Annotated in this window: 37 protein-coding genes (2 of these 37 cut by a window edge); 24 read left to right on the forward strand and 13 right to left on the reverse strand. The window is 74.5% G+C overall.

Annotated elements, in window-relative coordinates:
* Together ACZ7JA_RS09990 and ACZ7JA_RS09995 are read right to left on the reverse strand one after the other, a co-directional pair.
* Window positions 1-508 carry the 5' portion of an acyl-CoA dehydrogenase family protein gene (locus ACZ7JA_RS09990; protein ID WP_450742536.1) on the reverse strand. The gene continues 86 nt to the left of window position 1, outside the view, so 508 of the gene's 594 nt are visible here — the first part of the coding sequence; its start codon is at window positions 506-508; its stop codon lies off the left edge, out of view.
* Between the two features lie 91 nt (window positions 509-599).
* A complete protein-coding gene (locus tag ACZ7JA_RS09995) occupies window positions 600-725 on the reverse strand; it encodes a hypothetical protein (protein ID WP_351661873.1) in 126 nt (41 codons plus the stop codon).
* Between the two features lie 284 nt (window positions 726-1,009).
* On the opposite strand from ACZ7JA_RS09995, the gene ACZ7JA_RS10000 reads away from it, so the two are divergent.
* The 17 genes from ACZ7JA_RS10000 to ACZ7JA_RS10080 all read left to right on the forward strand — a co-directional run bounded on the left by ACZ7JA_RS10000 (window position 1,010) and on the right by ACZ7JA_RS10080 (window position 36,170).
* A complete protein-coding gene (locus tag ACZ7JA_RS10000; protein WP_470807855.1) occupies window positions 1,010-2,608 on the forward strand; it encodes a condensation domain-containing protein in 1,599 nt (532 codons plus the stop codon).
* A 250-nt stretch (window positions 2,609-2,858) separates the two neighbouring features.
* A complete protein-coding gene (locus ACZ7JA_RS10005; protein WP_389300285.1) occupies window positions 2,859-3,119 on the forward strand; it encodes an acyl carrier protein in 261 nt (86 codons plus the stop codon).
* 31 nt (window positions 3,120-3,150) lie between these two features.
* Entirely contained in the window at window positions 3,151-4,113 is a 963-nt protein-coding gene (locus tag ACZ7JA_RS10010; protein WP_470807856.1) for a 3-oxoacyl-[acyl-carrier-protein] synthase III C-terminal domain-containing protein, read from the forward strand.
* Window positions 4,110-5,360 carry an acyl-CoA dehydrogenase family protein gene (locus tag ACZ7JA_RS10015; protein WP_470807857.1) on the forward strand — a complete coding sequence of 417 codons (1,251 nt, stop codon included), beginning with the start codon at window positions 4,110-4,112 and terminating at the stop codon, window positions 5,358-5,360. The genes ACZ7JA_RS10010 and ACZ7JA_RS10015 overlap by 4 nt, the downstream gene beginning before the upstream one ends.
* Window positions 5,357-6,163 carry a hypothetical protein gene (locus ACZ7JA_RS10020; RefSeq protein ID WP_470807858.1) on the forward strand — a complete coding sequence of 269 codons (807 nt, stop codon included), beginning with the start codon at window positions 5,357-5,359 and terminating at the stop codon, window positions 6,161-6,163. Before ACZ7JA_RS10015 ends, ACZ7JA_RS10020 begins: the two co-directional genes overlap by 4 nt.
* Window positions 6,160-6,744 carry a GNAT family N-acetyltransferase gene (locus ACZ7JA_RS10025; protein ID WP_351661891.1) on the forward strand — a complete coding sequence of 195 codons (585 nt, stop codon included), beginning with the start codon at window positions 6,160-6,162 and terminating at the stop codon, window positions 6,742-6,744. Before ACZ7JA_RS10020 ends, ACZ7JA_RS10025 begins: the two co-directional genes overlap by 4 nt.
* Window positions 6,741-7,160: a holo-ACP synthase gene (gene acpS, locus ACZ7JA_RS10030; RefSeq protein ID WP_351661894.1), complete on the forward strand. Its 420-nt coding sequence runs from the start codon at window positions 6,741-6,743 to the stop codon at window positions 7,158-7,160. Before ACZ7JA_RS10025 ends, acpS begins: the two co-directional genes overlap by 4 nt.
* A gap of 205 nt (window positions 7,161-7,365) precedes the next feature.
* Window positions 7,366-10,383 carry an AfsR/SARP family transcriptional regulator gene (locus ACZ7JA_RS10035; protein WP_389300300.1) on the forward strand — a complete coding sequence of 1,006 codons (3,018 nt, stop codon included), beginning with the start codon at window positions 7,366-7,368 and terminating at the stop codon, window positions 10,381-10,383.
* Between the two features lie 184 nt (window positions 10,384-10,567).
* A complete protein-coding gene (locus ACZ7JA_RS10040; RefSeq protein ID WP_351661900.1) occupies window positions 10,568-10,900 on the forward strand; it encodes a hydroxyisourate hydrolase in 333 nt (110 codons plus the stop codon).
* Between the two features lie 205 nt (window positions 10,901-11,105).
* A complete protein-coding gene (uraH, locus tag ACZ7JA_RS10045; RefSeq protein ID WP_351661903.1) occupies window positions 11,106-11,447 on the forward strand; it encodes a hydroxyisourate hydrolase in 342 nt (113 codons plus the stop codon).
* A 160-nt stretch (window positions 11,448-11,607) separates the two neighbouring features.
* Window positions 11,608-27,117 carry a type I polyketide synthase gene (locus ACZ7JA_RS10050; protein WP_470807859.1) on the forward strand — a complete coding sequence of 5,170 codons (15,510 nt, stop codon included), beginning with the start codon at window positions 11,608-11,610 and terminating at the stop codon, window positions 27,115-27,117.
* A gap of 34 nt (window positions 27,118-27,151) precedes the next feature.
* On the forward strand, window positions 27,152-31,930 hold the full coding sequence (locus ACZ7JA_RS10055; protein ID WP_470807860.1) for a type I polyketide synthase: 4,779 nt from the start codon (window positions 27,152-27,154) through the stop codon (window positions 31,928-31,930).
* 88 nt (window positions 31,931-32,018) lie between these two features.
* Window positions 32,019-32,864 carry a 3-hydroxyacyl-CoA dehydrogenase family protein gene (locus ACZ7JA_RS10060; protein WP_351661912.1) on the forward strand — a complete coding sequence of 282 codons (846 nt, stop codon included), beginning with the start codon at window positions 32,019-32,021 and terminating at the stop codon, window positions 32,862-32,864.
* Between the two features lie 68 nt (window positions 32,865-32,932).
* A complete protein-coding gene (locus ACZ7JA_RS10065; protein ID WP_351661915.1) occupies window positions 32,933-33,181 on the forward strand; it encodes an acyl carrier protein in 249 nt (82 codons plus the stop codon).
* A gap of 9 nt (window positions 33,182-33,190) precedes the next feature.
* A complete protein-coding gene (locus ACZ7JA_RS10070) occupies window positions 33,191-34,321 on the forward strand; it encodes an acyl-CoA dehydrogenase family protein (protein WP_351661918.1) in 1,131 nt (376 codons plus the stop codon).
* 3 nt (window positions 34,322-34,324) lie between these two features.
* Window positions 34,325-35,416, forward strand: a complete 1,092-nt coding sequence (locus ACZ7JA_RS10075; RefSeq protein WP_351661921.1) for an HAD-IIIC family phosphatase — start codon at window positions 34,325-34,327, stop codon at window positions 35,414-35,416.
* Window positions 35,409-36,170, forward strand: a complete 762-nt coding sequence (locus ACZ7JA_RS10080) for a thioesterase II family protein (protein WP_389448739.1) — start codon at window positions 35,409-35,411, stop codon at window positions 36,168-36,170. Before ACZ7JA_RS10075 ends, ACZ7JA_RS10080 begins: the two co-directional genes overlap by 8 nt.
* Window positions 36,171-36,243: 73 nt before the next feature.
* Here the strand turns inward: ACZ7JA_RS10080 and ACZ7JA_RS10085 are convergent, their stop codons facing one another.
* From ACZ7JA_RS10085 to ACZ7JA_RS10110, 6 genes are read right to left on the reverse strand one after another with little or no spacing between them, the layout of a single operon-like run.
* Window positions 36,244-40,053, reverse strand: a complete 3,810-nt coding sequence (locus tag ACZ7JA_RS10085; RefSeq protein ID WP_470807861.1) for an SDR family NAD(P)-dependent oxidoreductase — start codon at window positions 40,051-40,053, stop codon at window positions 36,244-36,246.
* A gap of 28 nt (window positions 40,054-40,081) precedes the next feature.
* On the reverse strand, window positions 40,082-40,834 hold the full coding sequence (locus ACZ7JA_RS10090) for an ABC transporter permease (RefSeq protein ID WP_389448745.1): 753 nt from the start codon (window positions 40,832-40,834) through the stop codon (window positions 40,082-40,084).
* A complete protein-coding gene (locus ACZ7JA_RS10095; protein ID WP_351661933.1) occupies window positions 40,827-41,660 on the reverse strand; it encodes an ABC transporter ATP-binding protein in 834 nt (277 codons plus the stop codon). Before ACZ7JA_RS10095 ends, ACZ7JA_RS10090 begins: the two co-directional genes overlap by 8 nt.
* A gap of 31 nt (window positions 41,661-41,691) precedes the next feature.
* Window positions 41,692-43,005 (reverse strand): pyridoxal-dependent decarboxylase, exosortase A system-associated, encoded by a 1,314-nt coding sequence (locus ACZ7JA_RS10100; protein WP_470807862.1) that lies wholly within the window; start codon window positions 43,003-43,005, stop codon window positions 41,692-41,694.
* A complete protein-coding gene (locus ACZ7JA_RS10105) occupies window positions 43,002-44,567 on the reverse strand; it encodes an acyl-CoA ligase (AMP-forming), exosortase A system-associated (protein ID WP_470807863.1) in 1,566 nt (521 codons plus the stop codon). The genes ACZ7JA_RS10100 and ACZ7JA_RS10105 overlap by 4 nt, the downstream gene beginning before the upstream one ends.
* The gene (locus ACZ7JA_RS10110; RefSeq protein ID WP_351661942.1) at window positions 44,560-44,832 is read right to left on the reverse strand and encodes a phosphopantetheine-binding protein; all 273 of its coding nucleotides are present in this window, start codon (window positions 44,830-44,832) and stop codon (window positions 44,560-44,562) included. Before ACZ7JA_RS10110 ends, ACZ7JA_RS10105 begins: the two co-directional genes overlap by 8 nt.
* Before the next feature lie 321 nt (window positions 44,833-45,153).
* On the opposite strand from ACZ7JA_RS10110, the gene ACZ7JA_RS10115 reads away from it, so the two are divergent.
* The 6 genes from ACZ7JA_RS10115 to ACZ7JA_RS10140 all read left to right on the forward strand — a co-directional run bounded on the left by ACZ7JA_RS10115 (window position 45,154) and on the right by ACZ7JA_RS10140 (window position 52,578).
* Window positions 45,154-46,173, forward strand: a complete 1,020-nt coding sequence (locus tag ACZ7JA_RS10115; protein WP_351661945.1) for a helix-turn-helix transcriptional regulator — start codon at window positions 45,154-45,156, stop codon at window positions 46,171-46,173.
* A 5-nt stretch (window positions 46,174-46,178) separates the two neighbouring features.
* Complete coding sequence (locus ACZ7JA_RS10120; RefSeq protein ID WP_470807864.1) at window positions 46,179-49,340, forward strand: S41 family peptidase; 3,162 nt, start codon at window positions 46,179-46,181, stop codon at window positions 49,338-49,340.
* A 71-nt stretch (window positions 49,341-49,411) separates the two neighbouring features.
* On the forward strand, window positions 49,412-50,839 hold the full coding sequence (locus tag ACZ7JA_RS10125; protein WP_470807967.1) for a DUF2252 domain-containing protein: 1,428 nt from the start codon (window positions 49,412-49,414) through the stop codon (window positions 50,837-50,839).
* A 13-nt stretch (window positions 50,840-50,852) separates the two neighbouring features.
* Window positions 50,853-51,329 (forward strand): hypothetical protein, encoded by a 477-nt coding sequence (locus ACZ7JA_RS10130; protein ID WP_351661951.1) that lies wholly within the window; start codon window positions 50,853-50,855, stop codon window positions 51,327-51,329.
* 49 nt (window positions 51,330-51,378) lie between these two features.
* Window positions 51,379-52,191 carry a hypothetical protein gene (locus tag ACZ7JA_RS10135; RefSeq protein WP_470807865.1) on the forward strand — a complete coding sequence of 271 codons (813 nt, stop codon included), beginning with the start codon at window positions 51,379-51,381 and terminating at the stop codon, window positions 52,189-52,191.
* Between the two features lie 57 nt (window positions 52,192-52,248).
* Window positions 52,249-52,578 (forward strand): rhodanese-like domain-containing protein, encoded by a 330-nt coding sequence (locus ACZ7JA_RS10140; RefSeq protein WP_470807968.1) that lies wholly within the window; start codon window positions 52,249-52,251, stop codon window positions 52,576-52,578.
* Window positions 52,579-52,893: 315 nt separating this feature from the next.
* On the opposite strand, the gene ACZ7JA_RS10145 is transcribed toward ACZ7JA_RS10140, so the two are convergent.
* From ACZ7JA_RS10145 to paaA, 5 genes are read right to left on the reverse strand one after another with little or no spacing between them, the layout of a single operon-like run.
* Window positions 52,894-53,958, reverse strand: coding sequence for a 2Fe-2S iron-sulfur cluster-binding protein (locus tag ACZ7JA_RS10145; RefSeq protein WP_470807866.1), 1,065 nt, complete (start codon window positions 53,956-53,958; stop codon window positions 52,894-52,896).
* Complete coding sequence (gene paaD, locus ACZ7JA_RS10150) at window positions 53,958-54,482, reverse strand: 1,2-phenylacetyl-CoA epoxidase subunit PaaD (protein ID WP_470807867.1); 525 nt, start codon at window positions 54,480-54,482, stop codon at window positions 53,958-53,960. The genes ACZ7JA_RS10145 and paaD overlap by 1 nt, the downstream gene beginning before the upstream one ends.
* Window positions 54,476-55,195: a 1,2-phenylacetyl-CoA epoxidase subunit PaaC gene (gene paaC, locus ACZ7JA_RS10155; RefSeq protein WP_389300343.1), complete on the reverse strand. Its 720-nt coding sequence runs from the start codon at window positions 55,193-55,195 to the stop codon at window positions 54,476-54,478. Before paaC ends, paaD begins: the two co-directional genes overlap by 7 nt.
* Window positions 55,192-55,479, reverse strand: a complete 288-nt coding sequence (gene paaB, locus ACZ7JA_RS10160) for a 1,2-phenylacetyl-CoA epoxidase subunit PaaB (RefSeq protein ID WP_199211248.1) — start codon at window positions 55,477-55,479, stop codon at window positions 55,192-55,194. The genes paaC and paaB overlap by 4 nt, the downstream gene beginning before the upstream one ends.
* Complete coding sequence (paaA, locus tag ACZ7JA_RS10165; protein ID WP_470807868.1) at window positions 55,476-56,495, reverse strand: 1,2-phenylacetyl-CoA epoxidase subunit PaaA; 1,020 nt, start codon at window positions 56,493-56,495, stop codon at window positions 55,476-55,478. Before paaA ends, paaB begins: the two co-directional genes overlap by 4 nt.
* Window positions 56,496-56,886: 391 nt before the next feature.
* Here paaA and ACZ7JA_RS10170 point away from each other — a divergent pair, with 391 nt between their 5' ends.
* Window positions 56,887-57,671, forward strand: partial view of a DUF5819 family protein gene (locus ACZ7JA_RS10170; protein WP_470807869.1) — the 5' portion only. 253 nt of this gene lie beyond the right edge of the window; 785 of the gene's 1,038 nt are visible here — the first part of the coding sequence; the start codon lies at window positions 56,887-56,889; the stop codon falls past the right edge of the window.

A 57,671-nucleotide genomic window follows, 5' to 3' on the forward strand; every position in this document is an offset into this window, starting at 1 on the left:
CGCTGGCGCCGAGCAGCTTGGCCGCCTCCCAGTCGAGGCCGGTGATGCTGTCGTGCACGTCGGCGAGGGTCGCCACGCTGCTCTCGGTGACGCGCAGTTGGGCGCCGAGCGCCTCCAGCGCGGTCAGCAGGTCGGCGACGGTGCCGAGCACCAGCTGCTTGCGGATGGTGGGTTCGCCGCCGGCCGTCCGGCCGGACAGGTGCTCCACGGCGTGCTCGGTGAGCCGCCGGGTGGCGCCCAGGCGGGCTGCGGCGAGGCGGGCGCCGAGGGCGACCAGCGTGCGCTCGGGGGCCGGGTCGCGGTCGGCGGGACGGACGAAGGCGATGCCCTCGTGTCCGGCGACCGGGTGCCGTACCACTTCGTCGTCGGGTCCCGTCCAGGCCGCCGGTACGGCGGCGACGGGCCCCGGCGCCGCGGCCGGGCCGAGTCCGTCGAGTGCCACGGCCAGTCCGGCGGCGAGTCCGTCGGTGTGGGCGGCCCGCTCGCATTCGGCGATCATGTCCGTCATTGGATCCTCCGGGACCCCTGCGATGTGCTCGGTGCTGGGAATGCGGCAGTGGCATGGCGCCGCCCCGGGGGGCGGCGCCATGCCACCGGGATCACGCGGCCTTGACGGCGGCCTTGACGGCGGCCTTGGTGGCGGCCTTCGTGGCGGCCTTGGTGGCAGCCTTGGTGGCGGCCTTCGTCGCAGCCTTGACAGCGGCCTTGGTAGCAGCCTTGGTCATGGGATTCACCTCCGTGAGAGTTATCAAAAATGCCCCCGCCTGCATTTCAGGGTTATGAGGGTGAATTAACGCCCGCTTGCCGGAAGTTGCTGCGGCGGCTGGTGCAATGAAGGCTGACGAATGCCCGCCGATGCTGTCAAGGAATTCCCGGGCGGCATCGCCTTGTGCTCGCTGACAGCTTTTGGCCGTCCTTTTGGTGACAGCGGACCGCGGTATTGGGGCGGCACCGGCTTCGCCCATCATCGAAAGTCGTTCCCACAGCGATCACGGAGGATCGAACGCCCATGGTGAAACAGGCGCGTCTGGGCCTCGGACAGCGGTACTTCTGGCTGCATCACCACCAGCTGCCGCCCACGGCCCGGCACGATACGCACATCGTGCTCGACCCGCCGCTGCCGGAAGGGATCGCGCCCGTCCGCGTCAGGACGGCCCTGAACTACCTGGTGCGCCGGCACGAGGCGCTGCGCACCACGTTCCCGTGCGACGCCGAGGGCCGGCCGGAGCAGCGGGTCCACCCGCCGGCCGCACTGCCGATCCGGGAGGTCACCGTCGAGGACGACGGCACTCCCGGCCCGGCCGAGGCGGTCGCCGAGTGCACCCGGGCCGGGTTCGACCTGGCCGCCGACTGGCCGGTGCGGGCCTGCCTGGTCACGGCGGGCGGGGTGCCCCGGCGGCTGGTGCTGGTCCTGAACCACATCGCGTTCGACGACTGGAGCGTCGACACCTTCCTGCGGGAGCTGGACGCGCTGCTCGCCGGCGCCGTCGCGGGCCGCCCGGCGGCGCTGCCCCCGGTGGTGCGGCAGCCGGCCGACCTCGCCGCCCCCGAGCCGGACGCGACGGAGGCGGACCGGGCGCGGCTGGCGCCCTGGCGCGAGGAGATCGCCGCCCTGCCGCGGGATGCCTTCGCCGCCCGCCGCCGCCCGGCCGGGCGACCCGCCTCGAGCAGCGCGGCGCTCACCTCGCCCCGGCTGCTGCCCGCTTCCCGGGCGGTCGCCGCACGGTACCGGGTGTGGCCGTCGGCCGTGCACATGGCGGCCTTCGCGATGACCACCGCCGCCTGGACCGGCAGCCGCCGGGTGCCCTGCTGGCTGTTCACCAGCCACCGGGACAGCGCCGCCACCATGGACGTGCTGACCTGCATGTTCGCCCCGCTGCTGGTGTTCCTCGACCTGTCCGGGGACGATCCGGCGTTCTCGGAGGCCGTGCGGAGCGCCGCCGGCGCCGTGGAGCGGGCGAAGAACCTGCCCCAGGCGGCCTACGACGAGGTCCTGGAGCTGCTCGCGGCGGAGGGTTTCCGGCGCGGCGCTGAGGTCCGGGTCGAGACCGAGCTCAACTTCCTGAACTACGCCCCCCGTTCCTGCGGCACCCGGCGCACCCGGTTCACCCGGAACCCGGAGCCCGCCGCCTGGGCGCGGTCCGGATCCGACGCCTACTTCCGCATCCACGAGTGGTCCGACGGCGTCACCGTCGCCCTGCGGGCGGCCGAGGCGGTGCTGCCGGCCGGGGAGGCGGAGCGGTTCCTGCGCGGTTACGAGGAGCTGATCGTGGCCCACGCCGAGGAGGGCACGGACCGGCGGCTCGGGGAGGTCGCGCGGGACCTCGGCTTCCCCGCCGCGCCGGACGGCGCCCCGGCGCACGCCGCCGGCCCGGCCGTCGCCTGCGCGCCGGACGCCGAGGCGGCGCTGGTCGCGGCCGTCGTACGGGTCAACGGGCTGGCCGGGATCGACCCGGCGGACAGCTATGTCGCCGCCGGCGGCCGGCTGCTGCGGGCCCCCGGCGTACTGGAGGCGCTGCGGGCGGCCGGCTGGCAGGGACTCGGCGTGCGCGAACTCGGCGGCGTGCAGCCGCTGAGGGCGCTGGCCGGGCGGCTGACGGCGTTGTGACATCGACTGGCCAGGAAATAACTGCCACCGGCGGGCACGGGGAATTGGCCGGCGGGCGCACTAGCCTAGCCGGTGCAGGTTTTTCTCCGCTGCCGTGGACAGGAAAAGCGCGCGGCCGTGAGTGCGCGCCGTAATTCGCCGGTCCCGGGCAGGGAAATCCGTCCGTGCCTTTTCCCGTGCCATTGACGGATCCCGTGCGCACGCAGCACCTGTATTCCACCAGTCAGCCCAGCCACGCGGAGGACGTGCCATGGAGCAGCAGAAGGTCGCCGAGCACATCAGGATCTCGCTGGAGGCGGTGCTCGGCCGCGAGGTCGGCGAACTGACGCCGGAGACACGGCTGTTCGAGGAGCTCGCCCTGGATTCGACGAGCGTCCTGGAGCTCCTGATGAGCCTGGAGGACACGGTCGGCCTGGAGATCGACCCGGACGAGCTGGACGCCGACGTGTTCCGGTCCTTCGGGAGTCTGTCCGACTATGTGACGAACCAGCTGCGGAAAGCGGCGGCGTGATCGGCGGCGCACCGCGAGCGGGGAGCCGGACATGACGATCACGCTGTCCCGGGTGGCGGCACGGGTGCCGGACCAGCGGGACTCGGTCGACGAGATCCTCGCCCGGTACGACCGTCCGCGCGCCGAACGGCGGCTGTTCACCCGGATCTTCGGGCTGCGCACCAGTCCCTCGCTCGCCGAGGGCGAGAGCCTGCTCGAGGCGCTGCTGGACGCCGGCCGCGAGGCGCTCGCGGGCCGCCGGGCGGACCTGGTGCTCTACGGGCACACGCTGCTGGTGCAGCCCTTCGGGCACCATGACGAGTTCGTCTCCCTCGTCCGCGACCGGCTGGCGCGTCCCGCGACCCCGGTGTACGGGATCTCCCGGATCAACTGCGCCTCGGTGCTGCGCGCGGCCGACCTCGCGGACCGGTTCCTGAGACGGCCGGGCGCCGGGGCCGACGACACGGTGCTGGTGCTCGGCGGGGACCAGGGCAGCATGGGCGACATGTCCCGGATCATCCCGGGGTTCGTCGTGTGTGGGGACGCAGCGGCGGCGTTCGTCATGGGGCGCGAGGGCGGCCGGCACCGCGGACGGTACCGCTATCTCGGCGGCGCAGCGGTGCGGGACGCCCGGTTCCACCGGAACCTGCGGATGAGCACCGAGGAGAGCCGTGAGTTCGGCACCGCGTGTGTCGAGGGCATGGCGCGAGTGATCGACGAGGCCCTTCGGCGGGCCGGTCTCGGCCGGGACGACGTCGACTGGATCATGCCGCACATGTCCAACGCGTTCGTGTGGCGGGCGGTGAGCGGCGCGCTGGGCATCCCCATGGACCGGGTCCACCTCGATCTGCTGCCCGAGCAGGGGCACACCTTCGGGGTGGACGCCCTGATGGCCCTGGACCACGCCGACCGCACGGGACGGTTGGCGCCCGGCACGCGGTGCGTGCTGGCCGCGCAGGGCATGGGGGCGTACTTCCAGGCGGCCGTCGTAGAGGCGACGGAGGAGGCGGAGTGAAGGCGGCGGACACGGCTGTGCGGGAGCGTGCGGGGCGGCCGGCGGCCGCGGGCGGGGGCGGGGCGACGGCCCGGCCGGAGACCCGCGGCGGTGTGGTCGACGGCGATCCCCGGCTGGTGGCGCTGCGGGAGCGGGTCGCCGAGGTGGCCGGCGAACTGCGCGCGCACGCGCTCGCCATCGACGCCGACCCGGACGGCGCCGCGCTGCCCGCCGGTTCGGCCGCGGTGGCGCTGATCCGGGCGGCGGCGCTGCCGGCGGAGCGCCGGACGGCGCCGGAGCCGCCGGAGGTCCTCGGCGACTACCGGGGCACCTGCCTGGAGCGGGTGGTCGCCACCCTGGAACTGGCGCGCGGTGACGCGGGCGCCCTGCTGGGCGCCCCCGGCCCCGCGCTGGCCGGGATCGTCGTGGACGCCCTCGGCAGCCCGGCGCAGCGGGACCTCTTCCACGCCCGGGTCGCGGACGGCCGTACCCGCACCTTCTTCGCGATGACCGAGCCCGCGCACGGCAGTGACGCCACCTCGCTGGAGAGCCGGCTGGAACGGACGCCCGGCGGCTTCGCCCTGTCCGGCCGCAAGCGGTACATCGGCAACGCCGCCCGTGCCGGGATCGGGGTCGTCTTCGCCCGCACCGGGCGCTCGCCGCTGACCATCCGGGCCGTGCTGGTGGAGCGCCCGGCCGGGGGCTGGCAGGGGCGGCGGCTCGACACCCTCGGGCTGCGGGGCGCCTGGCTGAGCGAGATCGCCTTCGACGGGCACCCCGTCTCCGAGGACCAGTTGCTGGGGCAGCACCTGCCGGTCTCGCGGCGCGGCCTGTGGGGTGCGCTGCAGACCTTCAACAACGTACGGATCCAGGTCGGCGCCATGGCCGTCGGCACCGCGCTGGCCATGCTCGACCGCGTCGGCGAGCTGGCCCCGGGCGCCCCGGGCGGGGAGGTGCTGCGCGCCAGGGCGGAGGCGGCGCGGGAGCTGGCCTACCGGGCGGCCGCCGAGGTCGACCGCGACCCCGACGCGCGGGTGATGCCGGCGATGGCCAAGCTCACCGGCAGCGGACTGCCCGTGGCGGTCGCCCACTGGGCGGCCGCCGTGCTCGGCCCCGGCGGTCTGCCGGCCGACCCGCTGCTGGAGAAGTGGTCCCGGGACGCCTACGGCTTCGAGTTCATGGAGGGCACCGGCAACATGCAGCGACTTCACATCGCCGACGGCCATGTGCGCAGTACGGGGCACCGGCCGGCCGGAGGTGACGCGTGAGCGCCGCCGCCCCTCCCGTGCTCAGCGTCGACGCCCTGGCGGTCGCGGTGGAGGAGTCCCCCCGCTACTGCGACGCCGGGCAGGCGCGGGCGGCCGGCGGCGACCCGGCCGAGGGCGGCCTGTTCGGCGGCTGGACGGAGGCCGACCCGGAGGCCGGCGGGCTGCTCGCCTCGTACCTGTCGTCCGTGGCGGAGCACAGCGGCGCCCCGCTGCGGGAGCTGCGCATGCTGGCCGCGCGCGAGGACGGCGCGGACCTGGCCGAGACCGCGCTGCGCAGGCTGGGGCCCCCGCCCGGGCCGCAGCCCTTCGTGCTGGTTCAGTCCGCGGCCGACCGCGACACCCTCAGCGCGGCCCTGCCCCGGCTCGTCCACGAGCGGGACTGGCCGGTCACGGAGGACATGGGCATCACGCACCTGGGCGACCTGGGCGGCGCCGCCGTGCTGGACCTGCTCTCCTGGTGGGCCGACCCCGCGGTCGGCGTCACGGCCGTCGTGGTCGACGAGCCGCTGTTCGCCCTCGCCGGCGCCGTGCCCGGGCGGCTGACCGCCGTGGCCCTGCGCTTCGGCGGCGGTGACGGCCCGCTGCGCGTGCTCGGCTGGGGCGAGGGCGGCCGCCCGGACCCCGGGGCGGACCGCGTCTTCACCGGTCCGGGCGCCTGCGGCGGCTGGCCGGACCTCCATCACGCACTCCACCGCGACGAACTGCGGTCGGGCGAGCGGGTCCTCGTCAGGTGCGGTGCGGACGAGCACCACGCCTGGGTCCTGCTGAGCCGTACGGCCGCCACTCCCAGGGAAGAGTCATGATCACACCCAGGATCCGGCACTTCGAAGAGGCCGACATCCCCGCGCGCAGCGCCCTGCTGCGCGAGCAGCGCTTCCAGGCCAACCTCACGGACTTCGCCGTGGTCTCCAGCGACGAGGCGCTCGTGGAGAACCAGCGGCGCACGATCGAGCACGAGCACGGCGTCAAGCGCATGTTCGCGATGTGCCATCCCGACGGGCGCACCCTGGGCTTCGCCTGGATCACCTCCATCGACTGGCGGGCCCGCACCTGCGAGCTCTCCTTCGGCGTGCTGCCCCGCTTCCGCGGCGGCTACGGCGCCGCGGCCGTCGGCGCCATGCACCGCTACATCCGCGAGGAGCTGAACATGCGGGCGGTGATCAACCAGGTGCTGGTGCACAACACGATGCTCGTGTCCGCCGAGGACCTGACGGCGCAGTCCCAGGTGCGATGTGCTTACGATTCGTTCACGGCGGGCGAATGGCGCGATTCCTGTTATTGGGCGCAGGACGCCGAGGAATACGAGCGGTCGATGGCCGAGCACGAGGAACGGCGCCGGGCGATCGCCGCCCGTATTCGCACCGCGAGCGGGGGCGCGGCGTGAAGATCGGCATCGATCTGCTGAGTATTTCGCGATTCAAGCGAATCGCGGAGCACGCGCGTTATCGCACGCTCGTCTTCACGGAGGCCGAGCTCCGCGAGGCGGACGGGCTTTCCGGGCCGCGCCGCGCCGAGCGGCTCGCCGGGCGGTTCTGCGCCAAGGAGGCCACGGCGAAGGTGCTCGGGCGGGGGCTCGGGCAGGGGCTCGGGTGGCGGGACATCGAGATCACCGGCGACCGCTGGGGGGCGCCGCAGGTGACGCTGCGTGGCCGGGCCCGGCGCCTGGCCGACGCGAGGAGGATCCACCGGATCGAGATGTCGGTATCGCACCACGGCGACCTGGTGGTCTGTGTCGCCGCGACCGTCCCCGCGGTCGGTTCGCCGGCGTGCGCGGGCGGCGGGGAGGAGGCGGCGGCATAGTGTCCGGATCCCGCCCGGAACGGTGGGGCAGTTCGGGTAAATCGGATTCGTTACGCCGGGGGATAACCCTTGACCTGCACCAATGCCTGACTCTTTGCCAGGTATTAATGCGCCCCGTCATGGCTGAGAAGTACTGTGGAAGACGGCTGTCGCTCTGGGGAGTTGCGACGCATTCCGAATGCCGTTTCTGTGGGGGGAGAAGGCCATGCACTTTCGCATGCTCGGGCCGCTGGAGGTCGTGGGTCCCGAAGGGACGGTACTGATCACCGCCGAGCGGCAGCGCATCGTCCTGGCTCTTCTGCTGATGGAGGCGAACCGGGTCGTCCCGACCGAGCGGCTGGTCGACGCGGTGTGGGGGGACTCACCGCCGTCCACCGCCCGTGGCCAGATCCAGATCTGCGTCTCGATGGTCCGCGCCAATCTGGCCAAGGTCGGGCTGCGGGACGTCATCCACACCCGCCCCCCGGGCTATGTCGCGGAGGTCGGCGACGACGACCTCGATCTACGCGTGTTCGACCGGCTCGCACTGGCCGGACGCGCCGCCGCCGAGGCGGGCCGGCACGCCGAGGCCGCCTCCGTGTTCGCCGAGGCGCTGGCCCTGTGGCGCGGCGAGATACATATCGACAGCGGTGCCGCGCGCACCGCGCTGCAGGCTCCCGCGGCCCGGCTCAGCGAGCAGCGCCTGGCCGTGGTCGAGCAGTGGGTGGACGCGCAACTCGCGCTGGGGCTCCACCAGCAGCTCGTGGAGCGGCTGATCGACCTCGTCATGCAGAACCCGCTGCGCGAGCATCTCAGAGCCCAGCTGATGGTGGCGCTGTACCGGTCGGGCCGGCAGGCCGAGGCGCTGGAGGCGTACCGCGGCGGACGGCAGGTCCTCGTCGACGAGCTCGGCATCGAGCCCGGGGAGGAGCTGCGGCGGCTGGAGGAGGCGATCCTGTCCGGGGAACTGGACAGCGCCCCCGCCCCGGCCGCGGCGCCGAGTCCGCCGGCCGCCGCGTCCGCACCGGCCGGTGAGACGGCCGGTGTGCCCCGGCTGCTGCCGGGTGCCATAGCGGACTTCACCGGCCGGGGCGAGCTGGTGGAGAGCCTGCGCGGGCTGCTGGAGACCGGCGCCGCGGGCTCCTACGGACTGCGGATCATCTCCATCACCGGCAAGGGCGGCGTCGGCAAGACGACCCTCGCCGTGTACCTGGGGCACCTGCTCGCCGAGCGGTACCCGGACGGCCAGCTCTTCGCCAAGCTGCGCGGCCCGGCGGCCCAGCCGGTGCCCCCCGCGCAGATCCTCGAACGGTTCCTGCGCAGCCTGGGCGTGCCCGGCGCGGCCATCCCGGCGAGCATCGAGGAACGCGCCGAGCTGTTCCGCAACCACGTCGCCGACCGCCGCCTCCTCATCGTGCTCGACGACGCGATCGACGAGGCCCAGGTGCGCTGGCTGCTGCCCGGTTCGGCCAACTGCCCGGTGCTGGTCACCAGCAGATCCCGGCTCACCGGCCTGGAGGGCACCCATTCGGTCCAGGTCGACGTCTTCCCCACCGACCAGGCCGTGCAGATGCTGTGCCGGATCCTCGGCGAGGACCGGGTGCGCGGCGACCTGCCCAGCGCGCTGGAGCTGATCGACCTGTGCGGCGGACTGGCCCTGGCGCTGCGCGTGGCCGCCGCCCGGCTGGCCGCCCGGCCGCACTGGACGCTCGGGCACATGGTGGCGCGGCTGAACGACGAGCGCCGCCGGCTCAACGAGCTGACGCACGGCGGCGTCGGAGTCCGCGCCAGCCTGGCGCTCGCCTACCAGGGGCTGCCCGCGGAGGCCCAGTGCCTGTTCCGCCGGCTGTCGATGCTGGAGGCCACCGAGTTCCCCTCCTGGGTCGCGGCGCCGCTGCTCGACATGGAGGCGCCCGTCGCCGAGGACACCCTGGAGCTCCTGGTCGACGCACAGCTCGTCGACGTGGAACTCGTGGACGGCCGTCACGCCCGCTACCGGCTGCACGACCTGGTCCGCGTGTACGCCCAGGAGTGCCTGGCCGAGAAGGAGAGCACCCCGCAGCGCTCCGCCGTCCTCGGCAGGGTGCTGAGCAGCTGGCTGTACCTGCTGGAGGAGGCCCACCGGAAGGTCTACCGCGGGGACCACGCCATCCACGGCGACGCCCCGCGCCTGCCGCTCGACCGGTGGGTCGTCGACCGCGAGATCGCCGACCCGATGGTGTGGTTCGAGGCGGAGCGCACCGGCCTGATCACGGCGGTGCGGCAGGCGGCCGCCGCCGGCTTGGACGAGCTGTGCTGGGACCTCGCGCTGACCTCGGTGACGATGTTCCAGAACTACAACTACTTCGACGACTGGCGCACCACGCACGAGATCGCCCTGGCCGTCACCCGGCACCACGGCAACCGGCGCGGCCAGGCGGCGATGCTGTACTCGCTGGGCTCGCTGCACATGTTCCAGTACCAGCTGGACGAGGCCCGGGACCGGCTCCAGGTGGCCAGGGAGCTGTTCCGGGAGGTCGGCGACGGGCACGGTGAGGCGCTGGCCCGGCGCAACGTGGCCTTCACCGACCAGGTGCGCGGCCGGCACGAGGAGGCCATGGCGGGCTACGAGGAGGCGCTCGCCCTGCTCGCCCACGTCGACGACCCGACCGCCGAGGCGCACGTGCTGAACAACATGGCGCAGATCCGGCTGGAGCGCGGTCTGCTGACCGAGGCGAAACGGACGTTGCGGGCCGCGCTCGCGGCCGTGGAACGCTCCGGCGGCTTCCGTATACGCGCGCAGATCCTGTGCCGGCTGGGGGAGGCGCACCTCCAGACGGGCGACGCGGCGGCTGCGGAGAGCTCCTTCACCCGGGCCATGGAGAGCATCCGCGCCGTCGGCGACCCGGTGGGCGAGGCGCACGCGCTGCGCGGCCTGGCCGTCGCCCGGGACCGGCAGGGCGCGCACGCCGAGGCGCTGGAGATGCTCGAACGCGGCATGGCCATCGCGGAGCGCGCCGACGAGCGGTTCGCCGTCGGCCGGATCCGGCTCACCCTGGGCGAGCTGGCCGCCGAACGCCGTGACCACGTCCGGGCCCGGGACCACGCGGGCGCCGCACTGGACATCTTCGAGGAGATGAACGCGACCGGCTGGCGGGACCGCGCGCTGCGGGTGCTGGACCGGGTCGCCGGCCCGTCCGGCGAGCAGGGGCCACCGGACGGCGGAGCCGTCTCCCGTGAGGTCGGCGACTTCCTGCCCGTATAGAGGTCGCGCCCTTGCCGGCGCCGGCCGGCCGCGGCCTCGCGGGACCGTCGGGTCCCGTGGGCGCCGGGCATTGAGAGCGGTGAAAGCCGGGCGACAGCGGCCTGACAGCGGGGCGGGGGACGGTGCCCCCTCGGGCGCGAGGTGCGCCCGGGGAGCCGCGACCCAGGGAAGAGGCCGATACGGCGTGAAGCTCGATGTGTCCGTCACGGACGGCACCAACGGACGACCCGTGGACGGTCTGCCGCTGTGCCTGGAGCGGTTGGGCCTCGACCACTGGCAGCGCGTGTGGGACGGGGTCACCGGCGAGGACGGGCGGTGCTGCTGCTGCCTCGGGTCCAGGGACGCGCAGGGGACCTTCCGGCTGACCCTGGAGACGGACCGCTACTTCGCCACGCTCGGGCTGCGGCCGTTCTACAGCCACATCACGGTGGCGTTCGCCGGCGGGGAGAGCCATGAGCGGCGGGAACTGCCGGTGGTGGTGACCCCGCGCGGATACGCGGTGTGCGCCGTGGGCTGACGTGATTTAGCGCGTGATAGCGATCTGGTAGGACGTTGAGAAGGGGGCCTCGTAGAACTGGACTCACCCGCAAGGGACTTCAGTTCTCCAGGGCTTCCACAAGGGAGATTCACATGCTTTCGCTGTTCGCCTCCATGCTCGGTTATTTCGGCGCCGGCCCCGACGCCGAGATCATCTGGAGCTGACGCACGGAGAGGCTGGGGCCATGGGTGTCTCGGTCCGGGTGCTCGACTCCACCGGCGGCCGCCCCGTCCGGGACCTGGCGGTCGCCCTGTACGGCCGCGAGCGCGGCGACTGGGCCCGGGTGGCCGGCGCCTGCACGGACAGCGACGGCAGGATCGGCTCGTTCGTGCCGCATCCGCTGCCGCGGGGGGTCTACCGGCTGGTGTTCGCCACCGGCGACTACTTCCGCGACCAGGGCGCCGAGGCCCTCTACCCCGAGATCATCGTGTCCGTGCGCTACCCCGGCGTCTCGGACCTTCATATTCCGCTGTTCTTGAGCCCGTTCTCGTATTCGACGCACCGCGGCTCACCGGAAGACGACTAAACACCCCGCGCTCTTGGCGCGCGGGACGTTCGGGGCTTGCCCGGGTGCCGGGGATTCCTCGTTCCAGTACGCCAGAAAAATCAGACGGCGGCGACATCGCCCTCTTCAGCGGCGTTTTCGCGTGGCGAAGCCTGAGGTGACGCTCTCAATGGATGCATCGATGAACCCTGTCCAGGACCGGTCCGCGGCCGACGAGCCGATAGCCATCATCGGCATGGCCTGCCGGCTGCCCGGGGCGGACGGCCCCCGTGCCTACTGGCAGCTGCTGAGCGAGGGCCGGGAGGCGGTGGGCGAGGCGCCCGAGAGCCGGTGGCCGGCCGGTACGGCCGCCGGTCACCGCCGGGCGGGCTTCATCGACGACGTGGACGCCTTCGACGCCGCGTTCTTCGACATCTCGCCGTTCGAGGCCGCCGCCATGGACCCGCAGCAGCGACTCACCCTGGAACTGGCCTGGCAAGCCCTGGAGGACGCGCGCATCGTCCCCTCCACCCTGCGCGACAGCGCCACCGGTGTGTTCGTCGGCGCCATCAACGGCGACTACGCCACCCTGCACGACCGCCAGGGCGACGAGGCGGTCAGCGCCTACACCCTGACGGGCGTTCAGCGCGGCATCATCGCCAACCGGGTGTCCTACGCGCTCGGCCTGCGCGGCCCGAGCCTGACCATCGACTCCGGCCAGTCGTCCTCGCTCGTCGCGGTGCAGGCCGCCTGCGAGAGCCTGCGGCGCGGCGAGACCGCGGTGGCGCTGGCCGCCGGCGTCAACCTCAACCTGCTGCCGGAGACCACCGACGCCGTCGGACGCTTCGGCGCGCTGTCCCCGGACGGGCGCGCGTACACCTTCGACAGCCGGGCCAACGGCTATGTGCGCGGCGAGGGCGGTGCGGTCGTCGTGCTGAAGCCGCTCGCCGCGGCCCTCGCCGACGGAGACCGCGTCCACAGCGTCGTCCTGGGCGGGGCGGTCAACAACGACGGCGGCGGCGACGGCCTGACCGTGCCGAGCGCGCGGGCGCAGGAAGACGTGATCCGCGCCGCCTGCCGGCGCGCCGGGATCCGGCCCGGGGATGTCCAGTACGTCGAGCTGCACGGCCCCGGCACGCCGGTCGGCGACCCCGTCGAGGCCGCGGCGCTCGGAGCCGCGCTGGGCGCGGGCCGGGCCGGCGACACGCGGCTGCTGGTGGGTTCGGCGAAGACCAACATCGGCCACCTCGAGGGAGCGGCGGGCATCGCCGGGCTGCTGAAGGTGGTCCTGAGCATCAGCCGGCGCCGGATCGCCCCCAGCCTCAACTTCCGTACGGCGCACCCGGGGATCCCGCTCGACGACCTCGGCCTGGGGGTCGTCACCGGCGCCCGGGACTGGCCGCGTGCGGACGAGCGGCTGGTGGCCGGCGTCAGCTCCTTCGGCATGGGCGGCACCAACTGCCACCTGATCCTGGCCGAGCCGCCGGCCCCGGCCGCGGACGACGCCGCGGAGCCGGGCGAGGACGCCGTGCCGTGGGTGCTGTCGGCGCGCTCCGGCCAGGCGCTGCGCGGGCAGGCCGAGGCGCTCGGACGGTACCTGGACGAGAACCCCGGCGCCGTGCCGGCCGACGTCGCGCGGTCGCTGGTGGAGACGCGGGAGGAGTTCGAGCACCGGGCCGTCGTGCTGGGCGCCGGCCCGGACGGGCAGCGGGCAGCGCTGCGGGCGCTGGCCGAGGGCCGGTCCGAGGCCGGCTTCGCGGCGGGCGCCGCCCTGGCCGGCCGTACCGCCTTCGTGTTCCCGGGGCAGGGATCGGAGTGGCCCGGGATGGCCCGCACCCTGCTCGACGAGTCGCCGGTGTTCGCGGCCCGCGTCACCGAGTGCGCCGAGGCGCTGGCCCCGTTCGTGGACTACTCGCTGCTCGACGTGCTGCGGCAGCGGCCCGGCGCGCCCGGGCTCGACCGCCTCGACGTGGTCCAGCCCGCCCTGTGGGCGGTCATGGTCGCGCTCGCCGCGCAGTGGCGTGCCCAGGGCGTGGAGCCCCACGCGGTCGTCGGCCACTCCCAGGGCGAGATCGCGGCCGCCACGGTGGCCGGTGCGCTCTCCCTGTCCGACGCCGCCCGCGTGGTGGCGCTGCGGGCCCGCGCGATCACCCGGCTGGGCGGTCGCGGCGGCGGCATGATGTCCGTGGCCGCGCCGCGCGACGCCGTCGAGGCGACGCTGGCCGAGCACGCCCCCGACCTGTCCGTCGCCGTGGTCAACGGCCCCTCCTCGGTCGTCGTCTCCGGCCCCGCGGCGTCGCTGGCCGCCGTCGCCGAGGTGTTCGAGGCGGCCGGCCGGCGCACCAAGGTGCTGCCGATCGACTACGCCTCGCACTCCGCGGCGGTGGAGGAGCTGCGCGAGGAGATCCTCCGCGAACTCGCCCCCGTGCGGCCGGTCTCCGCGGACATCCTGTTCGTCTCCACCGTGACCGGTGAGGCACTGGACACCGCGACGCTGGACGCCGAGTACTGGTACCGCAACCTGCGCCACGGCGTGGAGTTCGGCCGGGCCACCCGCGGCGCCCTCGAACTGGGCTGCCGGGTCTTCGTCGAGTGCAGCCCGCACCCGGTACTGGTGGCGGGCGTCGAGGAGACCGCCGAGGAGGCGGGACTGGACGCGGCGGCCCTGGGCACGCTGCGCCGCGGCGAGGGCGGCCCGGACCGGCTCCGGGCATCGGCGGCCGAGGCGTACGTCCGCGGCGCGGGCGTGGACCGCGCCCTCCTCGCCCGGGCGGCCGGGGCCCGGCGCACCGACCTGCCCACGTACGCCTTCCAGCGCGAGCGCTACTGGCTGACCGACACCGGCCGGGCCCGGGACACCGCCGGTGAGGTGGCCCCCGCTCAGGTGCGCTCCTCACGCGAGCTGCTCCGCCTCGTCGTGGACACCGCCGCCGCGCTGTGCGGGGACGCCGACGGCCGCGGCGTCGACCCCGCGCTGACCTTCAAGGAGCTCGGCCTCGACTCGCTCGGCACCGTCGAGCTGCGCCGCCGGCTGTCCCTGGCCACCGGCCTGCCGCTGGCCACCACTCTGGTCTTCGACCACCCCACTCCGCAGCGGCTCGCCGACCATCTGCACGACCGGCTGCGCAGCGGCGCACAGCAGGCGCCGGCGATCGCCGTCCGCCGGGCCGGCCGGGCCCGGCGCGACGACGACGCCGTGGCGATCGTGGCCATGGGCTGCCGTTACCCGGGGGGCGTGGAGTCGCCTGAGGACCTGTGGCGCGTGGTGGCCGACGGGGTGGACGCGACCAGCGAGTTCCCCACCAACCGCGGCTGGGACCTGGACTCACTGTTCGGCGAGGGATCGGGCACGACGTACGTACGTCGCGGTGGCTTCCTGCACGACGCCGACGAGTTCGACGCGGGCTTCTTCGGCATCAGCCCGCGTGAGGCGCTGGCGATGGACCCGCAGCAGCGGCTGCTGCTGGAGACGAGCTGGGAGACGCTGGAGCGGGCCGGTCTGGACCCGGCCGGGCTGCGCGGCTCCGACACCGGCGTCTTCGTCGGCGTGATGGCGAGCGACTACGGTCCCCGCCTCGACCAGCCGGCCGGCGGCACCGACGGGCATCTGCTCACCGGTTTCCAGACCAGCGTCGCCTCCGGCCGTATCGCCTACACCTTCGGCTTCAACGGCCCCGCGCTGTCCGTGGACACCGCCTGCTCCTCCTCGCTGGTGGCGCTGCACCTGGCCGCGGAGGCGCTGCGCCGCGGCGAGTGCTCGCTGGCCCTGGCCGGCGGCGTCACGATGATGTCGCGCCCCGGCACCATCGTGGAGTTCAGCCGGCAGAACGGACTGTCCGCGGACGGCCGCTGCAAGCCGTTCTCCGCCGCGGCCGACGGCACCGCGTTCGCCGAGGGCGTGGGCATGCTGCTGCTGGAGCGGCTGTCGGACGCGCGGCGCAACGGGCACCGGGTGCTGGCCGTGGTGCGGGGCAGCGCCGTCAACCAGGACGGTGCGAGCAATGGTCTGACCGCGCCGAACGGGCCGGCGCAGGAGCGGGTGATCCGGCAGGCGCTGACCGGTGCGGGTCTGACGCCGGACGCCGTGGACGCCGTCGAGGCGCACGGCACCGGCACCGCGCTGGGCGACCCGATCGAGGCCGAGGCCCTCATCGCCACCTACGGGCAGAACCGCGCCGCCGGCACCCCGCTCTGGCTGGGGTCGGTGAAGTCGAACATCGGGCACACCCAGGCCGCGGCCGGTGTCGCCGGTGTCATCAAGATGGTGCAGGCCATGCAGCACGGCGTACTGCCGGGCATCCTCCACATGGACGCGCCGTCCCCCCACGTGGACTGGTCCGGCGGGACGGTCGCCCCGCTCGCCGAGTCCCAGCCGTGGCCCGAGACGGACCGGCCGCGCCGCGCCGCGGTGTCCTCCTTCGGCATCAGCGGCACCAACGCCCACGTCATCCTGGAACAGACCCCCGAACCCGCCGGGCACACCGCCGCCGACGGCCCGCGGGAGGACGGCGGACGGCTGCTCCCCTGGGTGCTCAGCGCGCACAGCGAGACCTCGCTGCGCGGCCAGGCCGAGCGGCTGTACCGCCGGATCGAGGCCGATCCCGCCGCCGGCCCCGCCGACGTGGCGCACTCCCTCGCCGCCCGCGCCCTCTTCCCGCACCGCGCCGTGCTGGACGGCCGCACCCGCGACGACCTGCTGGCCGGCCTCGCCGCGCTGCGCGACGGGACCGGCGCCGGCGCCGCGGTGACCGGCCGCGCCCGGTCCCTCGCCCAGACGGCCTTCCTCTTCACCGGCCAGGGCGGGCAGCGCCCCGGCATGGGCCGGGACCTGTACCGGGCGTTCCCCGTCTTCGCCGAGGCCTTCGACGAGGTGTGCGCGGCACTCGACGCCCACCTGGAGCGGCCCCTGCGGGAGATCATGTGGGCCGAGCCGGACACCGCCGACGCGGCGCTGCTCAACGAGACCTGCTACACCCAGCCCGCCCTGTTCGCCTACCAGGTCGCCGCCTTCGCCCTGCTCCGCTCGCTGGGCGTGCACCCGGACGAGATCGCCGGGCACTCCGTCGGCGAGATCGCCGCCGCGCACGTCGCCGGGGTGTGGTCGCTGGCGGACGCCGCCCGCATGGTCACCGCCCGCGGGCGGCTGATGCAGGCGCTCGAGGCCCGGGGCGCCATGGTGGCGGTCTCCGCCTCCCTGGAGGAGGTCCTGCCGTCCGTCGCCGGCCAGGAGGACCTCGTCGGGATCGCCGCCGTCAACGGACCGCGGAGCGTTGTCGTCTCCGGGGACGAGGACGCCTGCCTCGCCGTCGCCGCCCAGTGGCAGGCGCGCGGCCGCCGCACCAAGCGGCTCACCGTCAGCCACGCCTTCCACTCGCCCCTGATGGAGCCGATGCTGGCGGACTTCGCCGCCGTGCTCGGCGAACTCGCCTTCCACGAGCCGCGCCTGTCCCACGTCACCGACCTCATCGGCACCGGCGTCACCGCGTCCTGGGCCGAGCCCGCGTACTGGCTGGAGCAGATCCGCAGGCCGGTGATGTTCCACCCGGTGGTGTCCGAGCTGCACGACCGCAGGATCAGCGCCTACCTGGAGGTCGGCCCGCGCGCGGTGCTCTCCGCGATGGTCCGGGAGAGCCTGGACGGTGACGCCGTCGTGGCCGCCCTGCACAGCCGCGACCGCGCCGAGGACGAGGCGCTGCTGCGCTGCCTGGCCGAGGTGTTCGTGGCCGGTGGCACGGTGGACTGGTCCGCGCTCGCCGTCGGCGGCACCCGTGTCGACCTGCCCACCTACGCCTTCGACCGCAAGCGCAGCTGGCTCAGCAGCCGGCCGGAGGCGGACGTCGCCTCCGCCGGTCTGCGCCCGACCGGGCACCCGATGCTGCGCGCGGTCCTGGACGTCGCCGGTGGCGACGGAGCCGTCGCCACCGGACGGCTGTCGGTGGCCGACCTGCCGTGGCTCGCCGACCACCGCATGGGCGGGCGGCTGATCGTGCCCGGCACCGCGCTGCTCGACCTGGTGCTCGACGTCGCCGACCAGGTGGGCTGCGATCACGTGGACGAACTCGCCTTCGAGTCGCCGGTCGTCCTGCCCGACAAGGGCGATCTGCGGATCCAGATCGTCGTCACCGGCGCCGGACCGGCCCGTACGGTCAAGGTGTTCTCGCGCGGCGACGCCGACGCCGAGTGGGTCCGCCACGCCTCCGGCGCGGTCTCCTCCCGCGGCGCGGCGCCCGCCCGGCCCGACTGGGCCACCGCCTGGCCGCCGGCCGGCGCCGCCCCCGTCCCCTTCGAGACCGCCTACGACGACCTGGCCGACGTCGGCTACGACTACGGCCCAGCCTTCCGCGCCGTCCGCGCGGTGTGGCGCCGCGGCGAGGAGACCTTCGCGGAGATCGCGCTCGCGGACGGCACCGGTGTCGAGGGCTACGGCCTCCATCCGGTGCTGCTCGACGCGGCCCTGCACCCCTACGTCGCGGGAGCCGGCTCCGCCGAGCTGCGGCTGCCGTTCGTCTTCCAGGACGTGTCGCTCGCCGCGACCGGAGCCACGGCGCTGCGCGTCCGCCTGACGGCCGACGGCCCCGACGCGCTGACCGTCGAGGCCGCGGACGGCGCCGGACAGCCGGTGCTCAAGGCGGGCCGCCTCGACGTGCGGGCGGTGCCCGCGTCCTTCCTCACGGCCGACACCCAGGACACGGCCACCCACCTGTACCGCGTCGGCTGGGAGGAGTTTCCGGCCGCCGACGCCACACCGTCGTCCTGGGCGGCGGTCGGCGAGCCCGTCACCGGACTGCCCTCGCACGCGGGGCTGGACGAACTGGCCGCGGCGGCCGACGGCGGCCGGCGCGCCGACGTCGCGATCCTCACCTGCCCGGTCGGCGGCGGGGTCCCGGAGACCACCTCCGGGGTGCTCGCGGCGGTACGGCAGTGGCTCGCCGACGACCGGTTCGCCGGCGCCCGGCTGGTGCTGGTGACCCGGGGTGCGGTGCGTACCGGTCCGGCGGAGCCGGTGGATCCGGCGCAGGCCGCGGTGTGGGGTCTGGTGCGTTCGGCGCAGTCGGAGAACCCGGACCGGTTCACCCTGGTCGACCTGGCGGGCCCGCACGACGCCCTGTTGCGCGCGGTGGCCTCCGGCGAGCCCCAGGTGGCCGTCCGGGACGGCGCGCTGCGCGTTCCCCGGCTCACCCGCGCCGCCGACGACGGCACCCTGGTCCTGCCGCGGGATGCCCGGGCGTGGCGCCTGGAGGCAGCCGGCGACGGGACGCTGGACGGGCTGGCGCTGGTGCCGTACGAGGAGGCGCTGCGGCCGCTCGGCGAGGGCGAGGTGCGCGTCGGTGTGCGCGCGGCCGGCCTGAACTTCCGCGACGTGGTCGTCGCCCTCGGCATGGTGGAGAGCCTCGCCGGCCTCGGCTGGGAGGCGGCCGGCGTGGTCGAGGAAGTGGGTCCGGGTGTGACCGGGCTGGCGGTCGGGGACCGGGTGATGGGTCTGGTGCCCGGGGCCTACGGCCCGGTCGCCGTGGTGGACCGGCGCACGCTGGTGCCGATGCCGGAGGGCTGGTCCTTCGCCCAGGCGGCGTCGGTGCCGCTCGTCTTCCTGACCGCCTGGTACGGGCTGGTGGAGCTGGCGGGTCTGCGGGCGGGTGAGTCGGTGCTGGTGCACGCGGCGACCGGCGGCGTGGGTATGGCGGCGGTGCAGGTGGCGCGGCATCTGGGCGCCGAGGTGTTCGGCACGGCGTCGCGTGGCAAGTGGGGGACGCTGCGCGGGCAGGGGCTGGACGAGGAGCACATCTCCTCGTCCCGTGATCTGGAGTTTGAGCAGCGGGTCCTCGCGGCCACCGGTGGCCGGGGTGTGGACGTGGTGCTGGACTCGCTGGCGGGTGAGTTCGTGGACGCGTCGTTGCGGGCGCTCGGCGGTCGCGGCCGGTTCATCGAGATGGGCAAGACCGACATCCGTGACGCCGACGAGGTCGCCGCCCAGTACCCGGGTGTGAGCTATCGCGCCTTCGACCTCCCGGAGGCCGGACCCGACCTGATCGGCGAGATGCTCGCCGAGATCATGCGGCTGTTCGGCACCGGCGCGCTGACCCTGCTCCCCGTGTCGGTGTGGGATGTGCGGCGGGCGCCGGAGGCGTTCCGGTTCGTGTCTCAGGCGCGGCATGTGGGCAAGGTGGTGCTGACGGTTCCGCGTGGGGTGGATGCGCGGGGCACGGCGTTGGTGACGGGTGCGACGGGGACGCTGGGCCGGTTGGTGGCGCGGCGGCTGGTCGAGGCGCACGGGGTGGGCCGGCTGGTGCTGGCGGGCCGGCGCGGGCCGGCGGCCGCGGGGATGGCGGAGCTGGCCGCCGAGCTGGGAGCGCTGGGCGCCGAGGTGGTGGTGGAGGCGTGTGACGTCTCGGACCGGGCTTCGGTTCAGGCGCTGCTGGGACGGATCCCGGTGGAGCGTCCGCTGCAGGTCGTGGTGCATGCGGCGGGTGTCCTGGACGACGGTGTGGTCGCGCAGTTGACGGATGAGCGGTTGCGGCGGGTGCTGGAGCCGAAGTCGGGTGCGGCCGGGGTGCTGGACGAGCTGACGGCTCATCTGGACGTGGCGCGGTTCGTGCTGTTCTCGTCGGTGGCGGGTGTGATCGGCAACGCCGGTCAGGCGAACTACGCGGCCGCGAACGCCGCGCTGGACGCCATCGCGATCCGACGGCAGGAACGGGGTCTGCCCGCGGTGTCCGTCGCCTGGGGCCTGTGGGCCCCGGAGTCGGCCATGACCGCCGGTCTGTCGAGTGCCGACCGGGCCCGGCTGGCCGGCGCCGCCGGAACCGTGGCGCTGGAGGCCGAGGAAGGCCTGGCGCTGTTCGACGCGGCCCTGGCCGGCGCCGAACCCGCCGTGGTCGCCTCCCACTGGGACCTCGCCGCGCTGCGCGCCCGCAGCGGTCAGGGACCTGGGCTGGCCGCACCGCTGCGCGGTCTCGTGCGCGCCCAGCGCCGTACGGCCGCCGCCGTGACCGGCGCCGACGGAGGAGGACTGGCCGCACGGCTGGCCGGCCTCACCGAGGAGGCCGCCCGGCAGGCCGTGGTCGACACGGTCTGCGCCCAGGTCGCCGTCGTCCTCGGTTACGGCCCCGACACCGCCGTGGACGTCGAACTCCCCTTCAACGAACTGGGCTTCGACTCGCTGACCTCCGTCGAACTGCGCAACCGCCTGGCCGGCGCGACCGAACTGCGGCTGCCGACGACGGTCGTCTTCGACTTCCCGACTCCGCTGGAGCTCGCCGAGCACCTGCACGGCAAGCTGGCCGGCGCCGCGCCGCAGCCCGCCGCCGCGGTGGCCGCCCCCGCCCCTGCGGGGCGGCCGTCCGACGACGACGCCGTGGCGATCGTGGCCATGGGCTGCCGTTACCCGGGCGGCGTGGAGTCACCGGAGGACCTGTGGCGCCTGGTGGCGGACGAGGTGGACGCGCTCGGCGACTTCCCCACCGACCGCGGCTGGGACCTGGACTCGCTGTTCGGATCCGAGGGTTCCGGCACGACCTACGTACGGCGCGGCGGTTTCCTCGAGGACATCAGCGCGTTCGACGCGGGCTTCTTCGGCATCAGCCGCCGTGAGGCGCTGGCGATGGACCCGCAGCAGCGGCTGCTGCTGGAGACGAGCTGGGAGACGCTGGAGCGGGCCGGTCTGGACCCGGCCGGGCTGCGCGGCTCCGACACCGGCGTCTTCGTCGGCGTCCTCGCCAGCGACTACGGCCCCCGCCTCGACCAGCCCACCGGCGGCACCGACGGCCACCTGCTGACCGGCACGCAGACGAGCGTCGCCTCCGGGCGCATCTCCTACGCGTTCGGCTTCAACGGCCCCGCGCTGTCCGTGGACACCGCCTGCTCCTCCTCGCTGGTGGCGCTGCACCTGGCGGTGCAGGCGCTGCGCCGGGGCGAGTGCTCGCTGGCGCTGGCCGGCGGTGCGACGCTGATGTCCCGGCCGGGCGCGTTCGTGGAGTTCAGCCGGCAGAACGGTCTCGCGGCCGACGGCCGCTGCAAGCCGTTCTCCGCCGCCGCCGACGGCACCGGCTGGGGCGAGGGCGTGGGCATGCTGCTGCTGGAGCGGCTGTCGGACGCGCGGCGCAACGGGCACCGGGTGCTGGCCGTGGTGCGGGGCAGTGCCGTCAACCAGGACGGTGCGAGCAACGGGCTCACCGCGCCGAACGGGCCCGCTCAGGAGCGTGTCATCCGGCAGGCGCTGACCGGTGCGGGTCTGACGCCGGACGCCGTGGACGCCGTGGAGGCGCACGGCACCGGCACCGCGCTGGGCGACCCGATCGAGGCCGAGGCCCTCATCGCCACCTACGGCGCCGGGCGTTCCGCGGAGCGGCCTCTGCTCCTGGGGTCGGTGAAGTCGAACATCGGGCACACCCAGGCCGCGGCCGGTGTCGCCGGTGTCATCAAGATGGTGCAGGCCATGCACCACGGCGTACTGCCCGCCACGCTGCACCTCGACGAGGTCTCGCCGCACGTGGACTGGTCCGTCGGGACGGTCGCCCCGCTCGCCGAGGCCCAGCCGTGGCCCGAGACGGACCGGCCGCGCCGCGCCGCGGTGTCCTCCTTCGGCATCAGCGGCACCAACGCCCACGTCATCCTGGAACAGACCCCCGAGCCCGCCGAGGACACCCCGGCGGAACCGGCCGGGCGGCAACTGCCCGCCGTGGCCTGGGCGGTGTCCGGACGCGGCGCCGACGCCCTCGCCGGCCAGGCGGCCCGGCTGCTCGCCGCGCTGCCCGGCGCCGACCCGGCCGACGTCGCCGTCTCGCTGGCCGGCCGGACCGCCTTCGACCACCGGGCCGTCGTCGTCGGCGGCACTTCCGAGGAACTGCTCGCCGGACTGGCCGCGGTCGCCGAGGGAACCGAGGCCGCGCACCTGGTACGCGGTTCCGGCGGGCGCTCCCGCAACCGCCCGGTGTTCGTCTTCCCCGGCCAGGGCGCCCAGTGGGCCGGCATGGGAGCCGAACTGCTGGACACGTCCCCCGTCTTCGCGGCGGCGATCGACGACTGCGAGAGCGCCCTCGCCCCGCACGTGGACTGGTCGCTGCGCGAGGTGCTGCGGGCCGCGCCCGAGGCGGGATGGCTGGACCGGGTCGACGTGGTGCAGCCGGTCTCCTTCGCGATGATGGTCGCGCTGGCCCGGCTGTGGGAGTCGGCCGGGGTGACTCCGACCGCGGTGATCGGCCACTCGCAGGGCGAGATAGCCGCGGCCCACGTCGCCGGACTGCTCACCCTGGAGCAGGCGGCCGCCGTCGTGGCGCTGCGGGCACGGGCGCTGACCGCGCTGTCCGGCCTCGGCGGCATGGTCTCCGTGCCGCTGCCCGAGGACGCGGTGCGCCCGCTGCTCGCCGAGTGGACCGGGCGGCTGGAGATCGCCGCCGTGAACGGGCCGTCCCTGGTGATCGTCAGCGGTGACGCCGAGGCGCTCGACGCCTTCCTGGACGAGTGCGCCCGACGCGAGGTCGAGGCCCGCCGCATCCCGGTGGACTACGCCTCCCACTCGCACCACGTCGAGCGGATCGAGGAGCGGCTCGCGGAACTGCTGGCCGGCACCGAGCCCGGCACCGGTCGCGTACCGCTGTACTCCACCGTCACCGGTGAACCGGTGACCGGCGCCGTCACCGACGCGGGCTACTGGTACCGCAACCTGCGCAACCAGGTTCGCTTCGAGTCCGCCGTACGGGCCGCGCTGGCCGCCGGACACGACGCCTTCGTCGAGGTCAGCCCGCACGCGGTGGCCACGGTCGGGGTCACCCAGACCGTCGAGGACGCCGGCGCCGACGCGGCCGTGCTCACCACCCTGCGCCGCGGCCAGGGCGACTGGACGCGCGTCCTGACCGCCATGGCCGAGGCGTACGTGGCGGGCGTCCGGGTCGACTGGGCCGCGGTGCACGCGGGCGCCGGCGGCCGCCGTGTCCCGCTGCCGACGTACGCCTTCCAGCACCGCGGCTACTGGCTGGAGCAGGACGCCGAGGCCGCCGCGGACGTCACCGGCGCGGGCCTGGACGGCACAGGTCACGGACTGCTCGGTGCGGCCGTGCCGGTGGCCGGCGGCGACCGCTGGATGTTCACCGGCAGGCTGTCGCTGAAGTCCCACCCGTGGCTCGCCGACCACGCCGTCGCCGGGACCGTGCTGCTGCCCGGCACGGCCTTCGCGGAGATGGCGGTCCGCGCCGCGGACCAGGTCGGCTGCGCGACCGTGGCGGAACTGACGCTGCACGAGCCGCTGTTGCTGACCGCCGACGACGCCGTGCGCCTCCAGCTGTGGGTGGACGAGCCCGACGAGCACGGACACCGGCAGCTCACCGTCTCGTCCTGCCCGGACCTCGGCGACGGCCTGGACCGGCAGTGGACCCGGCACGCCGTCGGCTCCCTGGCCGACGAACCGGCCGCCGGTCCCGGCGACCTGACCGTGTGGCCGCCCGCCGGCGCCCGCCCGGTGCCCGTCGACGACCTGTACGACCGCCTCGGGGCGGCCGGTTACGGCTACGGGCCGGTCTTCCGCGGCCTCACCGCGGTGTGGCAGGACGGCGACGACCTGTACGCCGAGGCCGCGCTGCCCGAGGCGGTGCGCGGCCAGGTCGAGCGGTACGGGCTGCACCCGGCGCTGCTGGACGCCGCCCTGCACGGCATCCTCGCCGGCGACTGGTTCGCCCGGACCGACGGCCGGCCCGCCACCAAGCTGCCCTTCAGCTGGTCCGGGGTGCGCCTGCACGCCACCGGTGCGTCCCTGCTGCGGCTGCGGGTGCGCCGTACCGGAGCGGAGGAGGTGTCGCTGCTCGCGGCCGACGCCACCGGAGCGCCGGTCGTCACGGTCGACGGACTCGCCCTGCGGGACGTGGCCGAGGCGCCGCGCCCGGCCGGGCCCGCGGGCCGGCACCTGTACTCCGTGGACTGGTCCGGGAGCTCCGTCCCCGGCCCGGTCCGGGCCGAGGGCCGCTGGGCCGTGGCCCCGGGTCTCGACCCGCTGCCCGAGGAGCTGACCGCGCTCGGCGCCGCCGTGGCCCCGTACTCCCGGGACCTGCTGACGGCAGGCGGCTGCGAGGTGGCCGTGCTCGCCGTCGAGCCGGCGGGTTCGGTGGCCGGGACGGTCGCCGCGGCGCTCGCCACCGTCAAGGACTGGCTCGCCGCCGAGGCCGTCCGGGACACCCGGCTGGTGCTGGTGACCCGGGGTGCGGTGCGCACCGGTCCGGCGGAGCCGGTGGATCCGGCGCAGGCCGCGGTGTGGGGTCTGGTGCGTTCGGCGCAGTCGGAGAACCCGGACCGGTTCACGCTGGTCGACCTCGCCGGGACCGGCGACTGGGGCCCCGCGCTGGCCGCCGCGCTGGCCGCGGACGAACCGCAGGCCGCCGTGCGCGACGGCAGGCTGCTCGTGCCCCGGCTGGCCCCCGTCGCCGGAGACGGGCTGCCTGTTCCGCAGGGCGCCCGGGCCTGGCGGCTGGACACGCACGGCGACGGGACGCTGGACGGGCTGGCGCTGGTGCCGTGCGAGGAGGCGCTGCGGCCGCTCGGCGAGGGCGAGGTGCGCGTCGGTGTGCGCGCGGCCGGCCTGAACTTCCGCGACGTGGTCGTCGCCCTCGGCCTGGTGCCGGGGCTGACCGGGCTCGGCGGCGAGGCCGCGGGCGTCGTCCTCGAGGTCGGCCCCGGTGTGACCGGGCTGGCGGTCGGGGACCGGGTGATGGGCATGGTGCCCGGCGCCTACGGACCCGTCGCGGTGGCCGACCGGCGCACGCTGGTGCCGATGCCGGAGGGCTGGTCCTTCGCCCAGGCGGCGGCCGTCCCGGCCGTCTTCCTGACCGCCTGGTACGGGCTGGTGGAGCTGGCGGGTCTGCGGGCGGGCGAGTCGGTGCTGGTGCACGCGGCGACCGGCGGCGTGGGTATGGCGGCGGTGCAGGTGGCGCGGCATCTGGGCGCCGAGGTGTTCGGCACGGCGTCGCGTGGCAAGTGGGGGACGCTGCGCGGGCAGGGGCTGGACGAGGAGCACATCTCCTCGTCCCGTGATCTGGAGTTCGAGCAGCGGGTCCTCGCGGCCACCGGTGGCCGGGGTGTGGACGTGGTGCTGGACTCGCTGGCGGGTGAGTTCGTGGACGCGTCGTTGCGGGCGCTCGGCGGTCGCGGCCGGTTCATCGAGATGGGCAAGACCGACATCCGTGACGCCGACGAGGTCGCCGCCCAGTACCCGGGCGTCACGTACCAGTCCTTCGACCTGCCGAGTCTCGACGTGGAGCGCGTCGAGCGGATGCTGGCGGAGCTGATGCGGCTCTTCGAGAGCGGAGTTCTGCGGCCCCTTCCGGTGTCGGTGTGGGATGTGCGGCGGGCGCCGGAGGCGTTCCGGTTCGTGTCTCAGGCGCGGCATGTGGGCAAGGTGGTGCTGACGGTTCCGCGTGGGGTGGATGCGCGGGGCACGGCGTTGGTGACGGGTGCGACGGGGACGCTGGGCCGGTTGGTGGCGCGGCGGCTGGTCGAGGCGCACGGGGTGGGCCGGCTGGTGCTGGCGGGCCGGCGCGGGCCGGCGGCCGCGGGGATGGCGGAGCTGGCCGCCGAGCTGGAAGCGCTGGGCGCCGAGGTGGTGGTGGAGGCGTGTGACGTCTCGGACCGGGCTTCGGTTCAGGCGCTGCTGGGACGGATCCCGGTGGAGCGTCCGCTGCAGGTGGTGGTGCATGCGGCGGGTGTCCTGGACGACGGTGTGGTCGCGCAGTTGTCGGATGAGCGGTTGCGGCGGGTGCTGGAGCCGAAGTCGGGTGCGGCCGGGGTGCTGGACGAGCTGACGGCTCATCTGGACGTGGCGCGGTTCGTGCTGTTCTCGTCGGTGGCGGGTGTGATCGGCAATGCCGGTCAGGCGAACTACGCGGCCGCGAACGCCGCGTTGGACGCCATCGCGATCCGACGGCAGGAACGGGGTCTGCCCGCGGTGTCCGTCGCCTGGGGCCTGTGGGCCGAGGCCAGCGGCATGACCGGGCACCTCGGCCAGGCCGAACTGCGCCGCATCGCCCGCGACGGCGTCGCACCCCTCGGCGTCGCGGAGGGCCTGGCGCTCTTCGACGCGGCCATGGACAGCGCCCTGCCCGTCGTGGTGCCGGCCAAGCTCCAGCCCGCCCGGTTCCGGGAGCCGGTACCGCCGTTGCTGCGCGGACTGGTGCGCGGTCCCGCCCGCCGCACCGCCCGCTCCGAGCACCGGGCCGGACAGGCCACGCTGGCCTCCCGGCTGACCGGACTGCCGGAGAGCGAGGCCCGGCGCCTGGTCCAGGACGCGGTCCGAGCCCAGGCGGCCCTGGTGCTGGCCGAGCCCTCCGGCGACGCCATCGAGCCCGGCTCCTCCTTCCGGGACCTCGGGTTCGACTCCCTGACGGCGGTGGAGCTGCGCAACCGCCTGGCCGGCACGACCGGTCTGCGGCTGCCGACGACGGTCGTCTTCGACTTCCCCACTCCCGCCCGGCTGGCCGGCCACCTCTACCAGGAGCTGGCCCCCGCCCCCGCTTCCGCCTCCGGGCCGGCGGACACCTCGCTGGCCGAGGCCGAGCGGGTCCTGCGGGACGCCGCCGCGGCCGCCGGAAGCCGCGAGGGCCTGGCCGAGCTGCTGCGCCGCACGCTGGCGGGACTCGGCGAGGACGTGTCCGCGGGCGGCGCGGACGGGACGGCCGGCGAGGAGCTCTTCACCTCCGACGAAGAGATCTTCGCGTTCATCGACGAGCAGGCCTGAGCGCCGCCCCCCGAGTGAGAAGAGTCCGAGACTGATGGCAACCGAAGAGAAGTTGCGCGAGTACCTCAAGCGGGCGACGAACGACCTCGTGCGGACCCGGCGACGCGTGGCCGAGCTGGAGGAGCGCGCCGCCGAGCCGATCGCGATCGTCGGGATGGCCTGCCGTTACCCCGAAGCGGACGGGGTCGACGCCTACTGGGAACTGCTGCGCGACGGACGTGACGCGGTCACCGACGTGCCTCCCGAACGCTTCCGCATCGAGCCCTACGAGAAGGACTACGGGGTCTACACCCGGCGCGGCGCCTTCCTGAAGGACATCGCCGCCTGGGACGCGGAGCTGTTCGGGATGTCCCCGCAGGAGGCGCTGCGCACCGACCCGCAGCACCGGCTGCTGATGGAACTGGTGTGGGAGGCGCTGGAGAACGCGGGCACCCCGCCCGAGCGACTGGCCGGCAGCCGTACCGGCGTGATGATCGGCCTGTTCGACACCTTCCAGTACGGCAGGCTCCAGACCGAACGCCAGGGACCGGTCGCGTACACCGACCCCTACCTGGTGCAGGGCAGCTCGCCGAGCGTGGCCGCCGGGCGCATCGCCTACCACTTCGACCTGCACGGCCCGGCGCTCACCGTCGACACGGCCTGCTCGTCCTCGCTGGTGTCCGTGCACCTGGCCGCGCAGGCCCTGCGGCGCGACGAGTGCGAGATGGCGGTCGCGGGCGGTGTGTCGATGGCGATGATCCAGCCCGACACCTCGTTCGTGTACGCCTGCGCGTCGTCCATGCTGTCGCCGGACGGCGAGTGCCGGACCTTCGACGCGGGCGCCGGCGGCTACGTGATGGGCGAGGGCGGCGGCATCGTCGTACTGGAACGGCTGTCCTCGGCGATCCGCAACGGGCACCGCGTCCACGCGGTGCTGCGCGGCTCGGCGGTCAACCAGGACGGGCACAGCAACGGGCTGACCGCTCCGAGCCGGCCCGCCCAGGCGGCGGTCATCCGGCAGGCGCTCGAAGCCGCCTCGGTGCGGCCCGAGGAGGTCTCCTACGTCGAGGCGCACGGCTCGGCCACCCGGCTCGGCGACGCCATCGAACTCGGCGCCCTGCACGATGTGTTCAAGGACCGCTCGCCCGACCGGCCGCTGGCCGTGGGCGCGGTGAAGACCAACATCGGCCACACGCTCTCCGCGGCCGGCGTGGCCGGGCTGATCAAGACGGTGCTGGTGCTCAAGCACGGTGTCGTGCCCCCGAACCTGCACCAGAGCTCCCCGGCCGAGGCCGTCCCCGAGGACGGCACCGTCCGGCCCGCCGTCCGCTCCCATCCCCTGGTGGAGGACGGGCGGCGGCGCATCGCCGGGGTCAGCTCCTTCGGCTGGTCCGGCACCAACGCGCACGTCGTCCTGGAGGCCGCGCCCGACCCCGCCCACGGCGAGGAACCCGGGGAGGAGTCCCGTCGGGCCGCTCCGCGGGCCGAGCTGCTGCCCGTGTCGGCCGCCGGCCCCGAGGCACTGCGCGACAGGCTGACCGGCCTCGCCGCCCATCTCCGCCAGAGCGGCGGCGAGTCCCCGCTCGCCGACGTGGCGTACTCGCTGCGTGAGGGCCGCTCGGCGCTGGAGTTCCGGCGCGCGGTCGTCGCCGGCGGCCACGAGGAGGCGGCCGGGCTGCTGTCCGGTGCGGCCGGCGAGCCCGGGGTACGCCGGATGAAGGGCCGCCCGCGGGTGGCGTTCCTGCTGCCGGGGGTGGGCGACCAGTACGCCGGTCTGGGCCGCGAACTGTACGCGGGCGAACCGGTGTTCGCCGCGGCCGTGGACCGGCTGACGGCCGTCGCCGAGCAGTACGGCGTCGATCTGCGTCCCGCCCTGTTCCCGCGGGAGGAGCCGGCGCCGGAAGCGGCGGGCGGCGGCCTCGACCTGGCCGCCCTGCTCGGCCGCGCCTCCGGCGGACCGCAGGAGGCGGACGACCCCCTGCACCACGCCGAGGTGGCGCACCCGTTCCTGTTCACCGTCGAGTACGCCCTCGCCACCCTGCTCCGGCACTGGGGGGTCACCCCCGACGTGCTCATCGGCTACAGCCTCGGCGAGTACGTCGCGGCCTGCCTGGCCGGGGTGTTCACGCCCGAGGACGCGCTGCGGATCGTCATCGAGCGGGCCCGGCTGATCGAGGCGGCCGAACCCGGCCGGATGCTCGCCGTCCCCCTCGGCGGGAGCGAGGTCCGCGCGGCGCTGGCGCGGTGCGGCGCCGTGGTGGACGTGGCGGCGCTCAACGGCCCCCACATGACCGTGCTCAGCGGCCGCGAGGACGACATCGAGCGGGTCCGGAGCCATCTGGCGGACCGCGGCGTGGCCTGCCGGCTGCTGCGCTCCGCGCACGCCTTCCACTCCTCCCTGCTGGAGCCGGCCCGCGCCCGGCTCGCCGAGCTGATCTCCTCGGTGCCCCGGCACGAGCCCACCCGCACGATCGTGTCCAACCTCACCGGCGAGGCGCTCACCGCCGAACGGGCCACCGACCCGCGGTACTGGGCCGAGCACCTGTGCCGGCCGGTCCGGTTCGCCGACGGGGTCGCACAGTGCGCGCGACTGGGCGTCGACGTGTACGTCGAACTCGGCGCCGGGCAGACCCTCGGCGGCCTGGTGCGGCAGAACACGGCCGCCGGGCAGGGCTCCGCGATCCTCGGCACCCTGGCCGCGCCGTGGCCGGAGCAGGGCCGCAAGGACGCCCGCACCGCGCTGCTCGAGACCTGCGCGCGGCTGTGGGAGACCGGCGTCGACGTCTCCTGGCCGGCGCTGCGGCCCGCCGGGGCCACGCTGGTCGACCTGCCCGGTTACCCCTTCCGGCGGACCCGGTTCTGGCCCGAGGAGACCGGCGCCGCGACCGTCGGTACGGCCGCGCCCGCCGGCGCCCCCGAGGAGCGGTGCTACACGCCGACCTGGCAGCGCGACGTCTCCCCCGGCCCGCTCGCCGTCGCTCTCGACGGCCCGCTGGTCGTGCTCGGCGACCGCGACGGGCTGGGCGCCCGCCTCGCCGGTCTCGCCGCCGCGGCGGGGACCGCGGTGCTGCGGGTCGAGGCGGGCGCCGAGATCCGCCTGGACGGCCCGCACATGGTCATCGACCCGTCCGCGGCCGGCCACCACAAGGCGGTCTGCGCCGCGGCCGCCGAGCTGGGCCCGGGGCCGCTGCACATCGCGCACCTGTGGAGCCTGGACACCCGCGACGGCGCGGACGGCACCGAGGAGGCGGCGCTGCGCACGGCGGTCTCCCGGGGCTTCGACACGCTGCTGCTCACCGTCCAGTCCCTCGCCGAGACGGCGGCCGGCCGCGAGGTCCGGCTGCTGACGGTCAGCGCCGGGGCCCTCGAGGTGACCGGCGGCGACGTGACCGCGCCGGAGCGGTCCCTGGTGCACGGGCTCGGGCGCGTGGTGCGCAGCGAACTGCCCGGGCTGCACTGGCGCGGCCTGGACCTGGAGACCGACGGCACCGGCGCCCCGGCCGGCCCCGACCCGGCGGCCGCCGTCGGCCACGAGCTGCGGCGCGGCCCCTGGACCGGGCCCGCCGCAGGCGCCGGCGCGGATTCCCTGGCCGCCCGCCGCGGCGGCCGCCGCCTGCTCCGCGGCTGGGGCGAGGCCGACCTGCCGGCCGCCGCCGGCGCCGTGTGGCGACCGGACGGGACCTATCTGATCACCGGCGGCACCCGGGGCCTCGGCATGGCACTGGCTCGGCACCTGGTCGGCGCCGGCGTGCGCAGGCTCGCCCTGGTCGGCCGTACCGCGCTGGACGGCGAGGCCGCACCGGAGGCCGCCCGCACCCTGCGGGACGTGGCCGAACTCGAGGCGGCCGGCGCCGAGGTGCTGCTGCTGACCGCGGACACCGGGGAGCCCGGGCAGCTGCGGGGTGCGCTGCGCCGGTGCCGGGAGCACTTCGGCGCCCTGCACGGCGTGGTGCACGCGGCGGGCGTCCCCGCCGGGGGCCTGGTGGCCCGCCGCACGCCGGACGCGACGGCCGCGGTGCTCGCGCCGAAGGTCCTCGCCATGGCCCCGCTCGCCGAACTCGCCGGCCCCGGGGCGCCCGAGGAGGAGCGCCTGGAGCTGCTGGTGCTGTACTCCTCCGCCGTCACTGTGCTCGGCGGCCTCGGCGAGGGCGACTACTGCGCGGCCAACACCGTCCTGGACTCCTATGCCGCCGCACTGTCCGGGCACGGTACCCGGGTGCTGTCGGTCGCCTGGAGCCCCTGGCGGCACGACGCGTGGGGCGCGGACGCGGCCGACGGACTCGCCGAGCGGGTGCGCGCCTACCGCGACGCCTACGGCTTCGGAGACGAGGACGGCTGCGCCCTCCTGGACCGTATCGCCGCGGGGGCCGAGGGCCCGGTCCTCGCGCTGCGCCAGCCGCTGGCCGACGCCCGGCACGCCTGGGCGGCCCTGTCCGACCTGGACGCCCTCGCCGGGACCACGCCCGCGGCGGTCGGCGCGACCCGCTTCCCGCGGCCGCACCTGCGCAGCGCCTTCGTGGCGCCGGGCAGCGAACTGGAGACGGCCGTCGCGGAGGTGTGGAGCGCCTACCTCGGCCTCGAACAGGTCGGCGTGCACGACCCGTTCTTCGAACTCGGCGGCAACTCGCTGATCGGCATGTCGATGGTCGCCGCCCTCGAGAAGCGGCTGGGCAGGCCGGTCGCCCCGGCCCTGCTCTTCGAGCACCCGACGGTGGCCGCGATGGCGACCGCCCTCGCCGGAGCGGACTCCGCGACCCCGCGGGACACCGCGGCCGGCGGCCGCATGGAGCGCCGCCGCCAGGCACTGGGCGCGCGCCGCGCCGCCCGCTCCTGACGGACCGCCCAGGACCCGGCGCGAGCGGGGCCGACCGGGCAACAGGCACGACCGAGCAAGCAGACAACGGCACAGAACGGAGTGGGACATGAGCGTCATCGGAGTGGTGGGCGCCGGTGTGATGGGCGTCGGCGTCGCCCAGAACCTGGCCCAGTGCGGTTACGAGGTAGTCCTCGTCGACAAGGACGAGGAGATCCTGACCGCCGCCCGCGACACGATCTACCGGAACTGCCGGATGAGCGCCCTGATGGGCGGACCGGCCCTGGACGCGGACGAGGTGCTGTCGCGGATCACCACCGCGGTCGGCGTCCCCGCCCTGGCCAAGGCGTCGGTGGTGATCGAGAACGTCACCGAGAACTGGGAGATCAAGCGTGAGGTGCACCGCGCGCTCGACGAGGTGTGCGCCCCGGACACCGTCGTCGTCGTCAACACCTCCGCCATCCCGATCACCCGGATCGCCTCGCTGAGCAGCCGCCCGGCCCAGACCGTCGGCGTCCACTTCATGAACCCGGTGCCGGCCAAGCCGGTCGTCGAGCTGATCCCCGGTGTGCACACCTCGCCGGAGACGGTCGAGCGGACCCGGGAGCTGCTGCGCGGCATGGGCAAGAAGGCCGTCGAGGTCAAGGACTCCGCGGGCTTCGTCTCCAACCGGGTGCTGATGCTCACCGTGAACGAGGCCGCCTACCTGGTGCACGAGGGCGTGGCCACCGCCGAGCAGGTCGACGAGGTCTTCCGCGGCTGCTTCGGGCACCCCATGGGCCCGCTGGAGACCGCCGACCTGATCGGCGTCGACACGATCCTCTACAGCGTCGAGGTGCTCTACGAGCACTACGCCGACAGCAAGTACCGGCCCTGCCCGCTGCTCAAGCAGATGACCGACGCGGGGCTGCACGGACGCAAGTCAGGCCGCGGTTTCTACACCTACGAGGGCTGACCGGCGTACCGCGCCTCAGTCCCGCCCCTTTCCTTCCCTCCTCCCGACGTCTCTCCAAGGAGCACTCCATGCACAACGCCGCCCGCATCCGTGACTTCATCGTCAGCCGCTACCCGCAGGCGGAACTCACCGACGACCAGGACATCTTCTCGCTCGGCTTCATCAACTCCCTCTTCGCGATGGAGCTGGTGATGTTCGTGGAGAAGGAGTTCGGCATCTCCATCCCCAACGACGAGCTGCGCATCGACAACTTCCGTACCGTCACCGCGATGGCCGAGCTGGTGGAACGCCGGCAGTCCGCCACCGTCACCGCGTAGGGGCCGCAGATGACCACCGCGCTGCCCGCCCTGGACCGCGCCGCGGTCCGGGAGTTCGTGGACGCCCACATCGTGCCCGAGGCGGACCGCTGGGACCGTGCCGGCGCGATACCGGAAGAACTGCTCGACCGTCTCGCCGGTGCGGGACTGTGGGCCCCGTTCCTGCCGCGTGAGGCGGGCGGGGCCGGGCTGGACATGGTCGGCCTGGGCGCGCTGCACGAGGAGGTGGGCCGCGGCTGCTCGTCCGTGCGCAGCCTGCTCACCGTGCACACCATGGTGTCCTGGGCCGTCCAGCGCTGGGGCAGCGAAGCCCAGCGCGACCGCTGGCTGCCCGGCCTCGCGGCCGGGCGCGTCCTCGGCGCGTTCTGCCTGTCCGAGCCGGGCGCCGGCAGCGACGCCGTCGGCATCACCACCACCGCGACCGGACAGGGCGACGGCTGGCTGCTCACCGGCGTCAAGAAGTGGATCACCAACGGCGCCCGCGCCGACCTGTTCCTGGTCTTCGCGCGCGCCGGGGCGGGCATCAGCGCCTTCCTGGTGCCGCGCACGGCGCCGGGCGTCCGCGTCGAACCGATCCACGACATGCTGGGCACCCGCGCGTCGATGCTGGCCGAGGTGAGCTTCGACCAGGTGCTCCTGGGCCCGGACGCCCTGCTCGGCCCGAGCGGTTTCACCAGCGGCATGGTGCTCACCGGCGTGCTCGACCTCGGCCGCTACAGCGTGGCGGCCGGCTCGGTCGGCATCGTGCAGGCGTGCCTGGAGGCCAGCGCCGAGCACAGCGGCCGGCGGACCGTCGGCGGCGTGCCGCTGTCCGAACAGCAACTGATCCGGGCCAAGTTGTCGGACATGGTGACCGACGTGCGCGCGGCGCGGCTGCTGGTCGGGGAAGCGGGCCGGCTGAAGGACGCCGGCGACTCGGCCACGCTCATGGCGACCTGGATCGCCAAGTACTTCGCCTCCACCGCCGCCGCCCGGCACGCCACCGAGGCCGTGCAGATCCAGGGCGCGCTCGGCTGCAGCCAGGACTCCCCGGTGGCCCGGTTCTACCGCGACGCCAAGGTGATGGAGATCATCGAGGGCAGCAGCGAGATCCAGCGGATCACCATCGCCGGCGAGGCGTTCCGCAAGGGAAGGGACTGAGAGATGACTGAAGCGGCCGGCGTCGCCGTGCTGCCCGGGAAGCCGGCGCAGGGACGCATCAAGTGCGTGGTGTGGGACCTGGACGACACGCTGTGGGACGGCGTCCTCCTCGAGGACGCCGGCGTCCGGGTCAGGCCGCACGTGGTCGAGCACATCCACCGGCTGGACCGGATGGGCGTGCTGCACTCGGTGGCCAGCAAGAACGACCCGGAGACGGCTCTGGCCAAGCTCCGGGAACTGGGCCTGGAGGACATGTTCCTGTGCCCGCAGATCACCTGGAACGCCAAGTCCGACTCGCTCAGGCGGATCGCCGAGGCGCTCAACCTCGGGCTGGACGCGTTCGCGTTCGTCGACGACCAGCCCTTCGAACGCGCCGAGGTCGCCTCGGCGCTGCCCCAGGTCACCTGCGTCGACGTCACCGACATCGACGAGGTGCTGGTCCGGGAGGAGTTCCGGCCGCGCTTCGTCACCGACGAGTCCGCCGAGCGGCGCGGCATGTACCGGGCGCAGCTCACCCGTGACGAGCGCGCCCGGGACTTCGTCGGCACCGACGAGGAGTTCCTCGCCGGGCTCGGCATGCGCTTCACCATCGCGCCGGCCCGCCGGGAGGACCTGCAGCGGGCCGAGGAGCTGACGCTGCGCACCAACCAGCTCAACTCCACCGGGCGCACGTACTCCTACGACGAACTGGACGAACTGCGCCGGTCGGACGACCACCTGCTGCTGGTCGCCTCGCTCACCGACGAATTCGGCTCGTACGGCAAGATCGGCCTCGCCCTGGTGGAGAAGACGCCCGAGGTGTGGCACCTGCGGATGATGCTGATGTCCTGCCGGGTGATGTCCCGCGGGGTCGGCATGGTGCTGCTCAACCATGTGATGCGGCTGGCCGGGCAGGCCGGCGCCGCCCTGCACGCGGACTTCGTGGAGACCGGGCGCAACCGCATGATGCAGATCACCTACGCCTTCAGCGGTTTCACGGAGGTGTCCAGGGACGGCGACCGGGTGGTGCTGGGCGCCGATCTGGCGAACCTCCAGGACCCGCCGGGCTACGTCACCCTGGAGATCCTCGACGCCGGGAGCGCCGCCGATGACTGACCCGGAGCGCTGGCTCCCGTACCAGGCTTCCGCGGGAGCCGTCCGGCTGTACTGCCTGCCGCACGCCGGCGGGTCCGCCTCGGCGTTCCGCTCCTGGATCGGCGCCGTGCCCGGCGTCAGCGTCCGCCCGGTGCAGCCGCCCGGCCGGGAGGGCCGGCATCGCGAGACGCCGTACGAGCACATGCGGGACCTGGTCGCCGATCTCGCCGAGGCGGTCCTGGCGGACGTGGCGGAGTCCGGCGGCGGCCCGTACGCCGTCTACGGCCACAGCCTCGGCGCGATGACGGCGTACGAACTCGTCCGGCGCGTCGCGGCGGTCGGCGGCCCCGCCCCGGTGCACCTGCTGGTGTCCGGATGCGGGGCGCCCGAGCTGTGCGGCGGTCTCGAGGGGCTGGTCCCGATCCGGCAGATGACCCAGCGGCAGATAGCCGAGCTGCTGCGCCGGCTGGGCGGCACCCCGGAATGGCTGCTGGACAACGAGGCGCTGCTGAACCTGGTGCTGCCGCCGTTCAAGGCGGACTTCACCGTCAAGGAGAACTACCGGTACGTCCCCGCCGCCCCGCTCACCGTCCCGGTCACCGCCGTGGCGGCGACGGACGACCCGCGCGCCTCGGTGGCGGACGTGGCGGCCTGGGAGGCGCACACCAGCGCCGGGTTCGTCCTGAACACGCTGATGGGCGGCCACTTCGCGGCACTGGAGCAGGCCGATCTGACCCGCAAGTACCTCGCGTCGGCGCTCGCGCCCTGGCGCTGACCCCGGCCCCGGACGCCCGCGGGGGGCGACCGCTCGAAGCGGTCGCCCCCCGCGGGCGTCCTGCCGTCCCGGCTCAGCCGGCCCTGACCACTTCCGCCAGTTCGCGCACCGTCGGGTGCTCGACGATCGCCGTCACCGGCATCGACGAGCTCACCGCGGCCCGGATGCGGTTGGCGACCTGGATCGCGAGCAGGGAGTGCCCGCCCAGCTCGAAGAAGTTGTCGTCCCTGCCGACCCGGTCGAGCCCCAGGACCGCGGCCCACACACCGGCCAGCGTCGTCTCCAGCCCGTCGGCCGGCTGCGCGTAGGGCGTGTTGAGCATGGGGCGTGGGTGGCGCTCGCCGGTGTCGGGATCGTCGGCCTCGGCCGGGCCACCGGTCACCCACCGGTCCAGCCGTGCGCCCAGCGACCCGGTCGACACCGCGAGGTGGCCCGTGCGTTCACCGGCGGCCAGGGCGCGCTCGAAGACCGCGACGCCCTCGCGCGGTGTCATCACCAGCTCCCCGTCGAAACGCGCCGGGTCCACGCCCCAGGTGTCCCAGTCGACGCTGACCCAGGCGCCCGCGCCGTCGCGCCGGGCGGTGCGGGCGTAGGCGTCCAGGGCCGCGTTGGCGGCCGCGTACGGGCCGAGGGCGATACCGCCCAGCACCGCGGCGATCGAGGACAGGGTGATGCGCCGGTCGGGGCAGTGCCCGGCCAGCACCTCCTGCAGGACGTGGAAGCCCCGCACCTTGGCGCCGAAGTGCGCCGCGCACACGTCCCGGTCCGACAGATGGGCCGCGCGGAAGAACCGCGGGTCCTGCACACCGGCTCCGTGCACCGCCACGTCGATCCGGCCGAACCGCTCCTCGGCGGCCGCGACCACCGCGCGCATGGCCTCCAGGTCGGCCACGTCGGCCGACACCGCCAGCACCTCGGCGCCGCGCTCCTCCAGGTCGAGGAGGTTGCGCACGTGCCGGGCGGTGCGCTCGTCACCGGCCGGCCGGGGCCGGGCGGGGTCCGCGTAGTGCTCCCACTCCGCACGGGGCGGGAGGGCGGCACGGGTGGTCAGGACCAGCCGGCAGCGGTAGGCCGCGGCCAGATGGCGGGCCAGCGTGAGGCCCACGTCCCCGAGACCGCCGGTGATCAGGACGGTCTCCCCCTCCCGGAACGGCGGCCGGTGCGGCTCCCCGAGCGGCAGCGGGACGTAGCGGCGCAGCCAGCTCTCCCCGGCGCGCACCGCCAGCGGTCCCTCGTGCGGGGCGACGGCGGCCGTGAGGACGGCGGCTGCGAGCCGGGCGAGCGCGGCGGGCCGGTGGGGTCCGGCGGACGGGTCGTCGACGTCGACGCTGCGGCAGCGCAGCCGCGGGTTCTCCTGTGTCAGCGAGGGGGCGAGCGCGGCCAGCGAGGCGTGCTCGGGCCGCTCCAGGTCGGCCCCCGTGACGCCGGCCGCGCCGGGGGTCAGCAGGACCAGGTCGGTCTCGGCATCCGTGTCCGCCAGTGCGCCGGCGAGGGCGAGCGCGCTGTGGAAGCCCAGCTCCTGGGCCGCGTCGAACCGGTCCGCCGGGTCCGCCGGGGCGTCCCGCGGGTCGGCCAGGCTCCAGGCGTGCACGACGGTGCGCGGGGCGACCATGAGGGAGGCCAGCACCTCGGGGATGTCGTCGGCGGGACGCGGGCCGACGGTGAGGTCACCGGCGTCGTCCATGCCGAACGCGGCGCCGAGCCGTACGGCCGTGGTCTCGGCGCCGGCCGCCGTCAGCCGCTCGATCAGGGCCTCGCCGCGCGCGTCCCCGGACAGCACCAGCCAGGGGCCCGCCGCGCGCAGCAGGTCGGCCGGCTCGTGCTCCGCGCCGGCCGGGCCGCCGTCCGCCGCGGGGCGCTGCTCCCAGGTCGGCAGGTAGGTCCAGGCCGACACGTCGTCGATCCTGCCGTCCGTCGGGGCCGCCGCCGTCCGGGACGCGGGGGCGGGGTCCGTCCAGTAGCGGCGGCGCTGGAAGGGATAGGTGGGCAGTTCGACCCGGCGGGCGGTGCGGGTGTCGCCGGAACCGCGGTGCAGGGCCTCCCAGTCGACGCGGACGCCGGTCAGCCACAGCCGGGCGAGCGTCTCGGCGGGCCACAGGTCCGCCGGTCCGTCGCCGAGGCGGACCTCGACGGCGTCGCCGTCCGTGTCCGCGGCCGGCCGGACGCCGAGCCGGGCGAGCGCCTCGCCGGCCTGGGCGGCCACGGCCGGCGGGCCGGGCGAGGCGGGCGGCGGCACGTCGGTGAGCGCGGCGAGGGCGGCGGCCAGCTCCGCCGCGCGGCGGTCGTCGGTCTCCGGCCCGGCGACCAGCCGCACGGGCGGGTTCTGCCGGTGGGCCTCGCCGTCCTTCAGGCGCTCCGGGTCGACGAGCGCGGCCAGCGCGTCCTCGCGGTCCCGGCAGACCACCGCGCGGCGCAGTGCGAACTGGCCCCGGGAGACCTGGAGGGTGTACGCCACGTCCGCCAGGTCGAGTTCGGGGTGTGCGGCCAGGTGGGCGCGCAGCCGCTCGGTGAGGGCGTCCAGCGCGGTCCGGTCGCCGGCCGAGAAGGCCAGCACGTGCGGGCCCGGCCGGCCGGACGGCGCGGGGCGCGGCGGGGCCTCCTCCAGGACCACATGGGCGTTGGTGCCGCCCAGCCCGAAGGAGCTGACGCCGGCCCGGCGCGGATGGGGGCCCGCCGCCCAGGGGCGGTGGCCGGTGAGCACGGCGAAGCGGTCTCCGGCCGCCGCCAGCGCGGAGTTGGGGCGCTCGAAGCCGGGGGTGCCGGGCAGCACGTGCTCGCGCACCGCGAGCGTGGCCCGGATCAGGCCGGTGACGCCCGAGGCGCGGTCCAGGTGCCCGACGCTGGGCTTGAGCGAGCCCAGGACGCACGGGGTGTCCCGGCCGTCCGGGAACACCTTGCTCATCGCCGTCAGCTCGATCGCGTCGCCGAGGTTGGTGCCGGTGGCGTGGCACTCGACGTAGCCGACGGTCTCCGGCTTGACGTCGGCGACGGCCAGCGCCGCGTCGATCACCCCGGCCTGGCCCTCGACGCCGGGGGCGGTGTAGCCGACGCGTCCGGGGCCGTCGTTGTTCACGGCGGAGCCGAGGATCACGGCGTGGATCACGTCGCCGTCGGCGAGCGCGTCGGTCATGCGCTTGAGGGCGACGACGCCGACGCCGCTGCCCATCACGCTGCCGTTGGCCGCGGCGTCGAAGCTGCGCACCTTCCCGTCGGGGGAGAGGATCCCGCCCGGCTCGTAGTGGTACCCGGCGGGCTGCGGCAGTGGCAGCGCGGCGCCGCCGGCCAGCGCGGTGTCGCACTCGAAGGTGAGCAGGCTCTGGCAGGCCATGTGCACCGCGACCAGGGAGGTCGAGCAGAAGGTCTGCACGGTGACGGCGGGCCCGGTGAGGCCGAGCTTGTACGCCACGAGCGACGTGAGCGAGTCGCGTTCGCTGCCGGCGGCCAGCAGCAGGTGACCGCCGGGCTCGTCGCCCAGTCCGGCCAGGTTGTCGCGCATGTAGTCGGGGTAGCCGCAGCCGGCGAAGACGCCGACGGGGGCGTCGTGGGAGGTCGGGCAGTGGCCGGCGCCCTCCAGGGCCTCCCAGGCGCACTCCAGGAACAGCCGGTGCTGCGGTTCCATGGTCTCCGCCTCGCGCGGGCTGAACCCGAAGACCGAGGCGTCGAACCGGTCGATGCCGTCGACCGGCCCGCCGACCGGCACGTGCCCCTCGCCCGGCCGCGCCGGGTCGACGCCCGCCGCCCGCAGTTCGTCGTCGGTGATCTGCCGCAGCCCCGGTGTCCCGTCGAGCAGGTGCTGCCATAGTTCGGTCACGTCCGACGCGCCGGGGAACCGCCCCGACATGCCGATGATCGCGACCGCGGACTGGTAGTCGGTCTCCGTCACGTTGGACCTCTTTGGTCGTGGGTTCGGTTCAGAGCAGGTGGCTGCGGCCCCAGCCGCGGGAGAGCCGGTAGACGGCGAAGGCGCCGAACACCGCTCCGATGGCGAGGCAGACGCCGGCGCAGCGCAGCGTGCCGCCGAGGTCGCCGCCGACGGCGGACTGGATCATCGTCAGTCCCCAGTAGCCGGGCGAGATGTGCGCCAGCGAGGCGGCCCAGGACGGCATCAGGCTGACCGGTACCACGGCGCCGCCCAGCGAGCTGACGACGATCGAGCCGACGTCGGTGGCCAGATGCAGATCGCCGCGACTGCGTACGACGGTGGCCAGGGCCGATCCGATGGACAGCAGCGTGAAACCCCAGACCGCGATCGCCAGCGCGATGAGCAGCAGGGACCCGGGCACCGGCAGGCCGATGATCAGGCAGCCGTACACCATCAGCACCAGCTGCTGGAAGACGAGCACCACGAAGATCGGCACGGTCTTGCCGACGAGCAGTTCCGCCTGGGTGGCCCGGGTCACCCGCAGCCGGTCCCAGGTGCGCCACTCGCGCTCCAGCAGGATCGAGTTGCCGACGATGCCGAGCGCGAAGACGGAGAACATCACCAGCGGGCCGGTGACCGCCTGGAGCGTGCTGCCGTCCAGCGCCTTCACGTACAGCGGCTTGAAGACCAGCATCAGCACCATCGGCACCACGATGTAGCTGATCATCTGGCCGGGGTCGCGCAGCCGCAGGATCACGTTGTGCTTGATCAGGACGCCGCTGCGGAGCAACACGTCAGACATGGGCCACCGCCAGGGATCGATAGAGGTCGTCGAGGTCGGGCTTGCGCACGTCGACGCTCGTCACCGGGCGCTCGGTGCCGCTGAGCAGGTCCATGAGGGCGGCGGTCGGGTCGGTCGTGGAGACGCTGACCTCCTCCTCGTCCTGGAAGGTGACGCGCACCTCGCCGGGCAGTCCGTCGAGCAGCTCGGCGCTGGTGCCGCGGGCGATGACCCGGCCGGCCCGTGCCACCGCCAAGGTGGCCTCCAGCTCGGCCAGTTCCGGCAGGTAGTGGGTCGTGTAGATCACGGCGGCGCCCTCGCCCGCCCGCTGCTTCACCACGTCGAGCAGCGCCTGGCGGGTCTCCGGGTCGGCGCCCGCGGTGGGTTCGTCCATGAGCAGCAGTCCGGGCCTGTGGATGAGCGCCACCGCCGCCTGGGCGCGCCGCTGCTGGCCGCCGGAGAGGACGCCCACGGGCCGGTCGCAGAACTCCCCGAGCCGCAGGGCCGCGACGAGCAGGTCGATCTCGTGGCGCAGCGCGGCCCGGCGCAGTCCGGCGAGACCGCCGAACAGCTTCAGGTGCTCACGGATCGTCACCGGGCGGTACAGCGCGATGCTCTGCGGGGCGACCCCGACGTCCGAGCGAGCCCGCACCGGGTCCCTGCCGCCGACGGTGACGGTGCCGCCGTCCGGCCGGATCAGCCCGGAGACGATCTCCACGAAGGTGGACTTGCCGGCGCCGTTGTGTCCGACCAGGCCGCAGATCTCCCCGGCCGCGACCGACAGCGTGAATCCGTCGAGCGCGCGTACGTCGCCGTAGCGCTTGCTGAGTTCGCTTGCTTCTAGCACGGGGGGCTCCCCAGGTCGGTCACGGTCGGCATCACACGAGCACCTCGGCCGGTGCGGGGTGGCTCAGGAACGCGGTCGGGCTGGCGGTCAGGCCGTAGGCGCCCGCCTGGTACATCACGATCAGCTCCCCCGCCCCGGCGCGAGGCAGCGCGACGTCGTCGCCGAGCAGGTCCAGGGGGGTGCACAGACAGCCGACGACGGTCGCCGTGCCGTCGGCCGGATCGTCCGGGCGGGCGGTGGAGACCGGGTAGTTGCGCCGGATGAACTGGCCGAAGTTCCCGGAGGCGGCGAGCTGGTGGTGCATGCCGCCGTCCACCACGAGATAGGTGGTGCCGCGGGACTCCTTGCGGTCCACGACCCGGGTGACGTACACCCCGGCCTCACCCACGAGATAGCGGCCCAGCTCGATGTGCACGCGTGCCTGCGGCAGCCGCGGGCGCACCCGTCCGTCGAGCAGCGTCTCCAGGTTCTCGCCGACGCGGGCGAGGTCGAGCGGCTGGTCGCGGTCGAAGTAGGGGATGCCGAAGCCGCCGCCGAGGTTCAGGTAGCGCACCGGGCCGGGCGCCGACTCGGCGAGTTCCAGCAGCAGTTCGACCGTCAGGCGCTGCGCCTCGCAGATGCTGTCGGCGCGCAGGTTCTGCGAGCCGGCGAAGACGTGGAACCCCTCGAAGTCCACGTCCCGCATGTCGGCCAGCAGCCGGGGAGCGCGCTCGGCGTCCACGCCGAACTGCTGCGGGCCGCCGCCCATGCGCATCCCCGAACCCCGCACCGCGAACGACGGGTTGACCCGCAGGGCCACGCGGGGCCGGATGCCGAGCGCCTCACCGGTGCGGCGGATGCGGTCCAGCTCGTGCGCGGACTCCAGCTCCACCATGACACCGGCGGCCACCGCGGCCGACAGTTCCGCGTCCGTCTTGCCGGGCCCGGCGAAACTCACCCGGGCTGGGGGGACGGTGGTGTTCAGCGCGTTGCGCATCTCCAGCTCGGACGCCACGTCGAATCCGTCGACCAGCCCGCTCATGTGCGCCAGCAGGGCGGGCATCGGGTTCGCCTTCACGGCGTACTTCAGGAGGACGTCGTCGGGAAGCGCCTTCCGTACCTCCGCGACCCGCTCGGTGACGAGCCGGCGGTCGTAGGCGAAGAACGGGGTGCCGCCGACCCGTGCGGCGAGCCGGTCGACCGGGATGCCGCCGACGGCGAGCACCCCGTCCTGCCGCTCGAACAGCGCGGGCCCGGTTCCGCGGCCGCTGTCCTCCGGCCCGGCGGGCGCGGGGTCCGGCACACGCCCGCCCGCATCGGCGCCGTCCTGGCGCGGCGGCGCGGTGCCGGTCGCGCGGGGGCTCATGAGGTCACCGTCCGGCGGACCGCGACGCGGTCGAACTTGCCGTTGGGCGAGACCGGGAGCCGGTCCTGGAAGACGACGCGTCTGGGCATCATGTATCGGGGCACCTGTTCCTCCATGGCGCGGCGCAGGGCGCTCTCGGTGGTGTCGCCGGAGACGACGAGCACGGCGTGCTGGCCGAGCCGCTCGTCCGGTACGCCGAAGGCGACCGCCTCGCCGACCAGGCCGGTGGCGTAGGCGGCCTCCTCGATCTCGGTCGGGCTGACCCGGTACCCGGACGTCTTGATCATCTCGTCGTCGCGGCCGACGAAGTAGAGGAAACCGTCCTCGTCGCGGTAGGCGCTGTCCCCGGACCAGACCGCGAGCTCCGCGCGGACCGCGCCGGACGCGCCGGGCGCCGGACGGAACCGCTCGGCGGTGCGCCCGGGATCGTTCCAGTAGCCCTGAGCCACGAGTGCGCCGCGCTGCACGATCTCGCCGTGCTCGTGGGGATCGCAGACCGTGCCGTCGGGCCGTACGACGGCCACCTCGGCGTTGGGGACGGCCTTGCCGATCGAGTCGGGCCTGCGGTCCACCTCGTCCGGGTCCAGATAGGTGGCCCGGAACGCCTCGGTCAGCCCGTACATCAGGTAGGGGCGCGCGGCGGGGAACAGCTCGCGCAGCCGGTCCAGGGTGGACCGCGGCATCCGGCCGCCGGTGTTGGCGAAGTAGCGCAGGTGCGCCGCCGCCTCCTCGGGCCAGCGGCAGCCGGTCAGCTGCATCCACAGCGGGGGCACGCCGGTCAGGCCGGTGACCCGGTGCCTGGCGCACAGCCGCACCAGTTCGACCGGCAGCAGGTAGTTGGCCAGCACCACGTGGGCGCCCGCGTACAGGGCGGTGGTGACCTGGCTGAGACCGGCGTCGAAGCTCAGGGGCAGCGCCGCGAGGATCACGTCGTCGGCGGTGTTGCCGAGGTAGGTGGCCACGCTCTCCGCGCCGGCGACCAGGTTGCGGTGGCTGAGCACCACGCCCTTGGGCGAACCGGTGCTGCCCGAGGTGTAGAGGATCGCCGCGAGGTCGGTGTCGATCACCCGGGCTGCGGGCTCGTCCGCCCCAGGGCCGGTCAGTTCGTCCCACCCGGTGGTCCGCCAGTGGCCGCCCGGCGCCGCGGGCGTCTCGCCGACCACGACGACGTGCTCCACCGACTTGGCCGCCTCGACCGCCGAGCACACCGTCGGACGGCGCTCGGCCGTGGTGATCACCGCGGTCGCCGCGCAGTCGTCGACGATGTGGCCGATCTGCGGCGCCTTGTAGGCGGGGTTGACGGGAACGAACACACAGCCGGACGCGGAGACCGCCAGCAGGGCGACGACCGTCTCGATGCGCTTCTCCATGCAGACCACCACCCGGTCGCCGCGGCGCAGGCCCAGGCGGCGCAGCCCGGCGGCCGCGCGCGACACGCGCCGGCCCAGCTCGGCGTAGTCGATGGTGGTGTCCTGGAACGTCAGGGCGGGACGGCCGGGTTCGCCCCGCCCGATCAGCCCGTCGACGCTGGTGACGACCGTGCCGCCCGGGGTGTCACTCATCGCCGTCCTGTTCGGCGGGCAGCACCCCGGCCACCGTCTGCCACAGGGAACCGACGGTGGCGAAGGTGTCCTGGTTGAGGGCCTCGTCCGGGAAGTCCAGGTCGTACCCCTCCTCCAGGGCGGCCAGCAGCTGGACCACACCCATGGAGTCCAGACCGAGGGCGGCCAGTTCGTCGGACGCCCCGAGCTCGCCGGCGTCGGCATAGGGCAGGAACGGCCGGACGATGTCCTGGAAGCGCGGCGGTATCGCTACTGATGCAGGCATTGATGTCACCTCGGGGAGAGTTCTGCTCCGACAGCGGTGCGCGGGTCGGCGCTGTCCGGGCCGTCCTCCCCGCCTGTCACCGCACCGAGGAAAGGTAGAAGCGGGCTCTTTCGGCGGTCTATCGCCGGTCTATCGCCGCCTTGCCCCCCGAAGCGCCCGGTTCGCCATCGCTTGTCGGCATACGTCCGTGCCGCTCCGACCGGTCGGCACGGCGGACGGTGGGCGGCGCGACAGGGCGGCGATGGCCGTCGCGCGCACCATGGCCGCGAGCCCACGCAGCACGTCAACGGATGGGCGGGACTTGCGGGAAGAGGGGAGTCCATGGTGACGTCGGCGAGCGTGCACACGCGGTTCGGACCGCCATCGGCGCTGGACGAGCACGTCATCGGTGTGTACTGCCACACCGTTCAGCAAGGGGGCCTGGAATCGGTCCGGTCCACGGCCGAGGAGCTCGGCATGGACGTGCCCGACGTCGGTGCGGCCGCCGCCCACCTGGTCGAGCTGGGCCTGCTGCGCACCGATCCGTTCGACGACGGACGGCTGGTGCCGGTCGACCCCCGGCGCGCCTCCGCGCTGCTGATCTCCCCGATCGAGCGCGAGATCTTCGCCCGGCGGGACTTCATCGACCAGCTCCGCGACCGGCTGGACCACATGGTCCGGCCCGAACCGCAGCCGGCCCAGCTGCCCGTGGGCTCCATCGACCGGCTGTTCGGGCTCGCGGAGATCCGCGGACTGCTCAAACTCATGGCCGACGTGTGCCAGCGTGAGGTGCTGGTGCTGCGCTCCCGGCAGGAGCCGGGCGACCCGCTCGACGGCTTCCTGGAGACCTGCGCCGGGCTGACCGGCCGCGGAGTCGCCGTACGGGCCCTGTGCACGCACCGCAGCCGCGCGGACTTCGCCGGTCGGGCCAAGGCGCTGCGGCTGATCGAAGAGGGCGCCGACGTGCGCACGGTGACCCGGCTGTCCCAGACCGCCGTCGTCTTCGACCGGTCGCTCGCGCTGGTTTTCGGGGAGACGGAGGAGGGCGAGCCGGTCGCCTGGCGGGTCCGCGAGGACAACGTGGTCCGGTTCCTCGGCGACCTGCTCGACCAGCTCTGGGACGGGGCCGCCCCGTTCGAGCCCGAGGGTCCCGGCTACGCGGACGTGGCCGACGACCTCCAGCAGGACATCGCCCGGCTGATGGCCCAGGGCCACACCGACGAGGTCGTCGCCCGCAAGCTCGGCATGTCCGTGCGCACCTGCCGGCGGCACATCGCCGCCCTGCTGCGCAGCCTCGACTCCACCAGCCGTTTCCAGGCCGGCGTGCAGGCCGCCCGGCGGCTGACGATCGAGGGGGCGTAGCGGCCGTGACCGAGGGATATCCGCGTTTTCCCAGCATCGCGGGCGACACCGTCGTCTTCGCCTGCGAGGACGACCTGTGGCGGGTGGACGCCGCGGGCGGCGCCGCCGTACGGCTCACCGCCCAGGGGGCGGAGGCCACCCGGCCGCTGCTGTCCCCGGACGGCGCCGCGATCGCCTTCGTCGGGTCCGGGGACGGCCCCACCGAGATGTACGTCATGCCCGCGTCCGGCGGGCCCGCGCGCCGGCTCACCCACCAGGCGGCGGCCTGCCTGCCCGCCGGCTGGGACCGGGCCACCGGCGAGATCCGCTACGCGAGCACCGCCGACCAGCCGCCCGGTTTCGGGCACCGGCTGTTCGCCGTGCACCCCGACGGCGGCCCGCCGCGGCTGCTGCCGTACGGCCCGGCCACGGCCTGCACCGACGGCCCCGACGGCGCGGTCGTGCTGTGCCGCAACGCGACCGACCCGGCGCGCTGGAAGCGCTACCGGGGCGGCGCGGCGGGCGAGCTGTGGATCCGGGACGCGGGCGCGGTGGAGTTCCGCCCGCTGATCTCGCTGCCCGGCAACCCCGCCCACCCGTGCTGGACCGGCGGCCGGGTCTTCTTCGTCTCCGACCACGAGTCGGTCGGCAACGTCTACTCGTGCCTGCCGGACGGCACGGACCTCACCCGCCACACCGGACACCGCGACTTCTACGTCCGCAACCTCCGCGGCGACGGCGAGCGGCTGGTCTACCACAGCGCGGGGCGGCTGTACCTGCTGGACCCGGCCGCCGGCGGCGGGCCGCGCCCGCTGGACGTCCGGCTCGGCGGCTCCCGGGAGCAGCGCGGGCGCCGGCTGGTCCCGGGCGTGCAGCACCTGGACGGCGTGCGGCTCAGCCCCGACGGCAGCGCCCTCGCGGTGACCTCCCGCGGCAAGGCGTTCACCTTCCCGCACTGGTCCGGACCGGTGCGCCAGCACGGCGAGGCCGACGGAGTGCGCCACCGGCTCCTCGACTGGCTGCACGACGGCCGCCGGCTGATCGCCGTGGCGGCCGACGAGGGACCGCACGAGCGGCTGGTGGTCCTCGACACCGAGGACGGCACCCTGACCGACCTGGCCGTCGGCGACCTGGGCCAGGTGACCGAACTGGCCCCGGCGCCCGGCTCGGACCTGGTCGCCTTCGCCACCAACCGCCAGCGGCTGTACGTCGTGGACACCGCGACCGCCGAGCTGCGGCCGCTGGACCACACCCCGTACGACCGCATCGAGGACCTCGCCTGGTCACCGGACGGCCGCTGGCTCGCGTACACCTGCCCTGAGGACGCCCGCACCTCCGCCATCCGCCTCGCGGACCCCGTCACGGGGACGACCCGGCGGATCACCAGCCCGGTGCTGCGCGACATGCGGCCGTCGTTCGACCCCGGCGGCCGGTACCTGTACTTCATCGGGCAGCGGGCCGTCACGCCCGAGTACGACCAGCTCCAGGCCGGCGTCGGCTTCCCGTTCAGCACCCTGCCGTACGCGGTGGTCCTGCGGGAGGGCGACCCGGCGCCGTTCGTGCCCGGACCCGAACTGCCCGGCGGCGCACTGCCGGGCGCCGAGGAGCAGCCCGGGGAGCTCGTGGTCGACCTGGAGGGCATCGAGCGGCGCGTCGTGCCCTTCCCGGTGCCGGAGTCCCGCTACATCTCCGTTCTCGGCCTGCACGGCAAGGCACTGCTGTGGTCGGTGCCGCTGACCGCCGCCGACCCGCTGCACCCCGAGCTCGAGACCGGCGGCCAGGTCTGCCTGGTGGACCTGGAGCGGATCACCCGCACCGAGTGCCTGATCCAGGTCGACGACCTGCATGTGCGTGCCGAAGCCGACACGCTGGTGTACCGCTGCGGCAACCGGTTGCGGGTGCTGCGGGCCGGGGCGCCGCTGGAGATCGAGGACGACAACGACTCGGTGGAGGCCAAGTGCTCACGCGCCACCGGCTGGGTCGACCTGGACCGGCTGCGGGTGCCGCTGCGGCCCGGCGGCGAGTGGCGGCAGATGTTCCGCGAGACGTGGCGGCTCCAGCGGGAGAACTTCTGGCACGACGGCATGGCCGGGATGGACTGGGACGCGGTGTACGACCGCTATCTGCCGCTGGTCGACCGGGTGGCGACCCGGTCCGAACTGTCGGACCTGATCTGGGAGTTGCAGGGAGAGCTGGGCACCTCCCACGCCTACGAGCGCGGCGGCGACTACCGCGAGGCGGCCCGGCACGCGCAGGGCTTCCTGGGCGTCGACTGGGACCCCCAGGACAGCAAGGCCTGGCGGGTGGGCGCCGTGCTCACCGGTGATCCGTGGAATCCGGCGGCCACCTCACCGTGCAACCGGCCGGGCGTGGACATCCGCCCGGGGGACGCGGTCGTGGCCGTCAACGGCCGGCCGGTCGGTCCCCAGGGCCCTGGCGAGCTGCTGGTGGGACTGGCGGGCCACGAGGTGGAGCTGTCCGTGCGCCGCGGCGACGGGGAGCCCCGCAGGGTCTGCGTACGGGCCGCCGAGAGCGAGCTGCCCGCCCGCTACCGCGACTGGGTCGAGGCCAACCGCAGGCATGTCCACGGGGCGTCCGCCGGACGGCTCGGGTACGTCCACGTGCCCGACATGTTCGCGGCCGGATACGCGGAGTTCGTCCGGGGCTTCACGGTCGAGATGGACCGCCCGGGCCTGGTCCTCGACGTGCGCTTCAACACCGGTGGGCACATCTCCCCGCTGCTCCTTGAGCGGCTCGCGCGGTACCGGCTCGGCGCCGAGCACGGCCGCTGGAGCGGGGAGCGGCCGTACCCGGCGGAGTCGCCGGGCGGGCCGATGGTGCTGCTGGTCAACGAGCAGACCGGCTCCGACGGGGAGATCTTCGGCCACACGTTCCGGGCGCTGGGGCTCGGCACCCTCGTCGGGCGCCGCACCTGGGGCGGGGTGATCGCCACCTGGGCCCGCCATCCCCTGGTGGACGGCACGGTGACCACCCAGCCGGAGTTCAAGTACGTCTTCGACGGCGTCGGCGGCGGGCTGGAGAACCACGGCGTGGAACCCGACATCGAGGTGGTGGTCCCTCCGGGCGCCCCAGCGTCCGCCGGCGACCCGCAGCTCGACGCGGCCGTCGGCCATCTGCTGGACCGGCTGGGGCCCGCGGCCGGCCGGCCGGGCGGGACCGGGGTCTGACGCGTTCCGGCCGACGGCTGTACGGTCTGCACGAGTTGACGTTCGAGCGTGCGGTGGGGGAGGCGGTCCTGGTGACGGGAACCGGTGCGGAGACGGCGGAGGGGGCGGTGCCGGCGCCACGGCTGCCGCGGGTGAGTGGCTTCGCCCAGTGGCCGCCGCAGGGCTCGCCCAAGAAGCAGGGCAAGGCGCTGCGGGCCGCAGTCCCGCGCGACGCGCACCGTGTCCTCGACCTGGACGCCGGCCGCCCGGACGCGGTCACCGCGGTGACGGACTCCAACGCCGGCCGCATCCCCGAGCTGACGCCGATACGGGTGGGCAGGATGGCGGCGACCCCGTTCGCCTTCCTGCGCGGCTCCGCCGGCCTCATGGCGTACGACCTGGCCCGCACGCCGATGACCCGCATCGGCGCCCAGATATGCGGTGACGCGCACGCGGCCAACTTCGGTCTGTACGGGGACGCCCGCGGCCGCCTGGTCATCGACCTCAACGACTTCGACGAGACGGTGCACGGCCCCTGGGAGTGGGACCTGAAGCGGCTCGCCGCCTCCCTGGTGCTGGCCGGCCGGGAGGCGGGCGCCGACGAGGACACCTGCCGGGACGCCGCCCGTGACGCGGTGGGCGCCTACCGGCGCACCATGCGGCTGCTGGCCGAACTGCCCGTCCTGGACGCCTGGAACGCCATCGCGGACGAGGAACTGGTCTCCCACACCGACGCCCACGACCTGCTCGGCACGCTGGAGCGGGTCTCGGAGAAGGCGCGGGCCAACACCAGCGGCCGGTTCGCGGCCAGGTCGACGGAGGAGACGGAGTCCGGCGGACGGCGCTTCGTCGACGCGCCGCCGGTGCTGCGCCGGGTCCCGGACGCCGAGGCGGCCGCGGTGGCCGCCGCCCTGGAGCCGTACGCGGCGACCCTCTCCGAGGACCGGCTGCCGCTGCTCGCCCGGCACGCGGTGCACGACGTGGCCTTCCGGGTGGTCGGCACCGGCAGCGTGGGCACGCGCTCCTACGTGGTGCTGCTGCTGGACCACCGCGGGGAGCCGCTGGTGCTCCAGGTGAAGGAGGCGCGTCCGTCGGCGCTCGTCCCGCACCTGGCCGCGGCCGGCTTCCAGGCGCCGGCGGTGGAGCACGAGGGCCGCCGGGTGGTGCTCGGCCAGAAGCGGATGCAGGTGGTCAGCGACATCCTGCTCGGCTGGACGACGGTGGAAGGGCGCGGCTTCCAGGTGCGCCAGTTCCGCAACCGCAAGGGAAGCGTCGACCCGGCCGCGCTCGCCGCCGACCAGGTCGACGACTACGGCCGCATGACCGGCGCCCTGCTGGCCCGCGCCCACTCCCACAGCGCCGACCCGCGCCTGATCGCCGGCTACTGCGGCAAGAACGAGGAGCTGGACGAGGCGATCGCCGCCTTCGCCGTCGCCTACGCCGACCGCACCGAGGCGGACCACGGTGAGCTGGTGGCGGGAGTGCGCGCCGGGCGGATCGCGGCCGAGACGGGCGTGTGACGGGGGTGGCGCGGTGAAGTACGTCGAGCTGAATGACGGCGAGGGGGAGGAGGCCGGGCTCATCGACCCCCGCCCCTACCTCGAGCGACTGCCCGCCCTCGCGGCCGAGCTGCCGCCGGGCGCACGCGCGTTCGCCACCGACCCCGGGCACTACGACTTCGGCGGCAGACGCTGTGTGAAGGACCTGCGGCCGTCGCGGGTGCGCCGCGGCGGGGGCGGGGACGTCGAGATCCGCTTCCGGCACAACTGCTTCAAGCACGACGAGGACCTCCTCGTCCGCTACACCGGTGTCTCCCGTTTCCAGTCCGACGTCCTGGGCAGCTGCGACCCCGCCTCGCTCGGCGATGTGATCCTCGACGAGATCCTCCCGGGCCCGGGCGGCTGCACCCACGAGCTGGCCTGCCGCCCGGGCACCCTGGTGGTCGCCTGCCGGGACCTGGTGGCCGAATGGGTACCGGCCGACTGCCCCGACGCGGTGCCGCGCGCGTGAACCGCGCCATGCGCGCCGCCGGGTTCCGGCCGTGGCCTACGCTGGTCGGGTGACGACCCCGGAAGCTGAGCAGTCCCAGGCACCGCGGCCCGAGGAACGGCTGGAAAAGGCCGTACGGGCAGCCGAGCAGGCGTTGATCGAGTACGAGATCGCCGTGGAGACGTTCCGCGTCGAGGTCGACAACTTCTCCCGGCTGCACGAGCAGAAGCTCGGTCCGCTCTACCTGCGCATCGAGCACCTGGACGCGGAGATCGCCGAGGCGAAGGCCGCCCGCACCGGGGATACGGAGGACATCCGCCGCGCCGAGGAGGCCCGGGCGCATGTGCTGCCGATCCCAGGCGTCGAGGAGCTGATGCACGGCTGGATGGACGGCCACGGCCTGTTCCCGGAGGCCACCGCCATGCTCACCGACCAGGCGGTACGCCCTCCCCAGCGGGTGCGGCCCAGCGAGGAGGCCCGCAAGCTCTACCGCGAGCTGGCCCGCAAGGCCCACCCCGACCTCGCCCAGGAGGAAGAGGAGCAGCAGCGGCGCGAGGAGTTCATCAGCCGCGTCAACGCCGCCTACGCCCGCGGCGACGAGGCGCTCCTCAGGGAGCTGGCCGACGAGTGGGCGGCGGGTCCGGTGCCGTCCGAGCGCCGGCCGAGCCCCGCCGACGAGCTGTACGCCCGCCTGGAGTGGCTCGCCCAGCGCAAGGAGCTGCTCACGCTGGTCGCCCGCGAGCTCGAGGAGGGCGCCATCGCCGGCATGCTGCGCCTGGCCCCGGACGACCCGGACGGCCTGCTCGACGAGATCGCCGGCCGGCTGCGCGCCGACATCGAGCAGCGGGAGTCGGAACTGGCGGACCTGCTGGCCCAGGGCTGACCCGGCCGGGCCGCCGGTCCGTCCGGTAGCGTCGGGGGCATGAGTTTTGGAGCTGGAGTGCCCACCGTCGGGGTCACGGACCTCAAGGACGACGACTTCCTGCTGGACGTCCGCGAGGACGAGGAGTGGCAGGCCGGTCACGCCTACGGCGCGCTGCACATCCCCATGAGCGAGTTCGTGGCCCGGTACGGCGAGCTGACCGAGGCCGCCCCGCAGGACGGCAGGGTGCACGTGATCTGCCGGTCCGGAGGGCGGTCGGCACAGGTCACGATGTACCTGATCCAGCAGGGCGTCGACGCGGTGAACGTCGACGGCGGCATGCAGGTCTGGCAGGCCGCCGGCCGCCCCGTGGTCACCGACGCGGGAGCACCGGGCGCGGTCGTCTGAGCTGCGGTGACCCGGGTCGGGCCGGCCGATCCTGGTGGTTGGCTCGGCTCGACCGATCCTGGTGACCGGCTCGGCCCGGCCTCGCCGGGTACGGGGTGGCCTGGCCTTGCCCGGCCACCCCGTACCTGCCTGACGTGGCCCGGCCAGGCTGGGGACGGCAACGGCCGCGAGTGGTCCGGTCAGGCTCGGGCGGCCCCGAGCGGCCCGGGCCGAGCCAGGCCGACCGGTCGGCAGGGTTGGGGGCTGCCTACGGGCGGCCGGGTCTTTCTCGTGTGCCGGGCGTGATTCCCTTTGAGCCCGCCGGCACTGGCTGATTCAGCGGTCGAAGTCCAGCTCCACCTTCTCCGTCACCGGATGCGACTGGCAGGCCAGCACGTAACCGGCTTCGGTCTCCTCCTCCTCCAGGGCGAAGTTGCGGTCCATGCGCACCTCGCCCGCGACCAGGAAGGCCCGGCAGGTCCCGCATACGCCGCCCTTGCAGGCGTAGGGTGCGTCGGGCCGGTTGCGCAGCACCGTGTCCAGCAGCGACTCGCCGTCCTGCACCGGCCAGGTGCCGCCGCGTCCGTCGAGCCGGGCGGTGACGGTGCTGTGCGCGGGAACCGGGGTGCCGGCCGCCGGGGCCGATCCCGCGTCCACGTGGAAGATCTCCTGGTGGATCCGGGCCCGGTCCACGCCCAGCTCGCGCAGCGCTCGCTCCGCGCCGTCGACCAGACCGTAGGGCCCGCACAGGAACCAGCCCGCCACCCGCTCCACCGGCAGCAGCGCGGGGAGCAGTCCCGCGAGCCGTTCCCGGTCGAGCCGGCCGGACGGCAGACCTGCCTGCTGCTCCTCCCGGGAGAGCGCGGTGACCAGCTGCAGCCGCTCCGGGTAGCGGTCCTTCAGGTCCGCGACCTCTTCCAGGAACATCGTCGAGGCGGCCGTGCGGTCCCCGCGTATCAGGCAGAACCGGGCCTCCGGTTCGCGTGCCAGCAGGGTGGAGACGATCGACAGCACGGGAGTGATGCCGCTGCCGCCGACCACCGCGGCGTACAGGCCCGGCGCCGGTTCCAGCGTGAAGCGCCCGGCGGGAGTCATCACCTCGAGCTCGTCGCCGACGTTGATCTCCTTCAGCGCGTACGTGGAGAAGGCGCCGCCCTCGACGAGGCGCACCCCCACCCGCAGTGTGCTCGGGCCCTCGCCGGCCGGGTCGGGGGCCGCGGAGCAGATCGAGTACGTCCGCCGGATCTCGACGCCGTCCGCGCGCCGCCGCAGGGCGAGGTGCTGGCCGGGCGCGTGCCGGTACTCCTCGCGCAGCTCGGGCGGGACGGTGAGGGTGAGCGCGACCGCGTCGTCGGTGAGCCGGTCGACCGCGGCCACCGGGAGCGGGTGGAAGCGCGCCATCACAACTCCTTGAAGTGGTCGAACGGTTCGCGGCAGGACAGGCAGCGGCGCAGCGCCTTGCACGCGGTGGAGGAGAACCGGCTCAGCAGCTCCGTCTCGGCCGATCCGCAGTGCGGGCAGCGGACGGGCTCGGCGTCCTCCTCGGTTCTCGTCGGACCGAGGGACAGTGTCACCGGGCCGGGGTCACGACCCGCGCGTGGGGGAGCTATGCCGAACTCCTCCAGCTTGCGGCGGCCCTCGGCGGTGATGTCGTCGGTCGTCCAGGCGGGGCTGAGCGCGGTGCGGACGGAGACCTCGCGCATGCCGTGCTCGCGCAGCACCCGCTCGATGTCCAGGCTCATCGCCTCGATGGCGGGGCAGCCGGTGTAGGTCGGGGTGAGGTCGACCTCGACCGTGTCGGTGCCGCGGACGTGGACCGCGCGCACGACCCCCAGGTCCTGGAGTGTGAGCACGGGCAGTTCGGGGTCGGGCACCGAACCGGCCAGCTCCAGCAGTTCCGCCTCCAGCGCGGTGGCCGTCACCATGACGCCCCCGGGTGGCTGCGGTGCAGGTGCTGCATCTCGGCGAGCATCCGCCCGAACGACTCGGTGTGCAGGCCCTGACGGCCCGCGCCCGCCGCCCAGGCGCCGGTGCGGGGTCCTTCGGGCACGGTCAGGGTGGCCCGGCCCAGTACGTCCGCGACGGAACGGAGCCAGTGCTCCTCCATGGCCGCCCAGTCGGCGTCCAGGCCCTCGACCGGCTGGAACATCTCACCGGTGAACCGCCACAGCGCGTCGCACGCGCGCCGCATCCGTGCGTGGCTGTCGTCGGTGCCGTCGCCGAGTCGCAGGGTCCACTGCTCGGCGTGGTCGCGGTGGTAGGCGACCTCCTTGACGGCCTTGGCCGCCAGCGGCGCGAACGGCCCGCCGGAGGCGGCCAGCTCGCCGTAGAGCAGCTGCTGGTAGGTGGAGAAGTACAGCTGGCGGGCGATGGTGTGGGCGAAGTCGCCGTTCGGCTGCTCGACGAGCTGGAGGTTGGTGAACGCCCGCTCCTCGCGCAGATAGGCGAGCTCGTCCTCGTCACCGGCCATGGACAGCAGGACGCGGGCCTGGCCGAGCAGATCGAGGGCGATGTTGGCGAGGGCGACCTCCTCCTCCAGGACGGGGGCGTGCCCGGCCCACTCCCCCAGGCGGTGGGAGAGCACCAGGGCGTCGTCGCCGAGGGCGAGCGCGGCGGTGGCGGGGACGGTGGCGGTCACAGGTGCTTCACCCCTTCCGGGATCTCGTAGAAGGTCGGGTGCCGGTAGGGCTTGTCGGCGGCCGGCTCGAAGAACGGGTCCTTCTCGTCGGGGGAGGACGCGGTGATCGCGGTGGCGGGCACGACCCAGATCGAGACGCCCTCGCCGCGCCGGGTGTACAGGTCGCGGGCGTTGCGCAGGGCCAGCTCGGCGTCGGGCGCGTGCAGGCTGCCGGCGTGGGTGTGGGAGAGGCCGCGGCGGGAGCGCACGAAGACCTCCCACAGGGGCCAGTCGGTGTCGGTCATCCTCGTGTCTCTCCCGTTCCGCCGGTGCTGCCGGTGTGCTTGGCCGCGTACGCCGCGGCCGCCTCGCGCACCCACGCGCCCTCTTCGTGTGCGCGCCTGCGCTGGGTGATGCGCTGTTCGTTGCAGGGGCCGTTGCCCTTGAGCACGTCCCAGAACTCGGTCCAGTCGATGGCGCCGAAGTCGTGGTGTCCCCGCTCCTCGTTCCAGCACAGGTCCGGGTCGGGGAGGGTGAGGCCGAGGGATTCGGCCTGGGGCACGCAGATGTCGACGAAGCGCTGACGCAGCTCGTCGTTGGAGTGGCGCTTGATCTTCCACTCCATGGACTGGGCCGAGTGCTGGGAGGCGTCGTCCGGCGGGCCGAACATCATCAGGGACGGCCACCACCAGCGGTCCACCGCGTCCTGGGCCATGGCGTGCTGCTCGGGGGTGCCGTTGCTGAGCGCCAGCAGCAGTTCGTAGCCCTGCCGCTGGTGGAAGGACTCCTCCTTGCAGACGCGCACCATCGCGCGGGCGTACGGCCCGTAGGAGCAGCGGCACAGGGGCACCTGGTTGGTGATGGCGGCGCCGTCCACCAGCCAGCCGATGGCGCCGACGTCGGCCCAGGTCAGGGTGGGGTAGTTGAAGATCGACGAGTACTTCTGGCGACCGCTGTGCAGCTTGTCGAGCAGTTCGTCACGGCTGGCGCCGAGGGTCTCGGCCGCGCTGTAGAGGTACAGACCGTGGCCCGCCTCGTCCTGGACCTTGGCCATCAGGATCGCCTTGCGGCGCAGCGAAGGCGCGCGGGTGATCCAGTTGGCCTCCGGCTGCATGCCGATGATCTCGGAGTGCGCGTGCTGGGCGATCTGCCGGACGAGCGTCGCGCGGTAGGCGTCCGGCATCCAGTCGCGGGGCTCGATGCGTTCGTCGGCGGCCACGGCCGCGTCGAAGGCGTGCTGGAACTCCGCCGGTGCTCCGGCGGCGTCCGGTGCGCCGACGCCGTCTGTGCGTGCCGTGCGGTGCGCGGCTGCTGTGGCCATGCGGTCCCCCTGACCTCGGGCTCTGCTGTGAACACTGTCCCGACCGATCGTTCGGTCCGTGCGGAATCAATGGTGTGCCGGGCCGGTGCCGCTGTCAACCGCTGTGGAAAACCCCGCCGACGTCCTGTGGACGACGTGCCGGACGACGCCGGGTGCCCCTTCCGGGCGAGGTCCCCGCGCAGGTCGCCGGACGGTCCCGGGCAGGTTCCACGGCGGACCCGCACGGACGACGTGGTGATGGCCACGGCCTCCGATGGTTCCCCGGGGCTGCGCCCGGTGGGCACGGCTGAGTACCGTTCCGTGCGGGCGCCGAGCGGTGGCGCCCGTGAACCATGCGGCGCCTGTGGCGGGCGGCCGTACGACGTCGGCGGAAATCGGGGATCGGGGCGGAATGGACGCGTACGACGAGGATTCGCACGACCGGCGGGGGCCGGACGGGTCGAAGGGGGCGCGTCTCCCGGACGACGGCGCACTCGGCCACGAGCCGCCGGGCGCCGACGGGCAGGACGGCGGCCCCTCGGCCACCGGTGCGGCCACGGACGAGCCACTGGCCCAAGGCGCGGAGGGGAAGCCGGCCGAAGGTGTGGAGACGAAGCCGGCCGAAGGCAGGGAAGGCGAGCCGGCCGACGACGCGGTGGGCGACGAGCCGGCCGTGGGCAAGGACGCGGACGAGTCCTCGGCCGTCGGCCCGCATCCGGCCGGGCGGCCGCTCGCGGCCCCGGGCCTCGACGCCGACGCCGACGCCGACGCCGAGCAGGCGGTGGCCCCGACCGCTCCGCCCCGTACCGGCGTCGCCGCCCTCTCCCCCCGTTACCAGTTCGGAGCGGCGGTGGCGCTCGCGGCCGTCGCCGTCACCGCCTGCGTGCACCTGGGGATGGTGTTCCTGAGCCTCGCGCCCGCGAACACGGTGACCAAGCAGCACGGCAAGGCGATCGAGGACTGGGTGTACCCGGAGTTCGAGCAGAACTGGAAGCTGTTCGCCCCCAATCCGTTGCAGCAGAACATAGCCGTGCAGGTCCGCGCCGAGGTGCGGATGAAGGACGGTGACCTGCGGACCACCGGCTGGCGGGACCTCTCCGCGCGCGACGGCGCCGCGATCGACGGCAACCTGCTGCCGAGCCACACCCAGCAGAACGAGCTGCGCCGCGCCTGGGACTTCCTCGTCGCCACGCACGG

Source organism: Streptomyces sp. NPDC038135 (assembly GCF_055601245.1).

What these genes read in the sequence shown, in the direction of transcription:
- ACZ7JA_RS09995 (WP_351661873.1), bottom strand. Translation starts at nt 725, where the DNA reads ATGACCAAGGCTGCTACCAAGGCCGCTGTCAAGGCTGCGACGAAGGCC.
- ACZ7JA_RS10000 (WP_470807855.1), top strand. Translation starts at nt 1,010, where the DNA reads ATGGTGAAACAGGCGCGTCTGGGCCTCGGACAGCGGTACTTCTGGCTG.
- ACZ7JA_RS10005 (WP_389300285.1), top strand. Translation starts at nt 2,859, where the DNA reads ATGGAGCAGCAGAAGGTCGCCGAGCACATCAGGATCTCGCTGGAGGCG.
- ACZ7JA_RS10010 (WP_470807856.1), top strand. Translation starts at nt 3,151, where the DNA reads ATGACGATCACGCTGTCCCGGGTGGCGGCACGGGTGCCGGACCAGCGG.
- ACZ7JA_RS10025 (WP_351661891.1), top strand. Translation starts at nt 6,160, where the DNA reads ATGATCACACCCAGGATCCGGCACTTCGAAGAGGCCGACATCCCCGCG.
- ACZ7JA_RS10035 (WP_389300300.1), top strand. Translation starts at nt 7,366, where the DNA reads ATGCACTTTCGCATGCTCGGGCCGCTGGAGGTCGTGGGTCCCGAAGGG.
- uraH (WP_351661903.1), top strand. Translation starts at nt 11,106, where the DNA reads ATGGGTGTCTCGGTCCGGGTGCTCGACTCCACCGGCGGCCGCCCCGTC.
- ACZ7JA_RS10050 (WP_470807859.1), top strand. Translation starts at nt 11,608, where the DNA reads ATGAACCCTGTCCAGGACCGGTCCGCGGCCGACGAGCCGATAGCCATC.
- ACZ7JA_RS10055 (WP_470807860.1), top strand. Translation starts at nt 27,152, where the DNA reads ATGGCAACCGAAGAGAAGTTGCGCGAGTACCTCAAGCGGGCGACGAAC.
- ACZ7JA_RS10060 (WP_351661912.1), top strand. Translation starts at nt 32,019, where the DNA reads ATGAGCGTCATCGGAGTGGTGGGCGCCGGTGTGATGGGCGTCGGCGTC.
- ACZ7JA_RS10065 (WP_351661915.1), top strand. Translation starts at nt 32,933, where the DNA reads ATGCACAACGCCGCCCGCATCCGTGACTTCATCGTCAGCCGCTACCCG.
- ACZ7JA_RS10070 (WP_351661918.1), top strand. Translation starts at nt 33,191, where the DNA reads ATGACCACCGCGCTGCCCGCCCTGGACCGCGCCGCGGTCCGGGAGTTC.
- ACZ7JA_RS10075 (WP_351661921.1), top strand. Translation starts at nt 34,325, where the DNA reads ATGACTGAAGCGGCCGGCGTCGCCGTGCTGCCCGGGAAGCCGGCGCAG.
- ACZ7JA_RS10080 (WP_389448739.1), top strand. Translation starts at nt 35,409, where the DNA reads ATGACTGACCCGGAGCGCTGGCTCCCGTACCAGGCTTCCGCGGGAGCC.
- ACZ7JA_RS10090 (WP_389448745.1), bottom strand. Translation starts at nt 40,834, where the DNA reads ATGTCTGACGTGTTGCTCCGCAGCGGCGTCCTGATCAAGCACAACGTG.
- ACZ7JA_RS10100 (WP_470807862.1), bottom strand. Translation starts at nt 43,005, where the DNA reads ATGAGCCCCCGCGCGACCGGCACCGCGCCGCCGCGCCAGGACGGCGCC.
- ACZ7JA_RS10105 (WP_470807863.1), bottom strand. Translation starts at nt 44,567, where the DNA reads ATGAGTGACACCCCGGGCGGCACGGTCGTCACCAGCGTCGACGGGCTG.
- ACZ7JA_RS10110 (WP_351661942.1), bottom strand. Translation starts at nt 44,832, where the DNA reads ATGCCTGCATCAGTAGCGATACCGCCGCGCTTCCAGGACATCGTCCGG.
- ACZ7JA_RS10115 (WP_351661945.1), top strand. Translation starts at nt 45,154, where the DNA reads ATGGTGACGTCGGCGAGCGTGCACACGCGGTTCGGACCGCCATCGGCG.
- ACZ7JA_RS10145 (WP_470807866.1), bottom strand. Translation starts at nt 53,958, where the DNA reads ATGGCGCGCTTCCACCCGCTCCCGGTGGCCGCGGTCGACCGGCTCACC.
- paaD (WP_470807867.1), bottom strand. Translation starts at nt 54,482, where the DNA reads ATGGTGACGGCCACCGCGCTGGAGGCGGAACTGCTGGAGCTGGCCGGT.
- paaB (WP_199211248.1), bottom strand. Translation starts at nt 55,479, where the DNA reads ATGACCGACACCGACTGGCCCCTGTGGGAGGTCTTCGTGCGCTCCCGC.
- paaA (WP_470807868.1), bottom strand. Translation starts at nt 56,495, where the DNA reads ATGGCCACAGCAGCCGCGCACCGCACGGCACGCACAGACGGCGTCGGC.